53 protein-coding genes (2 of these 53 cut by a window edge) are annotated in these 56,119 nt (G+C 68.3%); 23 read left to right on the top strand and 30 right to left on the bottom strand.

The features are described 5' to 3' along the window. The 4 genes from BKK79_RS14225 to BKK79_RS14210 form a co-directional block, all read right to left on the bottom strand. Positions 1-1,742 carry the 5' portion of a chorismate-binding protein gene (locus BKK79_RS14225; protein WP_232346320.1) on the bottom strand. 4 nt of this gene lie to the left of the window's left edge, so the window shows 1,742 of its 1,746 coding nt (coding positions 1-1,742); the start codon lies at positions 1,740-1,742; the stop codon falls past the left edge of the window. Positions 1,743-2,326: 584 nt separating this feature from the next. After that, on the bottom strand, positions 2,327-3,466 hold the full coding sequence (gene dnaJ / locus BKK79_RS14220) for a molecular chaperone DnaJ (RefSeq protein WP_071037912.1): 1,140 nt from the start codon (positions 3,464-3,466) through the stop codon (positions 2,327-2,329). Between the two features lie 171 nt (positions 3,467-3,637). Beyond that, positions 3,638-5,575, bottom strand: a complete 1,938-nt coding sequence (gene dnaK / locus BKK79_RS14215; RefSeq protein ID WP_071015289.1) for a molecular chaperone DnaK — start codon at positions 5,573-5,575, stop codon at positions 3,638-3,640. 197 nt (positions 5,576-5,772) lie between these two features. Then, on the bottom strand, positions 5,773-6,324 hold the full coding sequence (locus BKK79_RS14210; protein ID WP_071015291.1) for a cob(I)yrinic acid a,c-diamide adenosyltransferase: 552 nt from the start codon (positions 6,322-6,324) through the stop codon (positions 5,773-5,775). Positions 6,325-6,551: 227 nt separating this feature from the next. On the opposite strand from BKK79_RS14210, the gene BKK79_RS14205 reads away from it, so the two are divergent. The 10 genes from BKK79_RS14205 (at position 6,552) to BKK79_RS14160 (ending at position 16,443) form a co-directional block, all read left to right on the top strand. Continuing rightward, positions 6,552-7,970, top strand: a complete 1,419-nt coding sequence (locus BKK79_RS14205) for an FAD-binding oxidoreductase (RefSeq protein WP_071037911.1) — start codon at positions 6,552-6,554, stop codon at positions 7,968-7,970. A gap of 16 nt (positions 7,971-7,986) precedes the next feature. Beyond that, positions 7,987-8,877, top strand: a complete 891-nt coding sequence (locus BKK79_RS14200) for a LysR substrate-binding domain-containing protein (RefSeq protein ID WP_071015297.1) — start codon at positions 7,987-7,989, stop codon at positions 8,875-8,877. 189 nt (positions 8,878-9,066) lie between these two features. Further along, on the top strand, positions 9,067-10,557 hold the full coding sequence (locus BKK79_RS14195; RefSeq protein WP_071015299.1) for an FAD-linked oxidase C-terminal domain-containing protein: 1,491 nt from the start codon (positions 9,067-9,069) through the stop codon (positions 10,555-10,557). Between the two features lie 7 nt (positions 10,558-10,564). Further along, a complete protein-coding gene (locus BKK79_RS14190) occupies positions 10,565-11,482 on the top strand; it encodes an ion transporter (RefSeq protein ID WP_071015301.1) in 918 nt (305 codons plus the stop codon). A 58-nt stretch (positions 11,483-11,540) separates the two neighbouring features. Further along, positions 11,541-12,635, top strand: a complete 1,095-nt coding sequence (gene glcE, locus BKK79_RS14185) for a glycolate oxidase subunit GlcE (protein ID WP_071015304.1) — start codon at positions 11,541-11,543, stop codon at positions 12,633-12,635. A 51-nt stretch (positions 12,636-12,686) separates the two neighbouring features. Continuing rightward, complete coding sequence (gene glcF, locus BKK79_RS14180) at positions 12,687-13,931, top strand: glycolate oxidase subunit GlcF (RefSeq protein WP_071015306.1); 1,245 nt, start codon at positions 12,687-12,689, stop codon at positions 13,929-13,931. Between the two features lie 254 nt (positions 13,932-14,185). Beyond that, the gene (locus BKK79_RS14175; RefSeq protein WP_071015309.1) at positions 14,186-14,551 is read left to right on the top strand and encodes a CidA/LrgA family protein; all 366 of its coding nucleotides are present in this window, start codon (positions 14,186-14,188) and stop codon (positions 14,549-14,551) included. A 2-nt stretch (positions 14,552-14,553) separates the two neighbouring features. Continuing rightward, complete coding sequence (locus tag BKK79_RS14170; RefSeq protein WP_071015311.1) at positions 14,554-15,276, top strand: LrgB family protein; 723 nt, start codon at positions 14,554-14,556, stop codon at positions 15,274-15,276. Between the two features lie 85 nt (positions 15,277-15,361). Beyond that, positions 15,362-15,742, top strand: coding sequence for a VOC family protein (locus tag BKK79_RS14165; protein ID WP_156811314.1), 381 nt, complete (start codon positions 15,362-15,364; stop codon positions 15,740-15,742). Between the two features lie 11 nt (positions 15,743-15,753). Next, a complete protein-coding gene (locus tag BKK79_RS14160; protein WP_071015316.1) occupies positions 15,754-16,443 on the top strand; it encodes a helix-turn-helix transcriptional regulator in 690 nt (229 codons plus the stop codon). Positions 16,444-16,533: 90 nt separating this feature from the next. Here the strand turns inward: BKK79_RS14160 and BKK79_RS14155 are convergent, their stop codons facing one another. The 3 genes from BKK79_RS14155 to BKK79_RS14145 form a co-directional block, all read right to left on the bottom strand. Continuing rightward, positions 16,534-17,034 (bottom strand): glutathione peroxidase, encoded by a 501-nt coding sequence (locus tag BKK79_RS14155; RefSeq protein WP_071015318.1) that lies wholly within the window; start codon positions 17,032-17,034, stop codon positions 16,534-16,536. 76 nt (positions 17,035-17,110) lie between these two features. After that, positions 17,111-18,250, bottom strand: a complete 1,140-nt coding sequence (locus BKK79_RS14150) for a PilT/PilU family type 4a pilus ATPase (protein ID WP_071037910.1) — start codon at positions 18,248-18,250, stop codon at positions 17,111-17,113. An 81-nt stretch (positions 18,251-18,331) separates the two neighbouring features. Further along, positions 18,332-19,378 carry a type IV pilus twitching motility protein PilT gene (locus tag BKK79_RS14145; protein WP_071015324.1) on the bottom strand — a complete coding sequence of 349 codons (1,047 nt, stop codon included), beginning with the start codon at positions 19,376-19,378 and terminating at the stop codon, positions 18,332-18,334. Positions 19,379-19,544: 166 nt separating this feature from the next. Between BKK79_RS14145 and BKK79_RS14140 the strand changes: the two genes are divergently transcribed. Next, positions 19,545-20,252 carry a YggS family pyridoxal phosphate-dependent enzyme gene (locus BKK79_RS14140; RefSeq protein ID WP_071037909.1) on the top strand — a complete coding sequence of 236 codons (708 nt, stop codon included), beginning with the start codon at positions 19,545-19,547 and terminating at the stop codon, positions 20,250-20,252. 61 nt (positions 20,253-20,313) lie between these two features. Further along, on the top strand, positions 20,314-21,150 hold the full coding sequence (gene proC / locus BKK79_RS14135) for a pyrroline-5-carboxylate reductase (RefSeq protein WP_071015330.1): 837 nt from the start codon (positions 20,314-20,316) through the stop codon (positions 21,148-21,150). 117 nt (positions 21,151-21,267) lie between these two features. On the opposite strand, the gene ubiA is transcribed toward proC, so the two are convergent. The 5 genes from ubiA to recG form a co-directional block, all read right to left on the bottom strand. Continuing rightward, the gene (ubiA, locus tag BKK79_RS14130; protein WP_071015334.1) at positions 21,268-22,125 is read right to left on the bottom strand and encodes a 4-hydroxybenzoate octaprenyltransferase; all 858 of its coding nucleotides are present in this window, start codon (positions 22,123-22,125) and stop codon (positions 21,268-21,270) included. 212 nt (positions 22,126-22,337) lie between these two features. Beyond that, positions 22,338-22,823: a Dps family protein gene (locus BKK79_RS14125; RefSeq protein WP_071015337.1), complete on the bottom strand. Its 486-nt coding sequence runs from the start codon at positions 22,821-22,823 to the stop codon at positions 22,338-22,340. A 114-nt stretch (positions 22,824-22,937) separates the two neighbouring features. Next, a complete protein-coding gene (locus tag BKK79_RS14120) occupies positions 22,938-23,120 on the bottom strand; it encodes a hypothetical protein (RefSeq protein ID WP_071037908.1) in 183 nt (60 codons plus the stop codon). A gap of 428 nt (positions 23,121-23,548) precedes the next feature. After that, on the bottom strand, positions 23,549-24,499 hold the full coding sequence (locus BKK79_RS14115; protein ID WP_071037907.1) for a LysR substrate-binding domain-containing protein: 951 nt from the start codon (positions 24,497-24,499) through the stop codon (positions 23,549-23,551). A 134-nt stretch (positions 24,500-24,633) separates the two neighbouring features. Beyond that, positions 24,634-26,790 (bottom strand): ATP-dependent DNA helicase RecG, encoded by a 2,157-nt coding sequence (recG, locus tag BKK79_RS14110; RefSeq protein ID WP_071038543.1) that lies wholly within the window; start codon positions 26,788-26,790, stop codon positions 24,634-24,636. A 222-nt stretch (positions 26,791-27,012) separates the two neighbouring features. On the opposite strand from recG, the gene queA reads away from it, so the two are divergent. From queA to secF, 5 genes are all read left to right on the top strand, one after another. Continuing rightward, positions 27,013-28,101 (top strand): tRNA preQ1(34) S-adenosylmethionine ribosyltransferase-isomerase QueA, encoded by a 1,089-nt coding sequence (queA, locus tag BKK79_RS14105; RefSeq protein ID WP_071037906.1) that lies wholly within the window; start codon positions 27,013-27,015, stop codon positions 28,099-28,101. A gap of 55 nt (positions 28,102-28,156) precedes the next feature. After that, positions 28,157-29,287, top strand: coding sequence for a tRNA guanosine(34) transglycosylase Tgt (tgt, locus tag BKK79_RS14100; RefSeq protein WP_071037905.1), 1,131 nt, complete (start codon positions 28,157-28,159; stop codon positions 29,285-29,287). 209 nt (positions 29,288-29,496) lie between these two features. Then, a complete protein-coding gene (yajC, locus tag BKK79_RS14095) occupies positions 29,497-29,823 on the top strand; it encodes a preprotein translocase subunit YajC (RefSeq protein ID WP_071015346.1) in 327 nt (108 codons plus the stop codon). 223 nt (positions 29,824-30,046) lie between these two features. Further along, on the top strand, positions 30,047-31,918 hold the full coding sequence (gene secD / locus BKK79_RS14090) for a protein translocase subunit SecD (RefSeq protein WP_071015349.1): 1,872 nt from the start codon (positions 30,047-30,049) through the stop codon (positions 31,916-31,918). 65 nt (positions 31,919-31,983) lie between these two features. Further along, a complete protein-coding gene (secF, locus tag BKK79_RS14085) occupies positions 31,984-32,955 on the top strand; it encodes a protein translocase subunit SecF (protein WP_071015351.1) in 972 nt (323 codons plus the stop codon). Between the two features lie 139 nt (positions 32,956-33,094). Here secF and BKK79_RS14080 read toward each other — a convergent pair whose 3' ends face one another. The 8 genes from BKK79_RS14080 to purB all read right to left on the bottom strand — a co-directional run bounded on the left by BKK79_RS14080 (position 33,095) and on the right by purB (position 41,884). Further along, positions 33,095-34,090, bottom strand: coding sequence for a response regulator (locus BKK79_RS14080; RefSeq protein ID WP_071037904.1), 996 nt, complete (start codon positions 34,088-34,090; stop codon positions 33,095-33,097). Next, complete coding sequence (locus BKK79_RS14075) at positions 34,087-35,217, bottom strand: hybrid sensor histidine kinase/response regulator (RefSeq protein WP_071016571.1); 1,131 nt, start codon at positions 35,215-35,217, stop codon at positions 34,087-34,089. The genes BKK79_RS14080 and BKK79_RS14075 overlap by 4 nt, the downstream gene beginning before the upstream one ends. Before the next feature lie 20 nt (positions 35,218-35,237). Beyond that, positions 35,238-36,575 carry a sensor histidine kinase gene (locus BKK79_RS14070; RefSeq protein WP_071015357.1) on the bottom strand — a complete coding sequence of 446 codons (1,338 nt, stop codon included), beginning with the start codon at positions 36,573-36,575 and terminating at the stop codon, positions 35,238-35,240. Between the two features lie 12 nt (positions 36,576-36,587). Further along, entirely contained in the window at positions 36,588-37,988 is a 1,401-nt protein-coding gene (locus BKK79_RS14065) for a class I SAM-dependent methyltransferase (RefSeq protein ID WP_071015358.1), read from the bottom strand. Between the two features lie 387 nt (positions 37,989-38,375). Further along, entirely contained in the window at positions 38,376-38,966 is a 591-nt protein-coding gene (locus tag BKK79_RS14060) for a YceI family protein (RefSeq protein ID WP_071015361.1), read from the bottom strand. Positions 38,967-39,042: 76 nt separating this feature from the next. Then, positions 39,043-39,627 (bottom strand): YceI family protein, encoded by a 585-nt coding sequence (locus tag BKK79_RS14055; protein WP_071037903.1) that lies wholly within the window; start codon positions 39,625-39,627, stop codon positions 39,043-39,045. Positions 39,628-39,709: 82 nt separating this feature from the next. After that, positions 39,710-40,252 (bottom strand): cytochrome b, encoded by a 543-nt coding sequence (locus tag BKK79_RS14050; protein ID WP_071015366.1) that lies wholly within the window; start codon positions 40,250-40,252, stop codon positions 39,710-39,712. 255 nt (positions 40,253-40,507) lie between these two features. Beyond that, entirely contained in the window at positions 40,508-41,884 is a 1,377-nt protein-coding gene (purB, locus tag BKK79_RS14045; protein ID WP_071015369.1) for an adenylosuccinate lyase, read from the bottom strand. Positions 41,885-42,249: 365 nt separating this feature from the next. Between purB and BKK79_RS14040 the strand changes: the two genes are divergently transcribed. Further along, a complete protein-coding gene (locus BKK79_RS14040; protein WP_071037902.1) occupies positions 42,250-42,864 on the top strand; it encodes a glutathione S-transferase C-terminal domain-containing protein in 615 nt (204 codons plus the stop codon). 40 nt (positions 42,865-42,904) lie between these two features. Here BKK79_RS14040 and mnmA read toward each other — a convergent pair whose 3' ends face one another. The 5 genes from mnmA to BKK79_RS14015 form a co-directional block, all read right to left on the bottom strand. Beyond that, a complete protein-coding gene (mnmA, locus tag BKK79_RS14035; RefSeq protein WP_071015375.1) occupies positions 42,905-43,984 on the bottom strand; it encodes a tRNA 2-thiouridine(34) synthase MnmA in 1,080 nt (359 codons plus the stop codon). Next, a complete protein-coding gene (locus tag BKK79_RS14030) occupies positions 43,981-44,472 on the bottom strand; it encodes an NUDIX hydrolase (RefSeq protein ID WP_071016573.1) in 492 nt (163 codons plus the stop codon). The genes mnmA and BKK79_RS14030 overlap by 4 nt, the downstream gene beginning before the upstream one ends. 74 nt (positions 44,473-44,546) lie before the next feature. Then, a complete protein-coding gene (locus tag BKK79_RS14025; RefSeq protein WP_084084715.1) occupies positions 44,547-45,515 on the bottom strand; it encodes a 4-hydroxy-tetrahydrodipicolinate synthase family protein in 969 nt (322 codons plus the stop codon). Beyond that, positions 45,502-45,837: a hypothetical protein gene (locus BKK79_RS14020; protein WP_071015377.1), complete on the bottom strand. Its 336-nt coding sequence runs from the start codon at positions 45,835-45,837 to the stop codon at positions 45,502-45,504. Before BKK79_RS14020 ends, BKK79_RS14025 begins: the two co-directional genes overlap by 14 nt. Positions 45,838-46,013: 176 nt before the next feature. Next, on the bottom strand, positions 46,014-46,817 hold the full coding sequence (locus BKK79_RS14015) for a TorF family putative porin (RefSeq protein ID WP_071038541.1): 804 nt from the start codon (positions 46,815-46,817) through the stop codon (positions 46,014-46,016). A 376-nt stretch (positions 46,818-47,193) separates the two neighbouring features. Here BKK79_RS14015 and BKK79_RS14010 point away from each other — a divergent pair, with 376 nt between their 5' ends. The 5 genes from BKK79_RS14010 to BKK79_RS13990 all read left to right on the top strand — a co-directional run bounded on the left by BKK79_RS14010 (position 47,194) and on the right by BKK79_RS13990 (position 52,016). Then, positions 47,194-48,318 carry a Re/Si-specific NAD(P)(+) transhydrogenase subunit alpha gene (locus tag BKK79_RS14010; protein ID WP_071015380.1) on the top strand — a complete coding sequence of 375 codons (1,125 nt, stop codon included), beginning with the start codon at positions 47,194-47,196 and terminating at the stop codon, positions 48,316-48,318. Positions 48,319-48,416: 98 nt separating this feature from the next. After that, complete coding sequence (panD, locus tag BKK79_RS14005; protein ID WP_071015386.1) at positions 48,417-48,779, top strand: aspartate 1-decarboxylase; 363 nt, start codon at positions 48,417-48,419, stop codon at positions 48,777-48,779. A 197-nt stretch (positions 48,780-48,976) separates the two neighbouring features. Further along, positions 48,977-49,309 (top strand): NAD(P) transhydrogenase subunit alpha, encoded by a 333-nt coding sequence (locus tag BKK79_RS14000; protein WP_071015388.1) that lies wholly within the window; start codon positions 48,977-48,979, stop codon positions 49,307-49,309. Continuing rightward, on the top strand, positions 49,306-50,778 hold the full coding sequence (locus BKK79_RS13995; RefSeq protein ID WP_071015390.1) for an NAD(P)(+) transhydrogenase (Re/Si-specific) subunit beta: 1,473 nt from the start codon (positions 49,306-49,308) through the stop codon (positions 50,776-50,778). The genes BKK79_RS14000 and BKK79_RS13995 overlap by 4 nt, the downstream gene beginning before the upstream one ends. 191 nt (positions 50,779-50,969) lie before the next feature. Then, entirely contained in the window at positions 50,970-52,016 is a 1,047-nt protein-coding gene (locus BKK79_RS13990) for a response regulator (protein WP_071037901.1), read from the top strand. Positions 52,017-52,053: 37 nt separating this feature from the next. Here BKK79_RS13990 and BKK79_RS13985 read toward each other — a convergent pair whose 3' ends face one another. The 5 genes from BKK79_RS13985 to holA all read right to left on the bottom strand — a co-directional run. After that, positions 52,054-53,298, bottom strand: a complete 1,245-nt coding sequence (locus BKK79_RS13985; protein ID WP_071015395.1) for a THUMP domain-containing class I SAM-dependent RNA methyltransferase — start codon at positions 53,296-53,298, stop codon at positions 52,054-52,056. Positions 53,299-53,424: 126 nt separating this feature from the next. Beyond that, the gene (locus BKK79_RS13980; protein WP_071037900.1) at positions 53,425-54,030 is read right to left on the bottom strand and encodes a 2-hydroxychromene-2-carboxylate isomerase; all 606 of its coding nucleotides are present in this window, start codon (positions 54,028-54,030) and stop codon (positions 53,425-53,427) included. A 110-nt stretch (positions 54,031-54,140) separates the two neighbouring features. Continuing rightward, entirely contained in the window at positions 54,141-54,563 is a 423-nt protein-coding gene (locus BKK79_RS13975; RefSeq protein ID WP_071037899.1) for a CopD family protein, read from the bottom strand. A gap of 90 nt (positions 54,564-54,653) precedes the next feature. Then, positions 54,654-55,934 (bottom strand): glutamate-5-semialdehyde dehydrogenase, encoded by a 1,281-nt coding sequence (locus tag BKK79_RS13970; RefSeq protein ID WP_071015403.1) that lies wholly within the window; start codon positions 55,932-55,934, stop codon positions 54,654-54,656. A 100-nt stretch (positions 55,935-56,034) separates the two neighbouring features. Continuing rightward, positions 56,035-56,119, bottom strand: partial view of a DNA polymerase III subunit delta gene (holA, locus tag BKK79_RS13965; protein ID WP_071037898.1) — the end only. 965 nt of this gene lie beyond the right edge of the window; only the last 85 of its 1,050 coding nucleotides appear in the window; the start codon falls outside the window, past its right edge — the gene reads right to left on this strand; it ends in the stop codon at positions 56,035-56,037.

The raw sequence follows: 56,119 nt of genomic DNA, 5'->3' as shown, positions 1-56,119 counted from the left end.
GCCGGTTTCAGGCATGCCGGCAGCACGCCGCGCAGTGAGTTCACCACCACCAGCGCCTGCGCGCGCGCCAGCATCGCGCGCGTGATCACGCCTTCGGCAGCCGGGCCGTCCAGCAGGGCATCGCCCTGCTCCAGCACCACGGCGCGCATGACCCCGGGCAGGATGTCCGCGGCCAGCGGGGGCGTCAGCCAGCGTCCGTCGACCTTGACGAAGACGCTGCTGCGCCCGCCCTCGAGCAGTTCATCGCGCTGGTTGAAGAAGAGGCGATCGAAAGCGCCGGCGCGCTCGGCCGCCTGCCAGCCCGCGTCATAGACCGCGCGTGCACTGGTCTTGTGGCGGCGCAAGGGATCGGCCCCAGCCAGGGGCTCGGGAGCCTGGTCGAGCCAGACCCGGCCTTCCTCCATGGCCAGCGGGGCCAGCGGCCCGCTCGTCACCTGCAGGGAGCCGGCCTTGTCCAGCGCCAGCCGCACACGCCAGTCCCCGGCGCCCAGGCGCACGGCCTCGGCGGTGGCGGCCTGCGCTGCCGCTGCGGCATCGAAGGCGAAGCCGAAGCAGGCGGCCGACGCCGCCAGCCGTTCCAGGTGCCGCGCCAGGCGCAGGCATTGCCCGCCATTCGCGCGCAAGGTCTCGAACAGGGTGAAACCCGGATCGTATGCGGTCAGGAAGCGCGCCTTCCAGCCACACTCGGCATATTCGTCGGCCGCCACGCTGTCGTGCACGATGCCACCGCCCACGCCCATCTCGCCACGGCGCAGGCCGTCGGCGCCGGGTGCGCCCAGCACCAGCGTGCGGATCGCCACGGACAGCGTGAACGGGCCGATCCCGTCGCCGCTGCCCTGCCCCGCCGCTGCGGCGGGCGGGTCGATCCAGCCGACCGAGCCGGTGTAGAGGCCGCGCGGAGCCGGCTCCAGTTCGGCGATGATCTGCATGGTGCGCCGCTTGGGCGCGCCGGTGATCGAGCCGCAGGGAAACAGCGCGCCCAGCAACTGTGCCAGTGAGGTGCCGGCGCGGGCGCGCGCGGTCACGGTGGAGGTCATCTGCAGCACGCGCCCGAAGGGCTGCACGGTGAAGCGGTCCGGTACCGCCACGCTGCCGGGCACGGCGATGCGGCCCAGGTCGTTGCGCAGCAGGTCGACGATCATCACGTTCTCGGCGCGGTTCTTCGCATCGGCGGCCAGCGCCGACGCGGCGGCCGCGTCGCCGGCGGCGTCGCCCGTGCGCGGAGCGGTCCCCTTCATCGGCCGGGCCAGCAGGCTGCCCGCCCCATCGTGGCTGACGAACAGCTCGGGCGACAGCGACAGGACCCAGCCGTCGCCGGGCAGGCATGCCAGCACGCCGTATGGCACCGGCTGCGCCGCGCGCAGCCCGGCGAACAACGCGGCTGGCGCGCCGAAGGCGGAAAAGCGCAGCCGCTGGGTGTAGTTGACCTGGTAGGTGTCGCCGGCTTCGATCCATTGATGGATGCGCGCGATGGCGTCCTCGAAGGCGGTCCGCGAGGTATCGGAGGCGACCTGCATCACGCCTGCGGGCGCGCCGCCGCCAGTTCCTGCACCGGCCAGCCAGGCGTCGACATCGGCCGCCGGCAGGCGCTGCATGGCACGGAACCACAGCAGCCGCAGGGCACCATCGTGGAAGGGCAGGTCCTGGCCCGTATGCACGGGCACGCCGACCAGCGGCCCGCCGAATTCGTAGGGCGCGAACAACGCCGCATGCCAACCCTGCCGCCAGCCTTGCGCGAGCATGGTGTCCAGCGCGCCCAGGCGGTCCAGCGCCTGCGCGACCTCGATGCGGTCCTCGCGCACGAAACCGGTGTACAGGCGCGAGGACCGGCCCGGTGCCGCGCCAGGGGAGGCGGCCGCATCGTCGAGCAGCACGAAGGGTTCGGACGCGGAAAGCAGGGAGGAAAGCGGGGGAACTGCCACGGCGGAAAACGACGGTGAGGGAGACAGGGGAGGCGAAGCGCCATTATCGCGCCAAGCGGCGTCGGCCGGGGAAAAGGCCGGATGCAGTCGAGCCGAAAGAGTGATCCCGGCCGCCGCGACCGACCGACGCCCGCCCTCTCCCCCAGCCCCTCTCCCGCAAGCGGGAGAGGGCGGGGGAGAGGGGTGGTTTAGCAAGGCGCCACGTATAGACGAAGCCAACGATGTGCTCCAGCGCGCGAGCATAGGGACGAAGCCAACGGTGTGGCCCCAGCCGTCACGGCCGGCCGGCGGGAGAGTGGTCACAAGCCGCGCGGCACGACCACCGGCGCCAGCCAATTCCGCCAGGCGAAAAAAAAGCCGCGCTCGCGCGCGGCCTTGTTGCCACGGGACCGGCCCCGCAGCCGTCAGCTGAAGAAGCTCTTCACCTTGTCCAGCCAGGACTGCTCCTGCGGGCTGTGGCGCGAGCCGCCTTCGTGCACCGAGCGGTCGAACTGGCGCAGCATGTCCTTCTGCGCCTCGGTCAGCTTGACCGGCGTCTCCACGGCGACATGCACGTAGAGGTCGCCCGGATAACCGGAGCGCACCCCCTTGATGCCCTTGCCGCGCAGGCGGAAGGTCTTGCCCGCCTGGGTGCCTTCGGGCACCGGGAAGGTCGCCTTGCCGCCCAGCGTGGGCACTTCCAGGTCGCCGCCCAGCGCCGCGGTAGCGAAGGAAATCGGCATCTGGCAATGCAGGTCGTCGCCGTCGCGCTCGAACACCGCATGGGGCTTGATGTGGACTTCCACGTACAGGTCACCCGGCGGCCCGCCGTTGATGCCAGGTTCGCCGTTGCCGGACGAGCGGATGCGCATGCCCTCGTCGATGCCGGCCGGGATCTTGACCTCCAGCGTCTTCTGCGACTTCAGCCTGCCCTGGCCATGGCACTTGGTGCAGGGCTTGGGAATGTGCTTGCCGCTGCCGTGGCACTTCGGGCAGGTCTGCTGCATGCTGAAGAAGCCCTGCGACACGCGCACCTGGCCCACGCCGTTACAGGTCGGGCAGGTCTCGACATTGGTGCCGGGCTCGGCGCCGTTGCCGTGGCAGCGGTCGCACTCGTCCCAGTGCGGCACGCGGATCTGCGCCTCGTGGCCGTGCGCGGCCTGCTCCAGCGTGATCTCCATGCTGTAGCGCAGGTCGGCGCCGCGGTAGACCTGCGGGCCGCCGCCGCCGCGGCGGCCGCCGCCGGCGCCCTGGCCGAAGATGTCGCCGAAAATATCGCCGAAGGCCTCGGCGAAGCCGCCGTAGCCCTGGCCGCCGCCGAAACCGCCCGCCATATTGGGGTCGACGCCGGCGTGGCCGTACTGGTCGTAGGCGGCCTTCTTTTCCGGATCCGAGAGCATCTCGTAGGCCTCCTTGGCCTCCTTGAACTTCTCCTCGGCATCCTTGCTGTCCGGATTGCGGTCCGGGTGGTACTTCATCGCGAGCTTGCGATAGGACTTCTTAATCTCTTCGTCGCTCGCGTTCTTACCCACCCCGAGCACTTCGTAATAGTCACGTTTTGCCATGGTGGCTGCTTACCTGAGTGGCCGGGTGCGCAAGACGCGCGCACCGGGCGAATAGCAAAAAAGCCGAGCGAGGCATCCGACGGCGGTCACCCGCTTGGTCCGATGTCCGTCGCCCGGCGTCGGGACGGGTCACGGCGGGGCGCCCAGCCCGCGCCGCACCCGCGGTCCCGTTTACTTCTTGTCGTTGACTTCCTTGAACTCGGCATCCACGACGTTGTCGTCCTGCGGCTGCGCCTGCTGCTGCGCGCCGGCCGCACCGGCCGCGGCGCCTTCGCCGGCCTTGGCCTGCATGTCGGCGTAGACCTTCTCGCCCAGCTTCTGGCTGGCTTCCGACAGGGCGTTGATCTTGGCCTCGATGTCGGCCTTGTCGCCGCCGCGCACCGCATCTTCCAGTTCCTTGACGGCAGCCTCGATCTTTTCCTTCTCGCCGGCTTCCAGCTTGTCGCCGTACTCGGTGACCGCCTTCCGGGTCGAGTGGATCAGCGCATCGGCCTGGTTGCGGGCATCCGCCAGCTCACGGGCCTTCTTGTCTTCCTCGGCGTTGGCCTCGGCGTCCTTGACCATGCGTTGGATCTCGTCTTCCGACAGGCCCGAGTTCGCCTTGATGGTGATCCGGTTTTCCTTGCCGGTGGCCTTGTCCTTGGCGCCCACGTGCAGGATGCCGTTGGCGTCGATGTCGAAGGACACTTCGATCTGCGGCGTGCCGCGCGGCGACGGCGGGATGCCCTCGAGGTTGAACTCGCCCAGCAGCTTGTTACCGGAGGCCATCTCACGCTCGCCCTGGTAGACCTTGATGGTCACCGCGGGCTGGTTGTCGTCGGCGGTCGAGAATACCTGCGCGTGCTTGGTCGGGATCGTGGTGTTCTTGCCGATCATCTTGGTCATCACGCCGCCCAGCGTCTCGATGCCCAGCGACAGCGGGGTCACGTCCAGCAGCAGCACGTCCTTGCGGTCGCCCGACAGCACCGAGCCCTGGATCGCGGCACCGACGGCCACGGCCTCGTCGGGGTTGACGTCCTTGCGCGCTTCCTTGCCGAAGAACTCCTTGACCTGCTCCTGCACCTTGGGCATGCGGGTCATGCCGCCGACCAGGATCACGTCATCGATGTCGCTGACCTTGATGCCGGCGTCCTTGATCGCGATGCGGCAAGGCTCGATGGTGCGCGTGATCAGTTCCTCGACCAGCGCTTCCAGCTTGGCGCGGGTGATCTTCAGGTTCAAGTGCTTCGGACCCGAGGCATCCGCCGTGATGTACGGCAGGTTGATCTCGGTCTGCTGCGAGCTCGACAGTTCGATCTTGGCCTTTTCGGCAGCTTCCTTCAGGCGCTGCAGTGCGAGCACGTCCTTGGACAGGTCGACGCCCTGCTCCTTCTTGAACTCACCGATGATGTAGTCGATGATGCGCTGGTCGAAGTCCTCGCCGCCAAGGAAGGTGTCGCCGTTGGTCGACAGCACTTCGAACTGCTTCTCGCCATCCACGTCCGCGATCTCGATGATCGAGATGTCGAAGGTGCCGCCGCCGAGGTCATACACGGCGATCTTGCGGTCGCCCTTCTCGTTCTTGTCCAGGCCGAAGGCCAGCGCGGCCGCGGTCGGCTCGTTGATGATGCGCTTGACGTCCAGGCCGGCGATGCGGCCGGCGTCCTTGGTGGCCTGGCGCTGGCTGTCGTTGAAGTAGGCCGGCACGGTGATGACCGCTTCGGTCACCGGCTCGCCGAGGTAGTCCTCGGCGGTCTTCTTCATCTTGCGCAGCACTTCGGCGGAGACCTGCGGCGGCGCCAGCTTCTGCTCGCGCACCGACACCCATGCGTCGCCGTTGTCGGCCTTGACGATGGAGTACGGCATCAGGCCGATGTCCTTCTGGACTTCCTTCTCTTCGAACTTGCGGCCGATCAGGCGCTTCACCGCATACAGGGTGTTGCGCGGATTGGTGACCGCCTGGCGCTTGGCCGGCGCGCCCACCAGGATCTCGCCGTCTTCCATGTAGGCGATGATCGACGGGGTGGTACGGGCGCCTTCCGAATTCTCGATGACCTTGGGAGTGTTGCCTTCCAGGATCGCCACGCAGCTATTGGTGGTACCGAGGTCGATACCGATGATCTTACCCATTTATTCTCTCCTATTGAGCCATCGCTATCCGCGCGGCTGCAATTCAACCTGAGGCCGAAATTGTGGCACCCAGGGGCTTTTCAAGGGTCTACAGCGTTTTTCCGACTAAATTTCTCGACTTTTCGCGGGGATATCGGCAGGAGGCCGCGCGCCGGAACCCGGACGTGAAGTCCCGGCGCAACAAAGTCGACCTTCCGTCACTCATCCCGGGCGCGCTGCCACAGCACGTCGCTGCCGCCGGCGGACCGGTTGAGCACGCGGGCCAGCACGAACAGCAGGTCCGACAGGCGGTTCAGGTAGTGGCGCGGCGCATCGTTGAGCGCCTCGGCGGCACCGAGGGCGACCAGGCTGCGCTCCGCCCGGCGGCAGACGGCACGGCAGACGTGGGCCTGGGCCGCGCCCCGGCTGCCGCCCGGCAGGATGAACTCGGCCAGGCGCGGCAGGTCGGCGTTGTAATGGGCCAGCCACTCGTCGAGCCGGATCACGTGGGCCTCCTTGAGCAGCGGGTAACCCGGGATGGACAGTTCGCCACCGAGATCGAACAGGTCGTGCTGCACCTGCAGCAGGGCCCCGCGCACCGCCTCCGGCAGGTCCTCGGTCAGCAGCAGGCCGAGTTGCGAATTCAGTTCGTCGACATCGCCGATGGCGCCGATGCGCAGGCTGTCCTTTCCGGTTCGGCTGCCGTCGCCGAGGCCGGTGGTGCCGTCGTCGCCGGTGCGGGTCACGATCTTGGTCAGGCGCTTGCCCATGTTCTGCTCTCTCCTGCGGCGCTTGCCGCGCTATAGCTTGTGAACCGGACATTATGGCGCCGTTCGCGTCGCGCGGGCAGTCCGGCGCGGCCACCGCCTCCGGGCCGCCGGCCCCGGGGCGTAAAATAAACAAATTGACACCCAGACGAAACCGGGCCGCGCCCCTGCCGCCCGCCGGTCCGCTGCCGGCGGCGCGGGCGCCGGGAACGGGCCCGCAGGAGACCGGCATGAACCAACCCGCCCCCCAAGCCGCGCTGGCGCGCCGCCCGCTGCCGCCCGCTGTCGTCCAGGCCCTGCAGGCCCGCTTCGGCGAGCGCTTTTCCACCTCGGCGGGCGTGCGCGAGCACCATGGCCGCGACGAATCGCCGTTCCCGCCCGCCCTGCCGGATGCCGTGGTGTTCGCGCACAGCACCGACGAGGTAGCCGCGGTGGCGCGGCTGTGCCATGACCACGACGTGCCGCTGATCCCCTATGGCGTCGGCTCCTCGCTCGAAGGCCACCTGCTGGCGGTGGCCGGCGGCATCAGCCTGGACCTGTCGCAGATGAACCGCGTCGTCGCGCTGCAGGCCGAAGACCTGACCGTGACCGTGCAGCCCGGCGTGACGCGCAAGCAGTTGAACCAGGAAATCAAGGATAGCGGGCTGTTCTTCCCCATCGACCCGGGCGCCGACGCTTCGCTGGGCGGCATGTGCGCCACGCGCGCCTCGGGCACCAATGCCGTGCGCTACGGCACCATGCGCGAGAACGTGCTGGCGCTGACGGTGGTCACCGCCGACGGCCGCGTGATCAAGACCGGCACGCACGCGCGCAAGTCTTCCGCCGGCTACGACCTGACCCGCCTGTTCATCGGCAGCGAAGGCACGCTCGGCATCCTGACCGAGATCACGGTGCGCCTCTACCCGCAGCCCGAGGCCATCTCGGCCGCGGTGTGCGCCTTCCCCAGCATGCGCAGCGCCGTGCAGGCGGTGATCGAGACCATCCAGCTCGGCGTGCCGGTGGCGCGCGTGGAGTTCGTCGACCCGCTCGCCATCCGCGCCATCAACCGGCACGACAAGCTGGCGCTGCCCGAGCTGCCCCACCTGTTCTTCGAGTTCCACGGCAGCGAGGCCGGCGTGCGCGAGCAGGCCGAGACGGTGCAGCAGATCGCCGCCGACCACGGCGGCCAGGGCTTCGAATGGGCAACCCGCCCCGAAGACCGCAGCCGCCTCTGGAATGCACGCCACAATGCCTATTTCGCCATGCTGCAGCTCAAGCCGGGCTGCCGCGCGGTGACCACCGACGTGTGCGTGCCGATCTCCCGCCTGGCCGACTGCGTGGGTGAGACCGAGCGCGACCTGCGCGCCTCTTCGCTGCCCTGCCCCATCGTCGGCCACGTCGGCGACGGCAATTTCCACGTGGTGATCCTGGTCGACCCGGCACTGCCGCGGGAGATGGAAGAGGCCGAGGCACTCAACCGCCGCATCGTCGAGCGCGCGCTGGCCATGGGCGGCACCTGCACCGGCGAGCACGGCGTGGGGCTGCACAAGATGGACTTCCTGGTGCGCGAGCACGGCGAGGACGCGCTCGACCTGATGCGCGCGATCAAGGATGCGCTCGATCCGAAGCACATCCTGAACCCCGGCAAGATCTTCCGCGCCTCGCGCTGAAGGAGCACGCGCATCCATGGCTTCGCTGTTCAACCGCGTCCCGCCGCTGCACCTGCTGATCGCCTTCGAGGCGGCCGCCCGGCTGGGCAGCTTTGCGCGCGCCGCCGAGGAACTGTCCGTCACGCCCAGCGCGGTCTCGCACCGCATCAAGAACCTCGAAGAGCTGTGGGGCGACGACCTGTTCGTGCGCGCCAACGCCGCGCTGCGCCTGACCGCGGCCGGCACGCGCTACCTGCGCAATGTGCAGGATGCGCTCAAGTCGCTCAACGAACTGGCCCGCCCCGAGTACAACAAGCAGCGCGCGCGCCTGCGCGTGGCGATCCCGCCCACCTTCGGACGCCAGCACCTGGTGCCGCGCCTGCCAGAGTTCGGCGCGCTGTACCCGCACATCGACATCGAACTGCACCTGGCCGTCCCCCTGCTCGACGTCAAGGCCCAGGACACGGATGTGGAGATCCGCTACGGCACCGGCCGCTATCCCGACCTGAAGGCCACCAGGCTGCTGGTCGAACCGGTCTTTCCCGCCTGCGGGCGCGAATACTTCGAGCGCATCGACGGCCGCGCCGTGACGCGCCCGGAGCACCTGCACGGCCTGGTGCTGCTGCGCAGCCCGCTGGAACCGTGGAAACCCTGGTTCGAGACCGCCGGCCTGGACTGGCCCGAACCCCAGACCGGGCCCCAGTTCAACGACATCGGGCTGATGCTCGAAGCCATCGCCACCAACCAGGGCGTGGCGCTGGTGCGCCAGCGCATGGCCAAGCAGTGGCTGTCGCTCGGCCAGATGGTGCGCCTGCTGGACATCGAATCGGTATCGCCGCACGGCTACTACATCGTCGAGCGCGAACAGGCGCCGCTCAATCCCGAGGCCCGCTACTTCGTCGACTGGCTGCTGGGCCTCGACTGGTAGAACCCGGCCCTGCCGCCCTATCATGCCTATGCCTGGGGACGGCGGCCGGCATGCCGCCCCGGCATGAACGGAATTGATCGCCCTGCCGCGCCGAATTCACGTCTGCAGCAGGCGTTTCCGGCGCGCGGCTGCGCTATAGTCAGCGCTCCCGGACACGGCGTGCCGCGCCCGGCCACTACAGGAGTTGCCATGAATGCCCCGCACGAAGCCAAGCCCCTGACCGATGCCGCCCGCCAGGCGCTGCTCGACGGCCTGGCCGCGATCCTGCCCGACGCGGCGCTGCTGACCCGTCCGGAAGATACCGTGCCCTACGAGTGCGATGGCCTGGCCGCCTACCGACAATTGCCGCTGGCGGTGGCCCTGCCGGATACCGAGGACCAGGTGGTGGCCATCCTGCGCCTGTGCCACCGGCTCGGCGTGGCGGTGGTGCCGCGCGGCGCCGGCACCAGCCTGTCAGGCGGCGCCATGCCGGTCGCCGACGGCCTGGTGCTGTCGCTGGCCAAGTTCAAGCGCATCGTCTGCGTGGATGCGCGCGCGCGCACCGCCGTGGTCCAGCCCGGCGTGCGCAACCTGGCCATCTCCGAGGCCGCCGCGCCCCACCAGCTCTACTACGCCCCCGACCCCTCCTCGCAGATCGCCTGCACCATCGGCGGCAACGTCAGCGAGAACTCGGGCGGCGTGCACTGCCTGAAGTACGGACTGACCGTGCACAACGTGTTGCGCGTGCGCGCCGTGACCATGGAAGGCGAAGTGGTCGAATTCGGCTCCGAGGCCCCCGACGCGCCCGGCCTCGACCTGCTGGCGGTGCTGATCGGCTCCGAAGGCATGCTGGCGGTGGTGACCGAGGTCACCGTGCGGCTGATCCCCAAGCCCCAGCTCGCCCAGGTCATCATGGCCAGCTTCGACGACGTGGAGAAAGGCGGCAATGCGGTGGCCGACGTGATCGCCGCCGGCATCATCCCGGCCGGCCTGGAAATGATGGACAAGCCGGCCACGGCCGCGGTCGAGGAATTCGTGCACGCCGGCTACGACCTCGATGCCGCCGCCATCCTGCTGTGCGAGTCCGACGGCACGCCCGAGGAAGTTGCCGAGGAGATCGCACGCATGAGCGAGGTGCTGCGCGCCTCCGGCGCGACCCGCATCACCGTGTCGCAGAGCGAGAGCGAGCGCCTGCGCTTCTGGAGCGGACGCAAGAACGCCTTCCCCGCCGCCGGCCGCATCTCGCCCGACTACTACTGCATGGACGGCACCATCCCGCGCAAGCACATCGGCACCCTGCTCAAGCGCATCGAGCAGATGGAGGGCAAGTACGGCCTGCGCTGCATCAATGTGTTCCATGCCGGCGACGGCAATATGCACCCGCTGGTGCTGTTCGACGGCGCGGACCAGGACGAGTGGCACCGCGCCGAGCTGTTCGGCGCCGACATCCTGGAAGCCTGCGTGGAACTGGGCGGCACCGTCACCGGTGAGCACGGCGTCGGCGTGGAGAAGCTCAATTCGATGTGCGTGCAGTTCGCTCCGGCCGAGCGCGAAGCCTTCTTCGCCGTCAAGGCGGCCTTCGACCCGGCGCGCCTGCTCAATCCCGACAAGGCCATCCCGACCCTGGCGCGCTGCGCCGAGTACGGCAAGATGCACGTGCGCCGCGGGCTGCTGCCCCACCCCGACCTGCCGCGCTTCTGACGCCACCATGTCCCGACCGTTGCAACAGGAAATGCTGCGCCAGCGCCTGGGCAGGCCCGAGGCCGGCTGGCGCCAGCGCTGGTACACCATCATCTTCGAGGCCGACACGCGCGCCGGGCGCCTGTTCGACATCGCGCTGCTGGGCGCCATCGTGGCCAGCGTGCTGGTGGTGGTGCTCGACAGCCTGGCGGCCGTGAACCAGCGCCTGGGCACCTTCTTCACCGTGCTGGAATGGATGTTCACGCTGCTGTTCACCATCGAGTACGCCATGCGCGTGCTGGTGGTGCGGCGGCCGCTGCGCTATGTGTTCAGCTTCTTCGGCATCATCGACTTCATCTCCATCCTGCCGACCTGGCTGGCCTTCTTCGTGCCGGAGCTGGCCTTCCTGATCGACGTGCGGCTGCTGCGGCTGCTGCGCGTGTTCCGCATCCTGAAGCTGACCGTCTACTTCGAGGAGGCGCAGGTCCTCTACCTGGCGCTGGCCAACAGCCGCCGCAAGATCGGTGTGTTCCTGTGCACCGTCTGCATCATCACCGTGATCCTCGGCACCGTGATGTACGTAGTGGAGGGCCCGGAGCACGGCTTCACCAGCATCCCGACCAGCATGTACTGGGCAGTGGTCACGCTGACCACCACCGGCTTCGGCGACATGGTGCCCAAGACGCCGCTGGGCCAGCTCATCACCTCGCTCACCATCCTGCTCGGCTACGGCATCATCGCCTTCCCCACCGGCATCGTCGGCGCGGAGCTGGCGGCGACCATCATCCGGCGCCCCCTCACCACGCGCACCTGCACCCATTGCCTGAGCGAGGGACACGATGCCGACGCGCATTTCTGCAAGCACTGCGGCAGCGCGATGGCACCGCACCAGAATGACGCCGGGATACAGGCGCCGCCGGGTGCCGGTGCCGGGCGCAAGCCCTAGCGGCGCGGCGGCGACCACATCATTCAGAACAGAACAGCCAGACCAGAGACAACCCCACATGGATACCTCGCTCGACGCCTTCCGCGATGCCATCCGCCAGGCCGCCGCCCAGCGCACTCCGCTGCGGCTGCGCGGCGGCGGCAGCAAGGACTTCTACGGCCAGGCCCCCGCCGGCACGCTGCTCGACACGCGCGGATGGCGCGGCATCGTCGAATACGATCCGGCCGAGCTGGTGGTCACGGCGCGCTGCGGCACGCCGCTGGCGGAGCTGGAAGCGGCGCTGGCGGAAAAGCGGCAGATGCTGGCCTTCGAGCCGCCGCATCTCGATGCCGGCGCCGGGCTGGCGACCGTGGGCGGCGCCGTGGCCGCCGGCCTGTCGGGGCCGCGCCGGCAATCGGTCGGCGCGCTGCGTGACTTTGTCCTCGGCGCCCAGCTGATGGACGGGCGCGGCGAGGTGCTGAACTTCGGCGGCCAGGTGATGAAGAACGTGGCCGGCTATGACGTCTCGCGCCTGCTGGCCGGCTCGCTCGGCACATTGGGCCTGATCCTGGAAGTCTCGCTGAAGGTGCTGCCGATCCCCTTCGCCGATACCACGCTGCGCTTCGCCTTCGACCAGCAGCAAGCCCTCGATGCACTCAATACCTGGGGCGGCCGCCCGCTGCCGATCGCGGCCTCGGCCTGGCACGACGGTGCGCTGCACGTGCGCCTGTCGGGCGCCGAGGCGGCGCTGCGCGCGGCTTGCGCCCAGCTCGGCGGCGAGACCGTGGCCGAGAGCGAGTCGGCCGCACTGTGGCAGGCGCTGCGCGAACAGAGCCATGCCTTTTTCGCCCCTGTCGCCGCTGGCCGCGCCTTGTGGCGCATCGCCGTGCCGGGCACCGCCGCGCCACTCGCCCTGCCCGGCGCGCAACTGGTGGAATGGGGCGGCGGGCAGCGCTGGTGGCTGGCCGACGATGACAGCGCGGACACGGCAGCCCATGTGCGCGCGGCCGCGCAGGCGGCGCGCGGACACGCCACGCTGTTCCGCAACGGCGACAAGTCGGTCGGCGTGTTCACGCCGCAACCGGCGCCGCTGGCAGCGATCCACGCGCGCCTGAAGGCTGCCTTCGACCCGGCCGGCATCTTCAATCCGCAGCGGCTCTACCCCGGGCTCTGAGGCCCGCGCCGACGGCAAGCGCCCGACCCCGACCCACACGGCACCGAGACCATGCAAATCACCCTGGCCGATTTTCTCCGCGACACACCCGAGGGCACGGAAGCCCAGTCCATCGTCGGCAAGTGTGTGCACTGCGGCTTCTGCACCGCCACCTGCCCCACCTACCAGCTGCTCGGCGACGAACTGGACGGGCCGCGCGGCCGCATCTACCTGATGAAGCAGGTGCTCGAAGGCCAGCCGGTCAGCGAATCGACGCGCCTGCACCTGGACCGCTGCCTGACCTGCCGCAACTGCGAGTCGACCTGTCCGTCGGGGGTGCGCTACGGCCGCCTGGTCGATATCGGGCGCGAGGTGGTCGAACAACGGCTGGCCGCCGCCGGCAAGCTGCGCCCGGCCGGCGAGCGTGCGCTGCGCTGGGTCCTGCGCGAAGGCCTGACGCGTCCCGCGCTGTTCGGCTCCGCGCTGCGGCTGGGGCAGATGGCGCGGCCGCTGCTGCCCGCCGCGCTGCGCGCCAAGGTGCCGCCGCTGCAGGACGCCGGCGTGCGCCCGCGTCGCAGCCACGCACGCAAGATGCTGCTGCTGGAAGGTTGCGTGCAGCCCGCCATGTCGCCCAATATCAATGCCGCCACCGCGCGCGTGTTCGACCGCCTCGGCATCGAACTGGTGACGGCGCGCGAAGCCGGTTGCTGCGGCGCGATCCGCTACCACACGGGCGACCACGCCGGCGGCCTCGACCATATGCGGCGCAATATCGATGCCTGGTGGCCACACATCGAAGCGGGCGCCGAAGCCATCGTGATGACCGCCTCGGGCTGCGGCGCGCTGGTCAAGGAATACGGCCACCTGCTGCGCGACGACGCGCGCTACGCCGAGCGCGCGCGCCGCGTCTCCGCGCTGACGCGCGACCTCAGCGAGGTCCTGCCCGATTTCGCCGACGAACTGCAGGCCCAGGCCGGCACCGTGCCGCGCGCAGGCCGGCGCGTCGCCTACCACCCACCCTGCACGCTGCAGCACGGCCAGCAGATCCGCGGCAAGGTCGAAGCGCTGCTGGGCCGGCTCGGCATCGAGGTCAGGCTATGCGCGGACAGCCACCTGTGCTGCGGCTCGGCGGGCACCTACTCGGTGCTGCAGCCGGAACTGTCCCTGCGCCTGCGCGATGACAAGCTGGCCAAGCTGCAGGCCTGCGAACCGGAAGCCATCGTCTCGGCCAACATCGGCTGCATCACGCACCTGCAAGGTGGGACCGGGACGCCGGTGATGCACTGGATCGAGCTGGTGGACCGGGTGCTGGGGTAGGCGAAAACGGCGGCGCGGCGCGAAGCCCGTTACGCGGGACGAAGCCGTCGAGATACGCCAACACCACGCGCCAAGCACGAGGTCTTGGCTCCCTCTCCCCGTACGAGGAGCGGCTTGGGGAGAGGGGTGGTCCAGCAAGGCGCCACGCATGACGAAGCCAACCGATTGGCACAGGAACGAGGCCCAGCCCTCACCCCCTGGAGTACCATATCCGCCGATCGCGTCCCTCCGGCTTCCGGCCGGCCAGAATTTTCATGCTCCAGACCTTCGCCATCCTGCTGATCTTCCAATCCATCGGCGAGGTGATCAGCTACGCGCTGCACCTGCCCGTGCCCGGCCCGGTGATCGGCATGATCCTGCTGTTCGGCTGGCTGGTCTTCGACGACCGGCTGCTGCCCGTGATCCAACCCACCACCGGCGAACTGCTCAAGCACCTGTCGCTGCTGTTCGTGCCTGCCGGCGTCGGCATCATGGTGCACGCGCGGCGCATCGAGGGCGAGTGGCTGCCGATCGCCGTCGCCCTGGTGCTGTCGACCTGGCTGGCGATCGCCACCGCCGCGCTGGTCACGCGCATGCTGATGCGCCGTGCCGCGCGCGCCGAGGGAGGGAAGCAGCCATGACCATGACGCCGCGCCTGAACGAGATCTGGGTCTATCTGGCCGCCACGCCGCTGCTGGGGCTGACCGCCACGCTGCTGGCCTATGTCTTCGCGCACCGCATCTACGAGCGCGCGCGCTTCTCGCCGCTGGCCAATCCGGTGATGATCGCCGTGGCACTGCTGGTCACCGTGCTGACGGTGACCGGCACGCCCTACCAGACCTATTTCGACGGCGCCCAGTTCGTGCACTTCCTGCTGGGCCCCGTCACGGTGGCGCTGGCGGTACCGCTCTACCTGCAGCTGCCCAAGCTGCGCACCCATGTGCTGCCGCTGCTGGGCGGCCTGTTCGCCGGCTCGTTGATGGCGGTGGTGTCAGCGGTCGGCATCGGCTGGCTGCTCGGCGCCTCGCCGCAGACGCTGCTGTCGCTGGCGCCCAAGTCGGTCACCATCCCCATCGCCATGGGCGTGGCCGAGAAGATCGGCGGCCTGCCTTCGCTGACGGCCGTGCTGGTGATGCTGACCGGCATCATCGGCGCGGTCAGCGCCTCCGGCGTGCTGGACCTGCTGGGCGTGCGTGACGACAGCGTGCGCGGCTTCGCCACCGGGGTGGCGGCGCACGGCATCGGCACCGCGCGCGCTTTCCAGGTGAACCAGGAAACCGGCGCCTTCTCGGCGCTGGGAATGGGACTGAACGGCGTGCTGACGGCCATCCTGGTCCCCATCCTGGCGGCATGGATGCCACGCTGAAGCGGCGCGCACGATACTGACAGCACGCTGTCAGGAGCCGCCGCGCATGATGCGAACTCCACAACCGCCGACCTCAGGAGGCATCATGCAACACGGTCTGATCAACTGGCTGGAGATCCCGGTCAACGACATGGCGCGCGCCGTGCGCTTCTACGAGCAGGTGCTCGACGTCCGCCTCAAGCGCGAGTCGATGAGCGACCTCGACATGGCGATCTTCCCCAATACCGACCCGGGCGGCGCCCTGGTGGCCGGCGAGGGCTTCCGCCCCAGCACCGGCGGTCCCCTGCCCTACCTGCACGCACCCCGCCTCGACGCCTTGCTGGCGCGCGTGCGCGAGGCCGGCGGCGAGGTGGTGTTCGGACCGCTGCTGCTGCCCGACAACATCGGCCGCATCGCCCACTTCGCCGACAGCGAAGGCAACCGCATCGGCGTGCACGAGCCGCCCGCGGGCGCCGCACAAGGCTGAACGGCTGCCGCATGAGCCGACGCGCCGACCGTCTCTTCCAGATCGTCCAGGTGCTGCGCGGGCGCCGCCTGACCACGGCGGCGCTGCTGGCGCAGCGGCTGGGCGTGTCCGAACGCACCGTCTACCGCGATATCCAGGCGCTGTCGTTGTCGGGCGTGCCGGTGGAGGGCGAGGCCGGCATCGGCTACCGGCTGCGCGCCGACTTCGACGTGCCACCGCTGATGTTCAGCGCGCTCGAGGTCGAGGCCATGGTGGCCGGCCTGCGCCTGCTGAAGGCCTGGGGCGGCGGCGCGCTGGCGGCGGCGGCCGACCCGGCGCTGGAGAAGCTGGTGGCGGCACTACCGCCGGCGCGCCGCATCGCGGCGCAGCAGAGCCGCATCTTCGCGCCGGAATTCGTCAACCCGGCGCACGTGCGCGACACCTTCGACGTGGTCCATGCGGCGCTGGGCGAACAGCGCCTGCTGGAGCTCGACTACAGCGACGCCCAGCAACGCATCACCGAGCGCGTGGTGCAGCCGCTCGGCCTCTTCTTCTGGGGCAACGCCTGGCTGCTGGCCGCCTGGTGCACGGCGCGCACGGACTACCGCAGCTTCCGCCTGGACCGCTGCCGCGCCATCCGCATGCTGGAAGCGCGCTTCCACGAAACGCCCGAGCGCTCGCTGAACGGCTTCCTGCGGGCGGTGCAGGCCAGCGGCGGGTAGCAGCGGGGAGCGGCGGGGGCGCCAGCCAGCGCCGGAGGCAGGCCGGCGGTGCCGGCATGCCGAATCCGGGATTTCAGGACCCTCGCTTCGTCAGGCTGCCGGAGCCGGTTCCGCCAGCAGCGCCTCGATGTCGCGCTTCAGTTCCTCCGGCTTGGTGGTCGGCGCATAGCGCTTGAACACGCTGCCGTCGCGGCGCAGCAGGAACTTGGTGAAATTCCACTTGATGGCCTCGGTGCCCAGCACGCCGGGCTTCTCCGACGTCAGCCAGCGGTACAGCGGGTGGGCAGCCGGCCCCTTGACGTCGATCTTGGCGAACATCGGGAAACTGACGCGGAAGCGCGTGTCGCAGAATTGCGCGATCTGTTCTGCGTCGCCCGGCTCCTGTTTGCCGAACTGGTTGCAGGGGAAGCCGAGCACGTCGAAATCCTGCCCGGCATAGGTTTCCTGCAGCGCCTGCAGGCCGGCGTACTGCGGCGTGAAGCCGCATTCGCTGGCGGTATTGACGATCAGCAGCACCTTGCCGCGGAACTGCGACAGCGGCACCGGCCGGCCGGCCAGCGATTCGGCCTCGAACTGGTAGACATGGCTCATGACGGGGACTCGGGAAGTTGTCGGGATAAAGACGGCCACAGCATAGCGCGGCCGCGCCCCGCGTGCGCGCGGCAGCTCAGATCACGTTCAGGTGCTCGGTGCCGGCGGCCAGGTCGCCGTCGCGGTTCCTGGTGCTGTGCAGCTTGATCATCAGCCGCAGGTCGTTGAGCGAGTCGGCATTGCGCAATGCATCCTCGTAGCTGATCTTGTCTTCCTCGTACAGGTCGAACAGCGCCTGGTCGAAAGAGATCATGCCCTGCTCGCGCGATTTCTTGATGACCTCCTTGAGCTCGTGGATCTCGCCCTTGAAGATCAGGTCGGCCACCAGCGGCGTGCCGATCATGATCTCCACCGCCGGCACCCGGCCCTTGCGCCCCTTGCGCGGCAGCAGGCGCTGCGAAATCATCGCCTTGAGGTTCAGCGACAGGTCGATCAGCAACTGCTGGCGCTTCTCCTCGGGGAAGAAGTTCACCACGCGGTCGATGGCCTGGTTCGCATTGTTGGCGTGCAGCGTAGCCAGGCACAGGTGGCCGGTCTCGGCATACTGCATCGCGTACTCCATGGTCTCGCGGTCGCGGATCTCGCCGATCAGGATCACGTCGGGCGCCTGGCGCAGTGTGTTCTTCAGCGCCACGTGCCAGCTTTCGGTATCGATACCCACCTCGCGCTGCGTGACGATGCAGTTCTGGTGGGCGTGCACGTACTCGATCGGGTCTTCGATGGTGATGATGTGACCGTAGGACTGCGCATTGCGGTGATCGAGCATGGCCGCCAGCGTGGTCGACTTGCCGGAGCCGGTGGCGCCGGTGACGATCACCAGGCCGCGCTTGGACATCACGATCTCGTGCAGCGTGGCGGGCAGGTCGAGGTCGGCCACGGTGGGGATGCGCGTATTGATGGTCCGCAGCACCATGCCGGCCTTGCCCTGCTGGATGAAGGCCGAAGCGCGGAAGCGCCCGGCGTTGGGCACCGACAGGGCGAAGTTGCATTCGTGGCTGTCGTCGAACTCGGCGATCTGCCGCTCGTTCATGATGGCCCGCACCAGCCCGAGCGCCTGGGTGGCGTTGAGCGGCTGCTGCGAGACCGGCGTGATCTTGCCGTCCACCTTGATCGCCGGCGGAAAATCGGCGGTGATGAACAGGTCCGAGCCGCGGTTGCCTACCATCAGCACCAGCAGCTCGTGGATGTACTTGGCGGCGGATTCGCGATCGAGCATGGCGCAGTCCTGCGGTTGTGCGTGGTACGTGTTGCGTAAGGCGGGCGGCAGGTGCCTCGGCGGCACGTCCTCCCGCCGGCCTCAGCCGCCGGTGAAGGCGTCGGGATTCTTGGCGATGGCGCGCGCGTCGCCGTAGTGGATCACGCCGCGCTTGATCAGGTCCGTCAGCCCCTGGTCCAGCGTCTGCATGCCCAGCCCGCTGCTGGTCTGCATCATCGAATACATCTGCGCGATCTTGTTCTCGCGGATCAGGTGGCGGATGGCGGGTGTGGCGATCATGATCTCGTGCACCGCGGTGCGGCCATTGCCGTCGCGCGTCTTCAGCAGCGTCTGCGAGATCACCGCCTCCAGCGATTCCGACAGCATGGTGCGCACCATGTCCTTCTCCTCCGGCGGGAACACGTCGACCACGCGGTCGATGGTCTTGGCCGCGGAGCTGGTATGCAGCGTGCCGAAGACCAGGTGGCCGGTCTCGGCGGCGGTCAAGGCCAGCCGGATGGTCTCCAGGTCGCGCAGCTCGCCGACCAGGATCACGTCCGGATCCTCGCGCAGCGCGGAGCGCAGCGCATTGGCGAAGGAATGGGTGTGCGGCCCGAGTTCGCGCTGGTTGATCAGGCTCTTCTTCGAGTGGTGCACGAACTCGATCGGGTCTTCCACCGTCAGGATGTGGCCCATGTCGTGCTCGTTGCGGTGGTCCACCATGGCCGCGAGCGTGGTCGACTTGCCCGAGCCGGTCGGGCCGGTGACCAGCACCAGGCCGCGTGGCTTCATGCACAGGTCGGCGAACACGGCGGGCGCGCGCAGGTCCTCCAGCGTGAGCACCTTGGACGGAATCGTGCGGAACACAGCGGCAGCGCCGCGCTGCGTGTTGTAGGCGTTGACGCGGAAACGCGACAGGCCGGCGATCTCGAAGGAGAAATCGACCTCGAGGCGCTCTTCATAGGCCTTGCGCTGGGTGTCGCTCATGATGTCGTACACCATGGCGTGCACATCCTTGTGCGCCATCGCGGCGACATTGATGCGGCGCATGTCGCCGTGGATCCGCACCATCGGCGGCATGTCGGCCGACAGATGGAGATCGGAGGCCTTGTTCTTGACGGCGAAAGCCAATAGCTGCGCGATGTCCATCTATAATGACCCCACCCGGAAATTTGCGTGCCGGCACGCGCCTGCGGGTCAGCGCCCCGCGCCCGGAACTGCATTCTTTGGTACAGCTTTTTCGTGTTTTTATGCTGACAGGTCCTGCCGACTTGAACTTCCGCCGCCCGCTTCTCCCTGCCATGTCCGCCGGATTATGTCTGTAATCGCCGCCAACTTGCAAGACGTCAACGGACGCATCGCGGCGGCCGCACAACAAGCCGGCCGACCGGCCGGCGCAGTCGCGCTGCTGGCCGTTTCCAAGACCTTCCCCGACGGGGCCGTGCGCGAGGCCTTCGCTGCCGGCCAGCGCGCCTTCGGCGAGAACTACGTGCAGGAAGGCGTGGCCAAGGTGGTCGCACTCGCCGACCTGCGCGAACAGATCGCCTGGCACTTCATCGGTCCCCTGCAAAGCAACAAGACGAGGCTGGTCGCCGAGCACTTCGACTGGGTCCACGCCATCGACCGCCTGCGCGTCGCCGAGCGGCTCTCGGCGCAGCGTCCGGCCGGGATGGCGCCGCTGCAGGTCTGCATCCAGGTCAATATCAGCGACGAGGCCAGCAAGAGCGGCGTGGCGCCGGAACAGGCGCTGGCGCTGGCGCAGGCGGTGGCGGCCCTGCCCGGACTGCGGCTGCGCGGCCTGATGGCCATCCCGGAACCGGTGGCGGATGCGGCGGCCCAGCGCCTGCCCTTCGCCGCCCTGCGCGAGCTGCTGGGCTCGCTGCGCGCGGCCGGACTGGATCTGGACACCTTGTCGATGGGCATGTCGGGCGACATGGAGGCCGCCATTGCCGAAGGTGCCACGCTGGTCCGCATCGGTACGGCCATCTTCGGTTCGCGCCCCGCGCCCGTGTCGCACGGCTGAGGACGGGCGCGCAATTTCGGCGCCCCCTGCGCTTCCCCACTTTTCTTCGCGAGACACAGCAATGCTCGACACCCTTAGCTTCGGATTCCTCGGCGGCGGCAATATGGCCAGCGCGCTGATCGGCGGCCTCGTCGCGCGCGGCGTGCCTGCCGGCGCCATCCGCGTGGCCGACCCCTTCCCGGAGGCGCAGGCGCGCCTGGCGCGCGATTTCGGCGTACACACGGCGGCAGCGCCCGACGCGGCCTTCGCCGCCAGCGACGTGCTGGTGCTGGCGGTCAAGCCGCAGCAGTTCCGCGACGCCACCGCCCCGCTGCATGACCTGCTGCAGGCCGGCGGCAAGGATCCCCTGATCATCAGCGTGGCCGCCGGCATCCGCCTGCAGGACATGCAGCGCTGGCTGGGCGGCCGCACCCGCCTGGTACGCGCGATGCCCAACACGCCCGCGCTGTCGGGCATGGGCATGACCGGCCTGGCCGCCGCGGCCGGCCTGGGCGAGCGGGAACGCGCCATCGCCACCGCGGTGGCCGAGGCCGTCGGGCAATGCCTGTGGGTGGAGGACGATGCCCGGATCGACGCGGTCACCGCCATCTCGGGCAGCGGCCCGGCCTACGTCTTCTACTTCATCGAAGCCATGCAGCGCGCCGCCACCGAACTCGGCCTGTCGGCCGAGCAGGGCCGCCAGCTGGCGGTCGAGACCTTCCGTGGCGCCGCCACGCTGGCGGGACAGTCGCCCGAACCGGTCGGCACGCTGCGCGAGCGGGTCACGTCCAAGGGTGGTACCACCTACGCGGCGCTGACGGCCATGGAAGGCGCCGGCATCGCCGACGCCTTCGTGCGCGCCATGCACGCGGCGGCTGCGCGCGGCGCGGAGATGGGCGCGGAGTTCGGCAAGGATTGAGGACTCGCGCCGCGCTGCTTGTCTCCCCTCCCCCGCTTGCGGAAGAGGGGCCGGGAGAGAGCGCAGGCGCAGGCGCCACGTACTGGCATCGGCACTGCCCCGATGGTGACGATTGCCTCAGCGCAGGCAGTACGACAACGCCACCCCGGCAAACACGCACGCACCCAGCCAGTTGTTGTGGCGAAAGGCGGCGAAGCACGGCATGCGCTCGCGTCCGCGGATCAGCGTGTAGTGGTACACCGTGCAGGCCGCCGCCGCCGCCAGCCCTGCCCAGTAGGGCCAGCCGAGCGCAAGCTGCAGGCCGGCCCAGGCCATCAGGCCGAGGAAGACCGCATAGCAGATCATGATCGCCGCCACATCGAAGCGGCCGAAGGTGATGGCCGAGGTCTTGATGCCGATCAGCAGGTCATCGTCGCGGTCGACCATCGCGTAGGCAGTATCGTAGGCCACTGCCCAGAACACATTGCCCACCAGCATCACCCACGCCAGCACCGGCACCTGGCCCTGCACGGCGGCGAAGGCCATCGGGATGCCGAAGCCGAAGGCGATGCCCAGGTAGGCCTGCGGGATGGCGAAGAAGCGCTTGAAGAAGGGGTAGCTGCCCGCGATGAACAGCGCGACCACGGCCAGCCACTTGGTCAGGCCGTTGAGCGGGATCACCAGCAGGAAGGCCAGCAGCGACAGCACGCCGGCCACCATCAGCGCCTCCCATCCCGCGATGCGGCCCGCGGTCAGCGGCCGCTCCCTGGTGCGCTTGACGTGCTTGTCGAAATCCCGGTCGGCCCAATCGTTGACCGCGCAGCCGGCCGAGCGCATCAGGAAGGTACCGACGGTGAAGATCCAGAACAACTGCCAGCCCGGCCAGCCGTCGGCCGCCATCCACAGGGCCCACAGCGTGGGCCACAGCAGCAGCAGCGTGCCGATCGGCTTGTCGATGCGGACCAGCCGTATATAGAGGGCAAGGCGTTCGAGCATGGGAGGCTGGGAGGGTATGGCGGAAGACATGGGTGGAAACGACAAGGAGTGCCGCAGGGGCGGAAGCAGACCCTAGCAGGGCCGACAGGAAAAGCAGATCGGCGCGCCCGGCCGGTGCCAGCCAGGGCACCGCGCCGCAACGCCGGCACCCCGCGGCCGTAGCGGCAGCGGGGCGGGAGACCGGCGTGCGGGCGCCGGCCGGGACCTGGCCGTCAGGCCAGCATCGAACGCAGCATCCACGCAGTCTTCTCGTGCGTCTGCATGCGCTGGGTCAGCAGATCGGCCGAGGGCTCGTCGGCAGCGGCATCGACCAGCGGGAAGATCGAGCGGGCCGTGCGCACCACCGCTTCCTGGCCTTCCACCAGCTTGCGGATCATGTCGGTCGCGTCGGGCACGCCCTCCTCTTCGGGAATCGAGGACAGGCGGGCGTATTCCTTGTAGGTGCCGGGCGCCGGGTAGCCGAGCGCACGGATCCGCTCGGCGATGGCGTCCACCGCCAGCGCCAGCTCGTTGTACTGCGTCTCGAACATCAGATGCAGCGTGTTGAACATCGGGCCGGTGACGTTCCAGTGGAAATTGTGCGTCTTGAGGTAGAGGGTGTAGGTATCGGCCAGCAGCTTGGACAAGCCTTCAGCGATCTTCTTGCGGTCCTTGTCGGCGATACCGATGTTCACGCTCATCTCTTTCTTCTTTGCCATGGTTTGCTTCGCTCCATCATTCCGGTAAGGTCACGCGGATGCCGCCGGCTGGCGGCGGGCGGCATCGCCCGTGCATTATGGCACTACTCGATGGCAGGCCCGGGGGCGGCGCTGCTAGCTCAGCACACCGTGCAGGGCCCGGGCCGCGTCGTGCAGCACCACCGCCGCACCCAGCATCGAGACGGCCAGGCCGATCTCCTTGCGCCAGAGCTTGCGGCGCAGGCGCGCCGCCTCCGTGGCGCCCGGCATGGCCGCAACGCGCATCCCGCGCCAGGCATCGATGAAAGTGGCAATCATGAGGTTCCTCCAGTTGGCGACCACGATGGTGGTACGCGGCGCGTACGTTCACTTCGCCGCGGCGTAGCTGGCCAGGCAGTCGGCCAGTCCGCGGCCGATGGCGCGCAAGGAAGGCAGGTGCAAGCGGTTCATGTCGGGCTCCTGATGCCGGCTTGCGCTGGCGGTGTCGATGGAGGAAGTCTAAGGAAACCCGATTGATTGGTAAATTTAAATATTTACCTTAAGTCAATAGCAAAAAACTAAGGAGAACCCGACGTGTTCCGACCGGGCTGAGGCCCGGCGCGGTACGAACCCGCGAGAGTCGGAGAAGAAGCGAAGCAGCCGCAAGCAAGTCCGGCGGGTAGCCGACGAAATACCGGAACATGCGCGCGTGCCGGCGGCGCCGGCTGGATGGCGGCGGCAGGATGACGCCGCCGCCGGGACCGGGCTCAGGCGGCCTCGGCCAGTTCCTTGGAGGCCAGCTTGCGCACGCCGGGCAGTTCGCAGGCAGCTACCGCGGCGGACAGTGCCTGCATCGCGGGCAGGCGCGTGAAGCTCTTGCGCCAGGCCAGCACCACGCGGCGGTCGGGGACCGGGTCGGCGAAGGGCACGTAGGCCAGCATGTCGCTCTTGGGCTTCATGTCGGGCACCGAAGTGCGCGGCAGGACGGTGATGCCCACCCCGCTGGCCACCATATGGCGGATGGTCTCGAGCGACGAACCCTCGAAGGTCTTCTGGATGCCGTCGGCCGCCTGCGAGAAGCGCGACAGTTCCGGGCACACACCCAGCACATGGTCGCGGAAGCAGTGGCCGCTGCCCAGCAGCAGCATGGTCTGCTGCTTCAGCTCGTCCGGATCGACCTGGGACACCTGGGCCAGCTGGTGGCCGCGCGGCACCGCCACCACGAAGGGCTCGTCATACAGCGGCTGCACGGTCAGGCCGGAATCGGCGAAAGGCTCGGCCATGATGGCGCAGTCGATCTCGCCCTGCTTGAGCAGTTCGATCAGCTTGACCGTGTAGTTCTCCTGCAGCATCAGCGGCATCTGCGGCACGGTCTCGATCATCTGCTTGACCAGCGCGGGCAGCAGGTAGGGCCCGATGGTGTAGATCACGCCCACGCGCAGCGGGCCGGCCAGCGGATCCTTGCCCTGCTTGGCGATCTCGCGGATGGCCATGGTCTGCTCGAGCACGCGCTGCGCCTGCGCCACGATCTGTTCGCCCACCGGCGTCACCGACACCTCGGACGTGCCGCGCTCGAAGATCTGCACGTTGAGCTCGTCCTCCAGCTTCTTGATGGCCACGGACAAGGTCGGCTGCGACACGAAGCAGGCCTCGGCCGCCCGGCCGAAGTGGCGCTCGCGCGCGACGGCGACGATGTACTTGAGTTCGGTGAGCGTCATGGCAATCAATTAAATCTGGGTATGCGATAGATTTTACCTTCGATTGCCCGCCTTGTCAGATCGGCGGCCGGCGCGCGGCCGAGGCGGCAGGAATGTGGCGATCCAGTCATCCACGCCACCGACGCGCCACCGGCTCAGGCCTTCAGGAACTGCTCGCGCCCGCCCAGCCAGCGCGCCAGATGGGCCTCCACCGCCTCGGGATGGCGCGCCAGCATCAACTCGGCGGCTTCCTGTGCGTACTCGACCATCCAGGCATCGCGTTCGAGATCGGCGAAACGCAGCATCGCCTCACCCGACTGGCGTGCGCCGAGGAATTCGCCCGGACCGCGGATCTCGAGGTCGCGCCGGGCAATCTCGAAACCGTCGGTGGTCTCGCGCATGGTGCCCAGCCGCTCGCGCGCGGTGGGCGACAGCGGCGCCTGGTACATCAGCAGGCAGACCGACTCGGCGCTGCCCCGCCCGACCCGGCCCCGCAACTGGTGCAGCTGAGCCAGGCCGAAGCGTTCGGCATGCTCGATCACCATCAGCGAGGCATTGGGCACGTCCACGCCCACTTCGATCACGGTGGTGGCCACCAGCACCTGCAGCCGGTTGGCGGAAAACGCCGCCATCACCTCGGCCTTCTCGGCCGGCGGCAGGCGCCCGTGCACCAGGCCCACCTTCAGGTCGGGCAAGGCGGCCGCGAGCGTCTCGTAGGTCTCGACCGCGGTCTGCAGCTGCAGTGCCTCGCTTTCCTCGATCAGGGGGCAGACCCAGTAGACCTGCCGGCCCTCGGCGGCCGCGTGGTGCACGCGCGCGATCACCTCGTCGCGGCGGGCATCGTTGACCAGCCGCGTGACCACCGGCGAGCGCCCCGGCGGCAGTTCATCGATGACTGAGACGTCGAGGTCGGCGTAGTAGGTCATGGCCAGGGTACGGGGGATCGGCGTGGCCGACATCATCAGCTGGTGCGGCACGACCGCCGCGGCACCCGCCCCGTCATCGGCGGCGCCATCGGCCTTGCCGCGCAAGGCGAGGCGCTGCGCCACGCCGAAGCGGTGCTGTTCGTCCACCACCGACAGGCCCAGGCGGGCGAAGCGCACCGTGTCCTGGATCAGCGCGTGGGTGCCGATGGCCAGCTGCGCCTCGCCGGCTTCGACGCGCGCCACCGCCTCGCGCTTGGCGCGCGCCTTCAGGCTGCCGGCGAGCCACACCACGGGCACACCCAGCGGCTCCAGCCAGGCCGAGAGCTTGCGGTAGTGCTGCTCGGCCAGGATCTCGGTCGGTGCCATCAGCGCGGCCTGGTAGCCGGCGTCGATCGCCTGGCAGGCCGCCAGCGCAGCCACGATGGTCTTGCCGCTGCCCACGTCGCCCTGCAGCAGGCGGTGCATCGGATGGGGCGCGGCCATGTCGCCGCCGATCTCCTCGACCACGCGCCGCTGGGCACCGGTCAACTGGAACGGCAAGGCGGCCAGGAAGCGCGTCAGCAGGCCGCCCTCGCGGCGCGGCATGGCCGGCGCATTCTTGTCGCGGCGTGCCGCCTGCGCGCGCTTGAGCGACAGTTGCTGGGCCAGCAGTTCGTCGAACTTGACGCGCTGCCAGGCCGGATGGCTGCGCTCGGCGAGCGCGGCTTCATCCACCTGTTGCGGCGGCGCGTGCAGCAGGCGCAGGCACTCGCTCAGCGGCCGCAGGCGCAGGCGTGCCAGCGGGCCCTGCAGCACCGGCTGCGGCAGCGTCTCGGGCAGGGGCGTGCGGCCGAGCGCGCCGCCGATGGCCTTGCGCAGGTAGGCCTGGGAAATGCCGGCGGTGGCCGGATAGACCGGGGTCAGGCGGTCCGGCAGCGCCTCGCCCTCGCCCACCGTGCGCACCGTGGGGTGCACCATCTCGGCGCCGAAGAAGCCGCCGCGCAGTTCGCCGCGCACGCGCAGGCGCGCGCCCTCGGCCATCAGCTTGACCTGGCTGCCGTAGAAATTGAGGAAGCGCAGCACCAGTTCGCCGCTGTCGTCGGCCAGCTTGACCACCAGTTGCCGGCGCGGGCGCACGGTGACCTCGCTGGAGGTGACCACGCCCTCGACCTGCACCGGCAGCCCGAGGCCGGCGCGGGCGATGGCCTCGGACACGGGCAGCAGCGTGGTCTCGTCCTCGTAGCGCAGCGGCAGGTGCAGCACCAGGTCGACGTCGCGCTTGAGGCCCATCTTGGCCAGGCGTGCCATCGCCGAGGATGGTTTGCCGCCGGCGGCGGCCGGCGCCGGCCGGGCTGGCCGGGCAGCGGCGGCGGGTTCGGTGTCAGGGGTCGGAGCGGTGCCTGGCATCGGGCGGCGATCGATCGCGGTCAAGGACGGTGGAAGACGGTCGGCTGGCCATGGACGCTCGTCGGGCGCGCCCCTTCGCCCGGCGCGGGGCCGGGGCAAATGGGCAATATCACGCGCACCGGAACGGCCTTGGCCGTGCAAGCCTTACAATATCGGATTCGCCGATTGTACCCATGCCTGCCGCCGCCACCGTGCGGCGGCTTCCGCATTGCCGCTTCCACCATGCTGACGCTGTCCGATTTCGACTTCCCGCTGCCACCCGAGCTGATCGCGCAGACCGCCCTGCCCGAGCGCAGCGCAAGCCGCCTGCTGGTGGTGGAGCGGGTCGCCGCGGGAGATGGCCCCGAGGCCACCCGCCTGCTGGACCGCGCCTTCGCCGACATCGTCGACTCCCTGCACCCCGGTGACCTGCTGGTCTTCAACGACACCCGCGTGATCAAGGCGCGCTTCTTCGGCCACAAGGCCAGCGGCGGCAAGGTCGAGGCGCTGGTCGAGCGCCTGCTCGACAGCCATACCGCGCTGGCCCAGGTGCGTGCCTCCAAGACGCCGGCCGAGGGCAGCACGCTGCGCCTGGCGGATGCCTTCGAGGTCACGGTCGGCCCGCGTGCCGGGGAGTTCTTCACGCTGCGCTTCCCCGAACCGGCGCTCGACCTGATCGAGCGCTATGGCCGGCTGCCGCTGCCGCCCTATATCACGCACGATCCCGACGCCTACGACGAGACCCGCTACCAGACGGTCTATGCGCGCAACCCCGGCGCGGTGGCGGCGCCCACCGCCGGCCTGCACTTCGACGACGCGCTGTTCGCCCGGCTCGACGCGATGGGCGTGCGGCGCGCCTTCCTGACCCTGCACGTCGGCGCCGGCACCTTCCAGCCGGTGCGCAGCGAGAACCTGGCCGAGCACAAGATGCACTCGGAGTGGTACGCGGTCTCGCCGGAGCTGGCCGAGGCGGTGCGCGCGACACGTGCCGCCGGCCGCCGCGTGATCGCCGTCGGCACCACCTCGCTGCGCGCGCTGGAATCGGCCGCGCGCGAGGACGGCACGCTGGGTGCCGGCAGCGGCGACACCGACATCTTCATCACGCCGGGCTACCGCTTCCGCCTGGTCGACGCGCTCATCACCAATTTCCACCTGCCGAAATCCACGTTGCTGATGCTGGTCTCGGCCCTGGCCGGCGTGCAGACCATCCGCGCTGCCTACCGCCACGCTATCGCGCAGCACTACCGCTTCTTCAGCTATGGCGACGCCATGCTGCTGACCCGCCAGGACGCGGCCGCCGCACCGGCCGACGCCGCCCGGGACGCTAACTGAGCGGCCGCCCGCGCGCCGCGCCACCTCCCGGAAACCGACCCGCCCCGAACCTGCCATGCTCGAATTCGAACTCCTCACCACCGACGGCAACGCACGCCGCGGCCGCGTCAAACTGAACCACGGTGTGGTCGAGACGCCCATCTTCATGCCGGTGGGCACCTATGGCTCGGTCAAGGCCATGTCGCCGCTCGAACTGAACGAGATCGGCGCGCAGATCATCCTCGGCAACACCTTCCACCTGTGGCTGCGTCCGGGCCTGGACGTGATCGGCGCGCACGAGGGCCTGCACCGCTTCGTCGGCTGGGACAAGCCCATCCTGACCGACTCGGGCGGCTTCCAGGTGTTCTCGCTGGGAGAGTTGCGCAAGATCACCGAGGAAGGCGTGACCTTCGCCTCACCGGTCAACGGCGACAAGCTGTTCCTGTCGCCCGAGATCTCGATGCAGATCCAGCGCGCGCTGAACTCGGACATCGTGATGCAGTTCGACGAGTGCACGCCCTACGAGATCGAAGGCCGCCCCGCCACCCACGCCGAAGCCGCCGCCTCGATGCGCATGAGCCTGCGCTGGGCCAAGCGCTCGCGCGACGAGTTCGAGCGCCTGGCCAACCCCAATGCCCTGTTCGGCATCGTCCAGGGCGGCATGTTCGAAGACCTGCGCGACGAGTCGCTGGCAGGCCTGTCGGAGCTGGACTTCCACGGCTTCGCCATCGGCGGCCTGTCGGTGGGCGAGCCCAAGGAAGACATGATGCGGGTGCTGCAGCACGTGGCCCCGCGCCTGCCGGCCGACAAGCCGCACTACCTGATGGGCGTGGGCACGCCCGAGGACCTGGTGGCCGGCGTCGCCGCCGGCGTCGACATGTTCGACTGCGTGATGCCGACCCGCAATGCGCGCAACGGCTGGTTGTTCACCCGCTTCGGCGACGTCAAGATCAAGAATGCGGCCCACCGCAACGATCCGCGGCCGCTGGACGAAAGTTGCGAATGCTACACCTGCAGGAATTTCTCGCGCGCCTACCTGCACCACCTGCACCGGGTCGGCGAGATCCTCGGCGCACGCCTGAACACCATCCATAATCTCTACTACTACCTGCAGCTGATGCGCGAGATGCGCGAGGCGATCGAGCAGCACCGCTTCGACGCCTTCCGCCTCCAGTTCGCGGCGGACCGCGCGCGCGGCGCGCGCTGAGCACGGGCGGCGCAGCGCCGCTGCCCGGTACGGGCCGGGCGAACTTTCCGCGCCGGGCTGGTCGAATGCCTGGGTCCCGCCGCGTCCGAGACGCGCTCCGGCGGGCACCCCGCACAAACCCCTAGGGCGCCGCAGGCGGCGCCGGAACGGTCATAGTCGGGTGGTAGAATGCCCGATTCATCAAATCTATTTTGTGACGGAGAAGCAACGTGTTCATTTCCAACGCATTTGCCCAGACCGCAGGTGCCGGTGGCGCGGCAGGCGGCCTGATGAGTTTCCTGCCCATCATCCTGATGTTCGCGGTGCTGTGGTTCATCATGATCCGCCCGCAGATGAAGCGCCAGAAGGAAACCAAGGCCATGCTCGAAGCGTTGGCCAAGAACGACGAGGTGGTGACCGCCGGCGGGATCCTCGGCAAGGTGACCAAGGTAGGCGAGCAGTACGTGAGCGTCGAAGTGGCGGAAGGCACCGAGATCACGGTGCAGAAGAATGCCGTCACCACGGTCCTGCCGAAGGGCACGCTGAAGGCGCTCTGATTCCCCTGGCGACGGCGCCCCGGCGCCGTGCCGCTGCACGCCACTTCTCGCCACTTCCGGCAGGTCCGGGCCACACGGCCCGGACGCATGCCCAAGCAGCCGCCTGATCCAGCCCGGGACGTCCCGTGGAGGCCAGGCGGCTGTTTGCCAACCGGATCGGCCCACGCCGCAGCGCCCCTGAACCCGGCGCCGGCCCCGCCGACCGCAGAATGACTGGCCAAAGATGAATCGTTATCCGCTTTGGAAATACCTCGTGATCCTGGTGGCGCTGGCCACCGGCATCATCTACACGCTGCCGAATTTCTTCGGCGAGGCGCCCGCCGTGCAGGTTTCGTCGGGCAAGGCCACCGTCAAGGTCGACCTCGCCATGCAGAAGCAGGTCGAGCAGGTCCTGGCGCAGAACAACCTGCAGCCCGACGGCGTCTTCTTCGACGTCTCGGGTCAGTCTGGCTCCGTCAAGGCGCGCTTCCGCACCCCCGACGACCAGCTCAAGGCCAAGGACGTGCTGAACCGCTCGCTCAACCCTGACCCGAGCGATCCCACCTACATCGTCGCGCTGAACCTGCTGTCGGGCTCGCCGCACTGGTTGACCGCGCTGCACGCGCTGCCGATGTACCTGGGCCTGGACCTGCGCGGCGGCGTGCACTTCCTGCTGCAGGTCGACATGAAGGGCGCCGTCGACAAGAAGCTCGACAGCCTGGCCACCGATGCGCGCACCCTGATGCGCGACAAGAATATCCGCCATGGCGGCGTCGACCGCGACGGCGAGAAGCTGACCATCCACTTCAGCAACGCCGACGATGCCGGCAAGGCCCGCGGCATGCTGTCGGACAACCTGCGCGAGCTGGCCTTCAACGTGGATGGCAACGACGTGGTCGGCCTGTTCACCGATGCGGCGCGCAAAGCCGTGCAGGACGCCGCCGTCAAGCAGAACATCACCACGCTGCACAACCGCGTCAACGAACTGGGCGTGGCCGAACCGGTGATCCAGCAGCAAGGCGCCGACCGCATCGTGGTGCAGCTGCCCGGCGTGCAGGACACCGCCAAGGCCAAGGACATCATCGGCCGCACGGCCACGCTGGAAGCGCGCCTGGTCGACCCCAACGCGCCCCGCCTGCCGCGTCCGGGCGATCCGGTGCCCTATGGCAGCGAACTGTTCACCCAGGGCAATGGCGCCCCCGTGATCCTGAAGAAGCAGGTGATCTTCACCGGCGACCGCATCGAAAGCGCCTCGGCCGGCTTCGACCAGAACCAGCGCCCCTCGGTCAACATCAAGCTCGATGCGCAGGGCGGCCGCGTGCTGCGCGACATCTCGCGCGAGAACATCGGCAAGCCGATGGCCATCGTGCTGTTCGAGAAGGGCAAGGGCGAAGTGCTGACGGTGGCCACCATCCAGTCCGAACTGGGTTCGAGCTTCCAGATCACCGGCTCCTACTCGACCGAGGCCGCCAGCGACCTGGCGCTGCTGCTGCGCGCCGGTTCGCTGGCCGCGCCGATGGACATCATCGAGGAACGCACCATCGGCCCGTCGCTGGGCGCCGACAACATCAAGAAGGGCTTTGACTCGGTGGCCTACGGCTTCGCCGGCATCGCCGTCTTCATGATGCTGTACTACATGCTGTTCGGCGTGTTCTCGGTGGCGGCCCTGGCGATCAACCTGCTGCTGCTGGTGGCCGTGCTGTCGATGCTGCAGGCCACGCTGACGCTGCCGGGCATCGCCGCCATCGCCCTGGTGCTGGGCATGGCGATCGACGCCAACGTGCTGATCAACGAGCGCATCCGCGAGGAACTGCGCGCCGGCGCCGCGCCGCAGACCGCGATCGCCACCGGCTTCTCGCGTGCCTGGGCCACCATCCTGGACTCCAACGTGACCACGCTGATCGCCGGCCTGGCACTGCTGGCCTTCGGTTCCGGCCCGGTGCGCGGCTTCGCCGTGGTGCACTGCCTTGGCATCCTGACCTCGATGTTCTCGGCGGTGTTCTTCAACCGCGGCCTGGTCAACCTCTGGTACGGCCGCAAGAAGCGCCTGCAGGGCCTGGCCATCGGCCAGATCTGGAAGCCGGACACCGACCAGGGCGGCAGCACGGCCAAGTAATCGGCAGGTCCCGCGCGGCGCGCGGGACCGCCAGCAGATAAAAGCAGGACACAACAGGATCCGATATGGAATTCTTCCGCATCCGGCGCGACATTCCGTTCATGAAGCACGCGTTGGTCTTCAACGTCGTCTCCTTCCTGACGTTTGCCGCAGCCGTGTTCTTCCTCTGGCACAAGGGCCTGCACCTGTCGATCGAATTCACGGGCGGCACGGTGATGGAAGTCAATTACCAGCAAGCCGCCGATCTGGAGAAGATCCGCGGCCAGGTGGGCAAGCTGGGCTACGCCGACGTCCAGGTGCAGAACTTCGGCACCTCGCGCGACGTGATGATCCGCCTGCCGCTGCAGAAGGGCCCGGACGGCAAGCAGGTCACCTCCGCCCAGCAGAGCGAGCAGGTCATGGGCGCGCTGAGCGCGGCCTCGCCCGACGTCAAGCTGCAGCGCGTCGAGTTCGTCGGCCCGCAGGTGGGCAAGGAGCTGGCCACCGACGGCCTGCTGGCGCTGCTGTGCGTGGTGATCGGCATCGTCATCTACCTGTCCTTCCGCTTCGAATGGAAGTTCGCGGTGGCCGGCATCATCGCCAACCTGCACGACGTGGTGATCATCCTCGGCTTCTTCGCCTTCTTCCAGTGGGAGTTCTCGCTGTCGGTGCTGGCGGCCATCCTCGCGGTGCTGGGCTACTCGGTCAACGAATCGGTGGTGATCTTCGACCGGATCCGCGAGAACTTCCGCAAGTACCGCAAGATGACCACCCACGAGATCATCGACAACGCGATCACCAGCACCATGTCGCGGACCATCATCACCCACGGCTCGACCGAAATGATGGTGCTGTCGATGTTCTTCTTCGGCGGCCCGACGCTGCACTACTTCGCCCTCGCGCTGACGGTGGGCATCCTGTTCGGCATCTACTCCTCGGTGTTCGTCGCCGCGGCGCTGGCCATGTGGCTGGGCGTCAAGCGCGAAGACCTGGTCAAGAGCGAGAAGAAGACCGACGGCACGGATCGCGGCGATCCGAATTTCGGTGCGCAGGCGTGACCGGCTGAGCCCCGGGCCCGGCGTCGGGCTTCGGGAATGAAAAAGGCGCCCACGGGCGCCTTTTTCATTTGCCGACTGGCGCCGGAAAGCGAGAGGGGCGCCCGCGGGCGCCCCTCTCGCTTTCCGGCCGAGGCCTGGCTCAGAACTGCTCGATCCAGACTGCCAGCCGGTCCGCCGCGAAGCTGTCGGCACGCGCGCCGACACGGCACAGCACCGCATGGCCTTCGCGCACGAACTGCAGCGCCCCGCCCGTCTCTTCCAGCCACAGCAGGCTGGCCAGCCAGGTCACGTGCTGCGCCGACACTGCCTCTCCCACCGGCAGGCTGAGGAACTCGGCGAGAAACTGCGGGCTGGTCCAGACCAGGGCCTCGCCCTCGCGGCGCACGGCGGCATCGCCCAGCACCTCGGCCAGCACCGCGATGGCATCGGCGCCGCCACGGCCCGCCAGCTGCGTGCGCAGCGCACCGAGCCGGGCCGTCAGCGCATGGCCGAAGTCGCCGCAGCGGCGGCTTTCGGCGCTGATCAGGTCGGCGTAATCCATCAGCAGCCAGTCCGGCTCGATATTGCTCGCGCCGCCCAGCACCGCACCGGCCAGGTAGGTCTCCACCGGCTGGAAACGGCCGGGACCGAGCAGGCTGGCGCACAGGGCATGGACCATGCCCACGCGCGAAGCGGTGGTCTGCTTCTGCAGCACGACCAGCTTCTCGCGCACCAGCTGGTCGCGCTCCTTGCGCAGGCCGGCCAGTTCGAGCGCCTGCTTGAGCTCCATGCGCAGCGCGGTGATATCCCAGGGCTTGCGGATGTAGCGGTGGATCTGACCCTGGTTCACGGCCTCGACGGTCTGTTCCAGCTCCGAGTACGCGGTGGTCAGGATCCGCACGATATGCGGATAGCGCTCGCGCGCATAGCGCAGCAGTTCGTTGCCGAACTCGCCCGGCATGCGCTGATCCGAGATCAGCACGGCCAGGCTGTCGGCATGCGCATCGAGCAACGCCTTGCCTTCTTCCACCGATGCGCCGGTCACCACCGGCGCCAGTTGCCCGATGGCGCGCTGGAAGTACTTGACCGCCGTCGCCTCGTCATCGACGAACAGAATCGCCGGTGGAGGGGCCTGCGTGGCAATCGGATCGCTCATCGATCACTCCTATGCATTCGACTTTTGGTATTGGGAAATTCAAGCGTCACGATCGTGCCGGCGCCCGACTGCGAGTCGATCTGGATCCCGCCGCCGAAAGATTGCATGACGCGATTACAGAAAATCATGCCCAGGCCGCTGCCGCCCGCTTCCGCGTATGTCGTCACGGGATCGACCAGCAGCCGCTCCATGACCTCGGGCGGAATGCCCGGGCCGTTGTCGCAGATACGGATCCTTGGGCGCGGAACCGCTTCCACCACGAAGCGCAGCGACGGTGCCGGAACGTCGGCGAGCGCGCGCAGCGCATTGCTCATGACCGAGGACAGCACCAGGGCCACGCAGTTCGGCAGCGTGTAGACGGGAAAGTCTCCAGGCGTCTCGACCTGCACCCAGGCTCGCTGCCCCTCGGCAAAGGGATAGGTATCGAGCAGCGCCATGATCAGGGCGCCGGCGTTGATGTCCGGCGCCGTCTTGGCCGGCGCGCCGCCCGCGGTGTTGCGCACCGACTGCAGGAAGGACGAGATCACGGCGAGGCAGTACTGGGCATTGCTGTACATCGCCGCGGCCGCCTGGCCGATCTCGCCCTGGCGCTGCACGCTGTAGTCGGCCTCGCTGCGATTCTGTACGCCCTGCGCGAAGTTGGCGATGGCCGCCAGCGGTGTGTTCAACTCATGTGCCAGGAACGCCAGGGTCTCGTCGATCGCGGTCAGCCGCTGGTGGCGCACCTCGCGCTCGCGATGGCGTTCGACCGCCGCGCGCAGCACGTCACGCACCTGTGCCAGGCCGAGCGGTTTCTCGAGGATGCGGAAGACCTCGCCGGAATTGACCGTATCCAGCAGCATGTCCTTGTCGGCATAGGCCGTCACCAGGATGCGCACCACCGTGGGAAACTCGCGCGCCACCTGCCGCAGCAGGTCGCCGCCATTGCGCCCCGGCATGCGGAAGTCGGTGACGAGGATGGCGATGCGCGCGCCCTGCCCCCACAGCAGCTCCATCGCCTCCTCGGCGCCGGAGGCCAGCAGGATCTCGTACTCGCCGCCGACGGCGCGAGCGAAGTACTTGCGAGCCATGTCCTCGTCATCGACGTAGAGGATCGTGGCCTTCGCCTGGCCGGAGTCGCTGCTCATGGCATCCTCACTCGGCATCCTCACTCGGCTCGCGGCAGATCGAAGGTGAATGCCGTCCATTGGCCCAGTTCGCTCTCGGCGTAGAGCGTGCCACGGTGGCGCTCGATCACAGCATAGCTGATGGACAGGCCCAGCCCCAGGCCCTGGCCGACCTCCCGGGTGGTGAAGAACGGCTCGAACACGCGGGCGAGGTTCTCCGGCGCGATGCCCGGGCCGTTGTCGCGCACGCTGACGTGCAGGCGGCCATCCTCCCAGTACGCCGAGGTATGGATGGCCGGCTTGGTCGTCTGCGCCTTGCGCATGGCGAGCGCGGCATTGGAGAACAGGTTGATCAGCACGCCGATGATCGCCGCCTCGTCACCCAGCACCAGCGTATCGGCGGGCAGTTCGCGCGTCAGCGCGACGCCGCGCAGTTCGTGCGCCGTCAGCCGGCATGAGGAATCCAGTGCCTTCTCGAACAGGAAGGGCACCCCCTCGGCTTCGGCGCCCGGCTTGCGGTAGGCGAAGGTCTTCAGGTCGGAAACGATATGCTGGATGCGCTGCATGCCCTGCTTCGCATCCACCAGGCACTCTTCCAGCGAAGCATTGGCCTTGGCGACCGGTTCCTCCATGGCCACCTCGATGGCCATCAGGCAGAAGTTGACCGGATTGTTGACCTCGTGCAGCAGCCCGGCCGCCAGCGTGCCGATGGCCGCCATCTTCTCCTGCTGCAGCATCTGGCCCTTGATCTCGGCCAGGTTCCGGTTGATTTCCGCCAGTTCCAGGTTCTTCTCCGCCAGTTGCTCCTTCAGGCGGAAGAGGTGGAAATGGCCACGCTCGTTCATGAAGGTATAGACGGCGCTGGCGGTGATCGAAAAGGCGATGAAGATCGAGTTGACGATGAAGTGGCCGCGATCCGCCAGCCCCAGCGGATGGGCCAGGCAGGCGATCACATAGAACAGATAGGTGACCGCGCCGAAGCCGATGGTCTGCCACAGCCCCATCGGCAAGGCGATGCCCACGGCGAAGATGACCAGGTTGAGCCCGGCATAGTAGATCGACGAAGCCCCTTCGGTCACGCCGATCATCCAGGCGATCATCATCTGCGGCAGGATCAGCCAGGCCAGCGTCAAGGGCTGGACATGGCGCCGGCCGAAGGGCGTGGGCAGCAGCGCGTAGATCCCGCCGATCAGCAGCGCGATGAACGAGCGCGCCAGGAAGAAGCGCAGTTGCTCCTGCGGATAGATGCCGTAGTCCAGCAGCACCCCCGCCATCACCAGCACGACGGCGGTCAATGCGCCAGCCTTGCTGCTTGCCAGCCGGAACTCGCGCAGTTCGGCTTCGTAGTTGGTGTACCGGTGTACGACCCGTCTGAGCATGATGGCCCCGGCTCAGGCGGAAGGGTGGTGCACGGTCGCCTGCACGAACACATTGACGCCTGTGCTGTCGCAGTAGACCTTGGGGTCCTGGCAGTTCGGCGGCAGCAACGACAGCATATTGGCCTCGTCGCGGTAGATCAGGTACCACTCGAGCATGTGTTCCATGCTGAATTTCTCGGGGTTGCTCGCATGCACGTTGGTGGCGAGGACCGAGCCGCCTTCATAGGTACGCGAGGCAAAGTAGCTGATCAGGCGCGAGCACACCTTGTCGGACAGGTAGTCGAACAGGCCCGCGCAGTAGACGGCGTCGAACTCCTGCAGGTTGGGGTCCGGCGCGATGCGCCGCTTCAGCAGATCGTGCACCGACTGGTGCACGTACTCGACCTGCACGCGCGCGCCGGCACGGGCGGCGGCGCCTTCGATGCGCTCGCGCGTATAGGCCAGCGTCTCCTCGCTGAAATCCACCAGCTGGAACGACAGCAGTTCCGGATTCGGGTAGGTCTCGATGAAGCGCTGGATCTCGACCGCCGGTCCGCAGCCCACATTGAGCAGGCGGAACGGCCGCCCGGCGGCGCGCGCCTTCTCTGCCATGCCGTTCAGGTATTCGATCAGCAGCTCGATGCGGTTGCGGTGCGCGGCCGCCACCGCCGACTGCAGGAAGGTGGCATTGACGATCTGGAAATAGGTGCTCGGCCCCTGGCGCGGATCGGACAGCAGCTGGTTGACCATCTCGTAGTCCCCCGCGTAACCGAGCGGCTTGGTGTAGGTGCGGAAGACGAAAGGGGCGCGCAGCAGCAAGGGATGCAGCGCAGACTGCGTGAAGGTGCGGTGCATCGGTGCGAGTTCGGGCTCCACCTGCAGTGCCTCGCCCTCCAGCATCGCGGAATAGTGGCGGATCCTGTCGCCGATCGGCTGGGCCAGTTCCAGGAACACGTCCATGCGCAGCGTCTCGCCTTCCTTCGGCAGCACGGTGGTCATGTCGACCTGTTCGACCCAGCGCGAGACGTCGGAGAGAAAGGCCCGCATCTCGTTGACCACGATCTGGTAGTCGCGGCGGATGCGGAAGCGCTCGGTCCATTCCTGCACGAAGGAACGGGATTCCTGGCCCACCGAGGCGGGCTCGCCCGTCATCTCGGACAGCTCGCGCCACTCCTCGATCAGGGTCACCGACACGACCGCCGTCAGTCCGGTATTGACCAGGCTGATCACCACGGCCTTGCCGAAATAAGCGTTCTTGGTCCCCATCTTGACCGACAGGTCGGACAGCACCTCACTGACCTGGACGATCGAATAGGGATTGTAGATTTCCATCACCAGAGACTTTCTCTGGAGATTGATGATCGTGCCTCGCACCTGCTCGCCCTGCGAGTTGCGGAAGCTGACCACCGGATCGATTTGCGTTTGGGAGTACACGGTATTGCGCCAGGGAAATCCGAGAAACGCTGTGGGCCGGCCGCTTCAGGTCGGGCCGACCCGGCACAGCACATGGGCGAGACGGACGCGCGGCTTGCGCGCCGCTGTCCGACGCTACGTCAGGAACGCATAGGGATAGCCTTCGGCTTTGCCGGGTGCAGCCGCGCGGCGAATGTCCGCTAGCCTGCCGCAGGCCTGCAGCCCGGAGGGAAATTGCAGCGGACCATTGTACTGTGGCGACGGGTGGCGTACAACCGACCTGGCGAGGGGTGCCGAGGCCACCTCGTAGCGTGCTCGCGGCGTGCCTGCCCGCCGTGTTCCGACCAGGACCGCCAACGAAAAACGGGCCGGCAAAGCCGGCCCGTTTCTGGCGCAATGGATCCGGACTCAGTCCGCGCGCACGCCCTCGACCTGGATGGCCAGCTTCACTTCCGGCTTGAAGCCCATCTTCAGCGCGTAGTCGACACCGAAGTCGGCGCGGCTGAAGGTGCCCACGGCGTCGGCGCCGCAGACTTCACGCTTGAGCATCGGGTGCTGGATGCACTTGAAATCGCTGATATTGAGCTGCACCGGCTTGGACACGCCATGCAGCGTCAGCACGCCATCGATCGCGGTCGGCACGTCACCGTTGAACTTGATGAACTTGCCCTTGTAGCTGGCCTCCGGGAAGGCCTGCACGTTGAGCATGTCGGGGCTCTTCACGTGTTCGTTCAGCTTGCTGTTGCCGAAATCGATCGAGGCCGGGTCGATCTTGACGTCGACCGAGCCGGTCTTGGCCTCGCGGTCCAGGGTGACCACGCCGCTCGACTTGGTGAACTTGCCGCGCCACGTCGATACGCCGCCCATGTGGTCGGCCGCGAAGCTCGGGTAGGTATGCGTCGGGTCGAGGTTGTAGGTCACGCTGGCGGCGGAGGCCACGCCGACGGCGGCGGTGGCGGACAGGGCCGCGACGGCGGCGAGGATGGTGCGCAGTTTCATGGGTTCTCCCTGCAGGACGGATAAGACGGGTTGGACGGGTTGGACGGGTTGGAATGGGGAACAGGCCGCGGGTGGATCAGCCCTGCTTCCTGGCCGGGGTGACGATGTGGAACTTGACCTGGACTTCGTCGGCGACCACCGAAGTGTCCTTCCACTCGCCGTCGCCGATATTGAAGGCGTTACGCTTGATCGGCAGCACGCCGTCGAAGACCTGGACGCCGCCCTCCTGGCGATAGCTTGCCGGCACCACGATGTCGACGGTCTTGCCCTTGATGGTCAGCTTGCCGGCCACGTCGTACTTGCCGGCGGCACCGCCCTTGATGCTGGTGGACTGGAAGACGGCCTTCGGATACTTGGCGGCGTCGAACCAGTCGCGCCCCTTCAGTTCCTTGGTGGTCTCGGCATCGCCGATCTCGAAGCTGGCGACGTCGATCTCCATCTTGGCCGACGAGCTGGCCAGCTTGGCGGGATCGAAAGCGACCGTCGCATCGAATTTCTTGAACTTGCCCTCCATGGGTACGCCGATCTGGCGGGCGACCGCCGTGACCGAGCTCTTGGCCGCATCGACCTGGGCCCAGGCGGAAGGAATCGCGGCGCCGGCGGCGGCCAGGACTGCCGCGCCTGCCAGGGCCAGCGCACGGGGACGGAAATTGCGGTTCATCGAATGACTCCTGTCAAAATCGTGGCGCTACGCGCCATTCTGCGTTGGCAATGCGAGGACGTGACCGGGAAACGGCCGACGCCTACTTGAGAAACGGCAGCATGCGGGCCAGCGTGCCGTCCCGGTTGACGAACTGGTGCTTGACGGCGGCGGCGGCATGGACGACGACGATCGCGGCCATCAGGTAGTTCAGCCATTCGTGGGCCGGCTTGAGCGCGGCCTTCAGCGCGTCATTGGGCTCGATCAGCGCGGGCATGTGCCACAGGCCGAGAAAGACCACCGGTACGCCCGCCGCCGAACTGTAGAAATAGCCGGTGAGAGGCACCACGAGGATCAGCAGGTAAAGCAGGTGGTGCGCGCCGGCGGCGGCCTTGACCTGCCACGCGGGCGTGCCCGCGGCCGGGGCCGGCGCACCCTTGGCGCCCCGCCAGAGCACACGGACCAGCGCCAGTGCGAAGATGGTCACGCCCATCCACTTGTGCCAGGAAAAAAGCTTGAGCTTGGTCGGGGTCAGCCCGGGAATACCCGTCATGTAGAGACCCAGGGCGAAAGCCGCGAAGATCAGCAAGGCCACGAGCCAGTGCAGGCTGATGGCGATGGGGCCGTAGGCAGCTTTGGAACGCATGGACTCTCCCTGCCCGTGGCGGGCGTTGCACGATCTTTGAGAATTTGAGAAGGGCCGCCGGAAACCGTTCCTGGCAGCGCCTTGGATTCTCGCATTATTGAGCGCCCGGGGGGATCATGAGCAGGCCGAACTTAATTCAGTTATTCAATATTTTTGAATTGAGCGCGCCGGCGACTCGGCGCACGGCAACATATCGGCCGCCATGAAAAAAGCCACCCTCGCGGGTGGCTTCTCGACGCAGCGGGGCGCAGCCGCTCAGATCCGCTCGGCCAGCGCCACGGCCTTGCCGATGTAGCTGGCGGGCGTCATCGCCAGCAGCAGTTGCTTGGCGTCGTCGGGAATCGCCAGGCCGGTGATGAAGGTCTGCAGCGCCTCGCGCGAAATACCCTTGCCGCGCGTCAGCTCCTTCAACTGCTCGTACGGATTGGGCACGCCGAAACGGCGCATCACGGTCTGCACCGGCTCGGCCAGCACTTCCCAGCAGTTATCGAGGTCTTCGTTCAGGCGCTCGGGATTGGTTTCCAGCTTGCCCAGGCCGCGCAGGCAGGCCTCGTAGGCCAGCAGGCTGTAGCCGAAGGCCACGCCGATATTGCGCAGGACCGTGGAGTCGGTCAGGTCGCGCTGCCAGCGCGAGACGGGCAGCTTCTCCGACAGGTGGCGCAGGACGGCATTGGCCAGGCCGAGGTTGCCTTCCGAGTTCTCGAAGTCGATCGGGTTGACCTTGTGCGGCATGGTCGACGAGCCGATCTCGCCGGCCTTGGTGCGCTGCTTGAAGTAGCCCAGCGAGATGTAGCCCCAGACGTCGCGGTCCAGGTCCAGCAGGATGGTGTTGGCGCGCGCGATGGCATCGAACAGCTCGGCCATGTAGTCGTGCGGCTCGATCTGGATGGTGTAGGGATTGAAGGTCAGGCCCAGGCGGGTCTCGATGACCTGGCTGGAGAAGGCTTCCCAGTCGAAGGCAGGATACGCCGACAGGTGCGCGTTGTAGTTGCCCACCGCACCGTTCATCTTGCCCAGCAGTTCGACGCGCTCGATGCGCTCGATGGCGCGCGCCAGGCGCGCCGCCACGTTGGCCATCTCCTTGCCCAGCGTGGTCGGGCTGGCCGGCTGGCCATGGGTGCGCGACAGCATCGGCTGTGCCGCGTTGGCGCGGGCCAGCTCGACCAGGCGCGCATGCACGCGCTTGAGCGCTGGCACCACCACCTCGTCGCGCGCGCCCTTCAGCATCATGCCGTGCGAGGTGTTGTTGATGTCTTCCGAGGTACAGGCGAAGTGGATGAATTCGCTGGCCGCCTCGAGCTCCGCATTGCCCTTGACCTGCTCCTTGAGCCAGTACTCGACGGCCTTGACGTCATGGTTGGTGACCGCCTCGATTTCCTTGATGCGCGCGGCGTCGGCTTCGGAGAACTTGTCGACCAGGGCCAGCAGCGCCGCCTCGGAGGCCGGCGAGAATTTCGGCATGTCGGGCAGGCCGGTGCGCGCCAGCGCGATCAGCCAGTGCACCTCGACCTTGACGCGGTTGCGCATGAAGGCCGCCTCGGAAAGCCACTCGCGCAGCGCGTCGGCCTTGGCGGCATAGCGGCCATCGATGGGAGACAGGGCGGTGAGTGGCGAAAGGGAGGTGGTGGACATGCTGGAAACCGCAAAGGGGGAGTTGGGAGGGGAGCGCCGTTCCGGCTCCACGGCGCAGGCCGCATGAGACGGATCCGGCACGGATCGGGCACGCGCCGGACCGCAGCGGCCGGACGCAACGCGCGATTTTACCATCGGCCCCGCCCCGCTGTGCAGCAGCCGCGGAGACACCGGACGCGCCCCTGTGCCCGCCCCGCAACGCAAAGTGCGCGGCCGCACGCTCGGCCGCGGCGCGCGGGCTGCGCGGGTATACTCGCGCTCGCCGATCCATTAGCCTGTTACGAAGTGCATCGGGCACGGACGCCAACGCCGGCCGGCCGTGCCACGAGCGCCGATGCACTTCATAACAAGCTCAAGGGGAGCATATGAAGCTGATTGCATCGCAGACGAGCCCTTACGCGCGCAAGGTGCGCGTGGTAATGGCGGAGAAGAAGATCGACTACCAGCTCGTCGAAGAGAACGTCTGGTCGCCCGACACCACCATCGGCCAGTTCAATCCGCTCGGCAAGGTGCCCTGCCTGATGATGGAAGACGGCGGCGCGATCTTCGACTCCCGTGTCATCGTCGAGTATGTGGACACGCTGACACCGGTCAGCCGCCTGATCCCGCAGGGCGGACGCGAACGGCTGGAAGTACGCTGCTGGGAGGCGCTGGCCGACGGCGTGCTCGACGCCGCGCAGCTGGTGCGCCTGGAAGGCACCCAGCGCGAGCCCGGAGAACGCAGCGAGCGCTGGGTCCAACGCCAGCTCGGCAAGATCGACGCGGCGCTGGTCGCCATGGCCAACGGCCTGGCGGATCGCCCCTGGTGCTCGGGCAACCACTATTCGCTGGCCGATATCGCGGTGGGCTGCGCGCTGGGCTACCTGGACTTCCGCTTCCCCGAGATCCCCTGGCGCCAGCGGCATCCGAACCTGGCGGCCTACCAGGACAAGCTGGCCAAGCGCCAGTCCTTCCTCGATACCGGGCCGCCGCGCGGCTGACACCCGGAGCGGGCTGTGCTCTTGCGCACAGCCCTGCGCCCTACTGGATGATGCCGCCGCCCAGGCACACGTCGCCGTCGTACAGCACGGCCGATTGACCCGGCGTCACCGCCCACTGCGGCTCGTCGAAGGCGAGCTCCAGCGTGTCCTCCCCCGCCTGCGCCACCATGCAGGGTGCATCGCTCTGCCGGTAGCGCGTCTTGGCCGACAACCGCCGGCCCGCCGCGGGCGGCTCGCCGGCCACCCACGACAGGTCGGCTGCGGCCAGCTCCGTCGTCTGCAGCCAGGGATGGTCATGCCCCTGCACGACATAGAGCGTATTGGCAGCCATGTCCTTGCGTGCCGCATACCAGGCATCGCCGTTGCCATCGCGGCTGCCGCCCAGGCCGATGCCCTTGCGCTGGCCCAGCGTATAGAAGGCGAGGCCGATGTGCTCGCCCACCACCTTGCCGTCCGCGGTCTTCATCGGGCCCGGCCGGGTCGGCAGGTAGCGGTTGAGGAAGTCTCGGAACGGACGCTCGCCGATGAAGCAGATACCGGTCGAGTCTTTCTTCTTCGCGTTGGGCAGGCCGATCTCGGCCGCGATCTCGCGCACGCGCGTCTTTGGCATCTCGCCCAGCGGGAACAGGGTACGCGACAATTGCGCCTGGTTCAGGCGATGCAGGAAATAGCTCTGGTCCTTGGTGTGATCGAAGGCCTTGAGCAGTTCGAAGCGCCCGCCCGCCGCCTCGCGCACACGCGCATAGTGGCCGGTGGCGATGGTCTGCGCGCCCAGCGACATGGCGTGGTCGAGGAAGGCCTTGAACTTGATCTCGGCGTTGCACAGCACGTCCGGGTTGGGCGTGCGGCCGGCCGAGTACTCGCGCAGGAATTCGGCGAACACGCGGTCCTTGTACTCGGCGGCGAAGTTCACCGCTTCCACATCGACACCGATCAGGTCGGCCACCGACACCACATCGAGCCAGTCCTGGCGCGTCGAGCAATACTCGCCGTCGTCGTCATCCTCCCAGTTCTTCATGAACAGGCCGATGACTTCATAGCCCTGCTGCTTGAGCAGCCAGGCCGTGACCGAGGAATCGACGCCACCGGACATGCCGACCACCACGCGCTTGCCGCTCATGGCTGCCCTGCCTTGCCCAGCGCCGAGCTGTGCGTGAACAGCGCGTCGAGCGCGAAGCGCTTGCCGGCCAGGTAGTCGTCGACACAGGCCTGCACCAGCGGCGTGCGATGACGTTCGGGACAGGCGCGCACCTCGTCCGCGCTCATCCACACCGTGCGCACGATGCCGGTGTCCAGCTTGCGGCCGCTCTCGAGGGCACCCAGCTCGCCGGTAAAGGCGAAGCGCACATAGGTGACGTCCTTGCCGGTGCGCGAAGACCTGGCGCGACCCATGTAGCAGCCGAGCAAGGCGCGCGGCTCGAAGGCGTGCGCGGTTTCCTCCAGCGTTTCGCGGATGACGGCGTGGATCAGGCTCTCACCCTCTTCGAGATGGCCGGCGGGCTGGTTCAGGCGCAGGCCCTCCGGCGTCTCTTCTTCCACCAGCAGGAAGCGGCCGCCGCGCTCGATGACGGCGGCAACGGTGACGCTGGCCTTCCAATCGTTTGACATGATGCTCAATATTTAGGCAATCCGGCATTTTACCGGTTGCCGGGGCATCATGCAGGAAGGCAGCGGCGACCGCTTCAAGCCGGCAGGCCTGCCAGGGCCTGCTCGAGCGCCTTGACCAGGCCCGCGCTGGCAGGCTGCAGCGGGCGCCGCACTTCCGCGCGCACCAGCCCGCACAGCGCCAGCGCGGCCTTCACCGGGACCGGATTGGGCTCGGAGAACAGCAGGCCGACCAGCGGCTGCAGTTGCGCGAACAAGGCGCGGGCCGCTTCGTGGTGTCCGCTGCGCACCAGCCGCGCAAGCCGCACGAACAGGTCGGGACGCACGTGGGCCGAAGCCGGCACGGCGCCGGCGCCGCCGGCCAGCAGGTGCACCAGCATGGCGGCATCCTCGCCGCAGAAGACGTCGAGCGGTGCAGTGCCGGCGCCGCCGAGCGCCGGCGCTTCGCACTGCTTGATGGCAACGATGCGGGGGTGCACGGCGAGCCGGGCGATAAGCGGCGCCGACAGGCTGCAGCCGGTGCGCCCGGGTACGTTATAGAGCATCAGCGGGCGCCAGGTGGCAGCGGCCACCTGCTCGAAATGCCAGGCCATGCCGGCATCGCCGACACGCAGGTAGTAGGGCGGCGGCACCAGGTAGCCGGCCACGTCGCAGCGGTCCAGCTGGCGCACCTGCTCGCACACGGCGGCGGTATCCACGCCGCCCACGCCGGCCATCACGGGCACGGCGCCGTCGAGTGCCTGCGTGACGGCCGCCACCAGCGCGAGGCGCTCCCATGGGCGCAGCAGGCCGCCCTCCCCGGTCGTGCCGAGCAGGATCAGTCCGTCGACGCCCGCCTCCGCGTAATGCAAGGCCAGGCGCTGCGCGCACGCCAGGTCGAGCTCACCGGCGTGCAGCGGCGTCACCATCGGCAGCCACAGGCCGTGCGCCAGCGCCCGGCTGCGCGCGGCCGCCGGCGCTTCGCGCCCGGCGGCCGGGCCGTCGTCGCCAGCGCCGCTGACATGGCACGCAGGGGCCGATCCGGTCTCCGCCTCAGTGCGCCACATGGTCGGGCTCCAGCGCCGTCGTCACACCGAACTCGGCCTCGGGCAGCGCCGCCATGATGGCGTGCATGGCCGCGTCGCGCCCGCCGCGCGCCACCTCCACATGCAGCGTGGCCAGGCCGTGGCGATGATCGACCTCGACCACGTAGACGCGCGCCAGCCCGCCGATCGCACGGTGCAGGGACTGGCGCAAGGCATGCACCTGCGCCGAGGCCAGCGCCAGCCGCAAGCGGATCCAGCTGCCGGGCTGCTTGTCCGTCTCGGCCGCGAGGCGGGGCGCAGGAGCAAGCGCAGGCGCTGCAGCCTGGCTGGCGGCATGGCGCATGGAACGGCGTCGGGGCACGGCGGCAAAGGCCGCGGCTAGGCTTGGCTGTCGCATGGATGGCTGGCCCGCGCTGGGCGGGTCGTCTGTTGGAGTGATTCCATGCTAAGGACGGCGGCCTCAAATTGATGCAGGTTTGGCGTGCTCGCGCGTCAACATGCCGTAAAGATCAGAAATAGTCAGAAGCTCTTGGTGAGCGAGGCCCAGGCGGTGGCGCGGCCCACGTAGCGCCCGCTGGTATTGGTGTACACCGAGCGGTTCGCGTTGGTGTCGATGTACGCCACCGCCAGCGAGAAGCCCTTGCCCAGGTCCTTGGTCAGCCCCACCTTCCAGTCCGTATACGACGCGTCCGTCACGTGCTGCACCTTCTGGTAGCCCACGTGCGCGTTGAACGTCAGGTCCCAGAAATTCAGCGGCACGTTCGCCGACAGGTCGATGTAGAAACTGTTCTTGCTGTCGTTGAAACCGAACAGGTTGGTCAGCGCGTGCGAGTACTTCAGGAACACCGGGCCGCTGCCGATCCCGCCGTACAGCTCCGTCGTGTGCGGCCGCGTGAAGCCCGTCGGGTAGTCGCCCGGGTAGTAGTACTGCAGCACCCCCACGTCATAGTTCCAGTCCAGCCCCGCCAGCGCGAAGGTGTTCTTGAAGCCGCCGTAGAAGTCCATCTCGATCGGCGCCGACACCTGCGAGCTGCTGTCCGAGAGCCAGCTGATGTTCGAGTTCCAGTTGCCCACGTAGAAACCGCTCTCGTGCGCGTAGTCGAAGCCCCCCTGGATCGCCGGATGGCGGTTGGTCTGCATCAGCCCGCGGTAGCGGTACTCGGTGGCCAGCGTCACATTGGCCGTGAACGTGTGCGGCGACGCCGGCGCCGCGTCCGCTGCCGGCGCGGCCGCCGCCGGTGCGGGCGTGGCTGCCGCGTCGCCGCTGCTCTGCGCAAAAGCGCCCGTGGCACCCAGGCAACCGGCCGCCAGCAGGCCGGCCATGGCGGCGCGCCGCGCCGAAGAAAGGAAGAAAGACGTCATCTGCAAGCTCCGAGAAATCCCGGCACATGCCTTGTGGTTGCGCCGGAAGCGCCACTGCCGCGCGCGTGATGCCGCGTCCAAGTGGCGCAGGCGCAACGATACGGAGCAGCGCCTCAAATCGGCGTCAAGATTGGGTGGCGCGGCGAAGTCTTTCGATAAAGGCTGAATGTGCGCTCATTACTACGTCTGCAATCCCCGACCGATGCGTCACCATTGAGCGTCAGATTCCTGTAAGCTGCGGCAAAATTGTGCGCTGCGGCCGGTCGCCGGCAGAGCGCAACGGGCCAGGCAATCCGCCCGCCAACAGAATGGAAGCCAGCCAAAGGAGAAATTGACGATGCACATCGGCATCCCGCAGGAGACGCGGGCAGGTGAGACGCGCGTCGCCGCTACGCCGGAGACGGTCAAGAAGTACCTGGCGCAGGGCCACCAGGTCACGGTCCAGGCGGAGGCTGGTGTGCGCGCCAGCCAGCCGGACGCAGCCTACGAGGCGCTCGGCGCCCGCATCGGCACTGCCGCCGAGGCGCTCGGCGCCGAGCTGGTGCTCAAGGTGCGCGCACCGGACGACGCCGAGCGCGCGCAGATGAAGCCCGGCGCGATACTGGTGGGCATGCTCAATCCCTTCGACGCAGACAACAACGCGCGCATGGCTACGGCGGGCCTGACCGCCTTCGCGCTGGAAGCCGCGCCGCGCACCACGCGCGCCCAGAGCATGGACGTGCTGTCCTCGCAGGCCAATATCGCCGGCTACAAGGCCGTGCTGGAAGCGGCCCACCACTACCAGCGCTTCATGCCGATGCTGATGACCGCGGCCGGCACCGTGAAGGCAGCGCGCGTGCTGATCCTCGGCGCCGGCGTGGCCGGGCTGCAGGCCATCGCGACGGCCAAGCGGCTGGGCGCGGTGATCGAGGCCTCCGACGTGCGGCCCGCGGTCAAGGAGCAGATCGAATCGCTGGGCGCCAAGTTCCTCGACGTGCCCTTCCTCACCGACGAAGAGCGCGAGATCGCCCAAGGCGTGGGCGGCTATGCGCGCCCGATGCCGGCCGACTGGATGCGCCGCCAGGCCGAACTGGTGCACGAACGCGCCCGGCAGGCCGACATCGTCATCACCACCGCGCTGATCCCCGGGCGCGCGGCGCCGGTGCTGCTCAAGGAAGACACCGTGCAGCAGATGAAGCCCGGCTCCGTGGTGGTGGACCTGGCGGCGGCGCAGGGCGGCAACTGCCCGCTGACGGTGCCCGACCAGGTGGTGCAGCGCCACGGCGTCACGCTGGTGGGCCACACCAACCTGGCCAGCATGGTGGCGGCCGACGCGTCCGCCCTGTACGCGCGCAACGTGCTTGACTTCCTCAAGCTGATCGTCGACAAGGAAGGCAAGCCGGTGATCGACCTGTCTGACGACATCGTCGCCGCCTGCCTGATGTGCAAGGGCGGCGAGGTCGTGCGCCAGTCGGCATCCTGAGCTTTTCCACGGCCCTGCGGGGCCCTCTCCCGGTCCCGGCGCCGCGCGCTGCGCGCAGGCGCGCCGGACCTGCATCAACCAAGAAGGACGTATCACCCATGCAACGCATCATGCTCCGCGCCAAGCTGCACCGTGTCACCGTGACGCAGGCGGACCTGAACTACGAAGGCTCGTGCGGCATCGACCAGGACCTGCTCGACGCGGCCGACATGAAGGAATTCGAGAAGATCGAGCTGTACAACGTCAACAACGGCGAGCGCTTCTCGACCTACATCATCAAGGGCGAGCGCGGCAGCGGCGAAATCTCGCTGAACGGCGCCGCCGCGCGCCGCGCGCACCTGGGCGACCAGCTCATCATCTGCACCTATGCGCCGATGAGCGACGAAGAGATCGCCAGCTACAAGCCCAAGGTCATCCTGGTCAACGAGAAGAACGCGATCAAGGAAATCAAGAAGATCTGAGGCCGCCGGCCCATGCCCAGCCTCGCCCCGCATCCCGCCCACGCCAGCCGCACGGCATGGCGCGGGCGACCCGCGGGCCGGGGCGGCGCGCCGCCCTGGCGCGCTGCGCCGCACCGGCCGCGCCGGTATTCGTGACGAGCCACAGCCCCACAACAATGAAGCGGTAGCACGGATTCAAGCAAACGGAGGAGAAGTCGATGGAGATGGTGAACCACACGGTGATCAACCTGATCATCTTCGTGCTGGCGATCTACGTGGGCTACCACGTGGTCTGGACGGTCACGCCGGCCCTGCACACGCCCCTGATGGCGGTGACCAATGCGATCTCGGCCATCATCATCGTCGGCGCCATGCTCGCCGCGGGCCTGACCGAAGGCATGGTCGGACGCACCATGGGCACGCTCGCCGTGGCCCTGGCCGCGGTCAACGTGTTCGGCGGCTTCCTGGTGACCCAGCGCATGCTGGAGATGTTCAAGAAGAAGGAGCCCAAGGCCAAGGCCGACACCAAGGGCAAGGAGGGCGCGCAATGAGCGGCCTCGTCAGCATGAACCTCGTCACCCTGCTCTACCTGCTCGCCTCGGTCTGCTTCATCCAGGCGCTCAAGGGGCTGTCCCACCCTGCCACGGCACGCCGCGGCAATGCCTTCGGCATGGCCGGCATGGCCATCGCCGCACTCACCACGGTGGCGCTGATCGCCAAGCTCAAGGCGGAGTTCCTCGCCGCCGGCGCGGCCCAGTCCTCGATCGCCACCGGCCTGGGCCTGATCCTGCTGTCCCTGGTGGTCGGCGGCGGCATCGGCGCCTATGTGGCGCGCAAGGTCGAGATGACCAAGATGCCCGAACTGGTGGCGGCGATGCACTCGCTGATCGGCCTGGCCGCGGTCTTCATCGCGGTGGCGGCGGTGGCCGAGCCGGCCGCCTTCGGCATCACGCCGCCGGAGTCGCACGAGATCCCGATGGGCAACCGCGTCGAGCTGTTCATCGGCTGCTTCGTCGGTGCCATCACCTTCTCCGGCTCGGTGATCGCCTTCGGCAAGCTGGCCGGACGCTACAAGTTCCGCCTGTTCCAGGGCGCGCCGGTGGTCTTCCCCGGCCAGCACTGGCTGAACCTGCTGCTGGCGCTGGCCATGGTCGGCTTCGGCGTCGGCTTCTTCCTGACGCAGGCCTGGCTGCCCTTCCTGGTGATGCTGGCGCTCGCCTTCGTGCTCGGCGTGATGATCATCATCCCGATCGGCGGTGCCGACATGCCGGTGGTGGTGTCGATGCTGAACTCGTACTCGGGCTGGGCCGCGGCCGGCATCGGCTTCTCGCTGAACAACCCGATGCTGATCATCGCGGGCTCGCTGGTGGGCTCCTCCGGCGCCATCCTCTCGTACATCATGTGCCGGGCGATGAACCGCTCGTTCTTCAACGTGATCCTGGGCGGCTTCGGCGGCGACGCCTCGGCCGTCTCGGCCGGCGGCGCCCAGGCGCAGCGCAACGTCAAGTCCGGCTCGGCCGACGACGCGGCCTTCCTGATGGGCAACGCCGAGACCGTGATCATCGTGCCCGGCTACGGCCTGGCGGTGGCGCGCGCCCAGCACGCGCTGAAGGAGTTGACCGAGATGCTTTCGGAGAAGGGGGTCACGGTCAAGTACGCGATCCACCCGGTAGCCGGGCGCATGCCGGGTCACATGAACGTGCTGCTGGCCGAGGCGGAAGTGCCCTACGACCAGGTCTTTGAGATGGAAGACATCAACAGCGAGTTCGGCCAGGCCGACGTGGTGCTGGTGCTCGGGGCCAACGACGTGGTCAACCCGGCGGCCAAGACCGACCCGAACTCGCCGATCGCCGGCATGCCGATCCTGGAGGCATACAAGGCCAAGACCATCATCGTCAACAAGCGCTCGATGGCGGCCGGCTACGCCGGCCTGGACAACGAGCTGTTCTACATGGACAAGACCATGATGGTGTTCGGCGACGCCAAGAAGGTGGTCGAGGACATGGTCAAGGCGGTCTGAGCGGCGCCGGCGGCGCGTGCGGCCGCCGAGGCCGCCGGCATGCCCGTGCACGGGTCGTGCCGGCGGCACACGTTTGCGCGGGTTCGCGGGCGCGCTATACTGCCTTGCCATCGAGGCTCGCGCGCGCCCGGCTGTGCCTCGGAAGCCGAACCCCTTGCCTGCCGTGCGGCCCGCACGGCCGCCGAACCGCCATGACATTCAGCCAGCACGACCGGAGCCTGTCGGTCTTCCACCACCCGATCCTGACGGTCCTGGTGGACGACAGCAAGTCGTTCATCGACAGCTTGGCCTTCCAGATGGATGCCTCGCGCGCCGTGGTGTCCTTCACCGATCCGCGCGAGGCGCTGCAGTGGATCCGTGATGCCTACACGAGCCGCTTCCCGGGCTTCCTGCCGGTGCGCGTGACGCACGACGACCTGACCTTCCTCAGCGAGCGGCGCACCGTGCAGCTCGATGTCGACCGCATCTACCGCCAGATCCACGACATCCACCGCTTCCTGCAGCCGGGGGTGGTGGTGGTCGACTACTCGATGCCGCAGATGGACGGGCTGAGCTTCTGCCAGGCCTTGCAGGACCTGCCGTGCAAGACCATCCTGCTGACCGGGACGGCCGACGAAAGCATCGCGGTCGAGGGCTTCAACCACGGCCTGATCGACCGCTACGTCAAGAAGCACGAAAGCAATATGGTGGGACGCCTGTGCAAGGAGATCGATGCACTGCAGCAACAGTACTTCACCGTGCTGTCGCGCACGCTGCGCGACCTGCTGACGCGCCACTCGTACTCCTTCCTGTCGGACCCTGCGGTGGCCGACAGGGTGCGGCAGATTGCCGCACGCTACAACTTTGTCGAGTATTACCTCTACCCCAACCCGGTCGGCATCCTGATGCTGACGGCGCAGGGCCAGGCCACGCTGATGGTCATCGAGACCCAGGCCGGCCTGATGAGCCAGGTCGAGTCGGCCGAGGCCTACGATGCGCCGGCGCCGCTGGTCGAGGGCCTGCGCGAGGGCCGCATCGTCCCGTTCTTCTGGCCCGGCAATGGCATGTTCACCCCGGCCTGCATCGACTGGGAGCAGTACTGCCTGCCTGCCGAGCGCTGCGAAGGCCGCGAGACCTATTACTACGCCCTGTTCGACCTGCCACGCCACCTGCTGCAGGAACCGGTGGTCAGCTACCAGTCATTCCTGGCCGATTTCGCGCGCGACCCGGACGCACTGACCGGCCGCAAGCGCGACTGAGCCTGCCGCCCGGGCGCGCTTTCCCTGGCGCAATGGACTAGGCGCTGCGGTTGCCGCCGCGCACCATGTCGAAACGGAACAACCGGCACTCGATATTGCCGTTGTACAGCGGGGTGCGGCGCGATTCCTTCAGTCGCAGCCGCCGCGGCAGGCTCAGGTCGCCGGTGAAGATCCAGGCCTGCCAGCCGGCGAACTGCTGCTTGAGCGTGGCGGCGAAGGCGGCCGCGAACTGGTCGGCCGCCGCTTCCTCCGCCTCGTCGCGCGGCAAGACCTCTTCCGGCTGGCGCCGCGCGCCGCGCACGGCGATACGCTCGCCATAGGGCGGATTCATCAGCAGCAGGCCCGGCTCGGCGAACGGCGGCTGGGTATGGCGGGCATCGACCTGCTTCAGGCGTGCCTCGCCGGGCAGGCCGGCGCGCTGCCAGTTCGCCTGTGCCATCGCCAGCATGTCCGTGGAAATATCGCTGCCGGCGATCTGCAGCCCGTCGCCGCCGGCCAGCATGCGCGCGCGCTGCGCATCGGCCTTCAGCGCCTGCCAGGCCTTGCCGTCCAGGCCCTTGAGCCATTCGAAGGCGAAGCTGCGGCTGGCGCCCGGCGCCAGGCCCAGTGCAACCTGCGCCGCCTCGACCATGAAGGTGCCGCTGCCGCACATCGGGTCGTAGAAGGGCCGCGCGGTGTGGCCGGGCACCCAGCCAGCCAGGCGCAGGATGCCGGCCGCGAGGTTCTCCTTCAGCGGTGCCTCGCCCTTTTCCATGCGCCAGCCGCGCTTGAACAGCGGCTCGCCGGAGGTGTCGAGGTAGAGCGTGCAGTCGCGCTCGGTCAGGTGGGCGTAGATGCGTACGTCCGGACTGGCGGTGTCGACACTGGGCCGCCCCCCCAGGCGTTCCCGCATCGCGTCGCAGATGCCGTCCTTGACCCGCAGCGCAGCGAAGTTCAGGCTGCGCAGCGGTGACTTGTTGGAGGTCACGTCCACGCGCAGGGTCTCGTCCGGCGAGAACCACTGCTCCCAGCGCTGGGCCCGCGCCAGTGCATAGACGTCATCCTCGTGCCGGTAGCCGCGCGCGGCCACGCGCATCAGCACGCGGCTGGCGATGCGCGAATGCAGGTTGACGGCATAGGCGGCCGCCGGCACGCCGGAGAACTCGACCCCGCCCGCCACCTCGCGGTGCACCTGGAACGGCGCGACCGAGGCAATGCCTGGGCGCGCCGCGATCTCGCGCAACTCGTCGGCGAGGGCGGTCTCGAGGCCACGCGGGCAAGGGGCGAAGAAGGCTTGGGTCATGAGGTTCCTGCAAAGAAGAAGAGCGCCGCCGGCGGACAGCGCCGGCGCAAATGAAAACGTCCGCCAGGGCGGACGGTAGCACACCCGCGCCGCCTGTGCGCCGCCGGTGGACATGGGACGGAGCGATCAGCCGGCCGCCAGCGCGCGGTCGAGGAAATCGAGCCGGTCCTGGCCCCAGAACGATTCGCCCTCGTAGACATACCAGGGGGCACCGAACACGCCGGCCGAGATCGCGTCCTGGGTATGCTGGGCATAGGCTGCCTGCACGGCCTGGGCCTCGCTGGCCTTGAGCAGGGCCGCGCCGTCGAGCCCGGCCTCGCCGGCGATCTGCGCCAGCGCGGCACCATCGGCGATATTGCGCTGCTCGGCCCACACCGCACGGCCGATGGCGCCGGTCAGGTCCATCGCGCGCGCGGTACCGTGCGCGAGCTGGGTGGCGATGATCAGCCTGGCTGCGGCGTCGCCCGACACCGGAAAGAAGGTCGGCTGCAGGTTCAGCGGCATGCCCAGATAACGGCTCCAGCGTTCCAGCTCGACCAGGCGATAGGCCTGGCGCTGCGGCGGGCGCTGGGCAAGCGGCAGGCCGCCGGAGACGGCGAAGACCTTGCCCAGGTCACAGGGCTTGAGGTTGACCTGGACGCCGTGCCGCGCCGCGATGGCGGCGAAGCGCTCGTGGCCGAGGTAGACGAAAGGCGAAGGGGCGGTGAAGTAGTAGTCGACCTGCTTGCTCATCGGGTTGGTCTCGCTAAGTCATGCACCGGGCCCGTGGGCACCGGCGGGTTCGTACAGCTGGCTGCAAGGGTATCAGGGCGGGATGACAGGCGACCGCGCGGCTGCCGCTCTCAGAAGGGCTTCACCACCACCAGGATCACCACCGCCAGCAGCACCAGCACCGGCAGTTCGTTGAACCAGCGGTAGAAGGTGTGCGAGCGGGTATTGCGACCCGCCTCGAACTTGCGCAGCAGCACACCGCAGCCGTGGTGGTAGCCGATCAGGACCAGCACCAGTGCGAGCTTGGTGTGCATCCAGCCCTGGCCGGGCCCGCGCCCGATGCCGTAGCCGAGATAGAGCCACAGGCCGAACGCCAGCGCCGGCACCGCCAGGATGGTCATGAAGCGGTACAGCTTGCGTGCCATCAGCAGCAGCCGCTGCAGGGCGGCCGCGTCGGTTTCCATCGCCAGGTTGACGAAGATGCGCGGCAGGTAGAACAGGCCGGCGAACCAGGAGACGACGAAGACGATATGCAGCGCTTTGACCCAGAGCATCGGCAGGCGTGAGTTATCGGTTGGAGATGAAGAAGTCCGCGGCGGCGGGGCAGCGGACCGGTGGGCCGGCGCGGCGCCGGCCGCCCTGCCTCAGGTGCGGATCTCGCCGTGGCCGAACACCACGTACTTGAGCGAAGTCAGGCCTTCCAGTCCAACCGGGCCGCGCGCATGCAGCTTGTCGTTGGAGATGCCGATCTCCGCGCCCAGGCCGTACTCGAAGCCGTCGGCGAAACGGGTCGAGGCATTGATCATCACGCTGGCCGAATCCACCTCGCGCAGGAAGCGCAGACCGGTGGAGTAATTCTCGGTGATGATGGAATCGGTGTGCGCCGAACCGTAGGTATTGATGTGCTCGATGGCGGCATCTACGTCGTCGACGGTGCGGATCGCCAGCACCGGCGCCAGGTACTCGAGCCGCCAGTCTTCGTCGGTGGCATTGACCAGGCCGGAGAAGCCGGCGGCCTCCAGCGTCGCGCGCGTGTCGGCGCACACGCGCAGCTCCACACCCTTGTCCTGATAGATGCGGCACAGCGGCGGCAGCACGGTGGCGGCGATATCGCGCGCCACCAGCAGCGTTTCCATCGTGTTGCACGGCGCATAGCGCTGCGTCTTGGCGTTGTCGCAGACGCGCACCGCCTTCTCGACATCGGCATCGACGTCGATGAAGACGTGGCAGATGCCGTCCAGGTGCTTGATCATCGGCACGCGCGCTTCCTGCATCAGGCGCGCGATCAGGCTCTTGCCGCCGCGCGGCACGATCACGTCGACGTATTCCGTCATGGTGATCATCCGGCCGACCGCTGCGCGGTCGGTGGTCTCGATCACCTGCACGGCCTCGGCCGGGAGGCCGGCCGCGGCCAGCCCCTCTGCCACCAGCCGGGCCAGCGCGGTATTGGATTCGATCGCCTCCGAACCGCCGCGCAGGATGGTGGCATTGCCGGATTTCAGGCACAGCGCCGCCGCATCGATGGTGACGTTGGGACGCGACTCGTAGATGATGCCGATCACGCCCAGCGGCACGCGCATCTGGCCGACCTGGATGCCGGTCGGGCGGAACTTCATATTGCTGATCTCGCCGATCGGGTCCGGCAGCGCGGCGATCTGCTCGAGGCCGGCGGCCATGGTGGCGATGGCCTTGTCCGACAGCGTCAGGCGGTCGACGAAGGCGGCGTCCTGGCCATTGGCGCGCGCACGCTCGACGTCGCGCGCGTTGACGGCCTTGAGCTGCTCGGCGTCGCGGCGGATGGCCGCGGCGATGGTCAGCAGCGCGCGGTTCTTGTCGGCGGTACTGGCGCGCGCCATCGCGCGCGAAGCGGCGCGGGCCTGGCGGCCGACGCGGTCCATGTAGAGGTTGAGATCGAGCTCGTTCATATGTCTGGCCGGGGCGTCCCCTGCCCTCAATGCTTGTCTTCTAATACCTGGAGTCGGCGCGCCGGCGCGTCGCCCGCGCCAGCCGGGCATGGCGCCGCGGCTAGCGCGCGATCATCAGCGCGAGCTGCTGCAGGCCATCCCAGGGTTCGGCCGGCAGCGGCTCGCCCGGACCGGGCGGCAGGCCC

The organism is Cupriavidus sp. USMAA2-4 (assembly GCF_001854305.1).
GTDB classification, from domain to species: domain Bacteria; phylum Pseudomonadota; class Gammaproteobacteria; order Burkholderiales; family Burkholderiaceae; genus Cupriavidus; species Cupriavidus malaysiensis.
This window is presented reverse-complemented; position numbering and strand designations above follow the sequence as displayed.

Excerpts from the sequence above, each read along its gene's own strand:
- dnaJ (WP_071037912.1), bottom strand. The coding sequence starts at position 3,466 with ATGGCAAAACGTGACTATTACGAAGTGCTCGGGGTGGGTAAGAACGCG.
- dnaK (WP_071015289.1), bottom strand. The coding sequence starts at position 5,575 with ATGGGTAAGATCATCGGTATCGACCTCGGTACCACCAATAGCTGCGTG.
- BKK79_RS14210 (WP_071015291.1), bottom strand. The coding sequence starts at position 6,324 with ATGGGCAAGCGCCTGACCAAGATCGTGACCCGCACCGGCGACGACGGC.
- BKK79_RS14205 (WP_071037911.1), top strand. The coding sequence starts at position 6,552 with ATGAACCAACCCGCCCCCCAAGCCGCGCTGGCGCGCCGCCCGCTGCCG.
- BKK79_RS14200 (WP_071015297.1), top strand. The coding sequence starts at position 7,987 with ATGGCTTCGCTGTTCAACCGCGTCCCGCCGCTGCACCTGCTGATCGCC.
- BKK79_RS14195 (WP_071015299.1), top strand. The coding sequence starts at position 9,067 with ATGAATGCCCCGCACGAAGCCAAGCCCCTGACCGATGCCGCCCGCCAG.
- BKK79_RS14190 (WP_071015301.1), top strand. The coding sequence starts at position 10,565 with ATGTCCCGACCGTTGCAACAGGAAATGCTGCGCCAGCGCCTGGGCAGG.
- glcE (WP_071015304.1), top strand. The coding sequence starts at position 11,541 with ATGGATACCTCGCTCGACGCCTTCCGCGATGCCATCCGCCAGGCCGCC.
- glcF (WP_071015306.1), top strand. The coding sequence starts at position 12,687 with ATGCAAATCACCCTGGCCGATTTTCTCCGCGACACACCCGAGGGCACG.
- BKK79_RS14175 (WP_071015309.1), top strand. The coding sequence starts at position 14,186 with ATGCTCCAGACCTTCGCCATCCTGCTGATCTTCCAATCCATCGGCGAG.
- BKK79_RS14170 (WP_071015311.1), top strand. The coding sequence starts at position 14,554 with ATGACGCCGCGCCTGAACGAGATCTGGGTCTATCTGGCCGCCACGCCG.
- BKK79_RS14165 (WP_156811314.1), top strand. The coding sequence starts at position 15,362 with ATGCAACACGGTCTGATCAACTGGCTGGAGATCCCGGTCAACGACATG.
- BKK79_RS14160 (WP_071015316.1), top strand. The coding sequence starts at position 15,754 with ATGAGCCGACGCGCCGACCGTCTCTTCCAGATCGTCCAGGTGCTGCGC.
- BKK79_RS14155 (WP_071015318.1), bottom strand. The coding sequence starts at position 17,034 with ATGAGCCATGTCTACCAGTTCGAGGCCGAATCGCTGGCCGGCCGGCCG.
- BKK79_RS14150 (WP_071037910.1), bottom strand. The coding sequence starts at position 18,250 with ATGCTCGATCGCGAATCCGCCGCCAAGTACATCCACGAGCTGCTGGTG.
- BKK79_RS14145 (WP_071015324.1), bottom strand. The coding sequence starts at position 19,378 with ATGGACATCGCGCAGCTATTGGCTTTCGCCGTCAAGAACAAGGCCTCC.
- BKK79_RS14140 (WP_071037909.1), top strand. The coding sequence starts at position 19,545 with ATGTCTGTAATCGCCGCCAACTTGCAAGACGTCAACGGACGCATCGCG.
- proC (WP_071015330.1), top strand. The coding sequence starts at position 20,314 with ATGCTCGACACCCTTAGCTTCGGATTCCTCGGCGGCGGCAATATGGCC.
- ubiA (WP_071015334.1), bottom strand. The coding sequence starts at position 22,125 with ATGCTCGAACGCCTTGCCCTCTATATACGGCTGGTCCGCATCGACAAG.
- BKK79_RS14125 (WP_071015337.1), bottom strand. The coding sequence starts at position 22,823 with ATGGCAAAGAAGAAAGAGATGAGCGTGAACATCGGTATCGCCGACAAG.
- BKK79_RS14120 (WP_071037908.1), bottom strand. The coding sequence starts at position 23,120 with ATGATTGCCACTTTCATCGATGCCTGGCGCGGGATGCGCGTTGCGGCC.
- BKK79_RS14115 (WP_071037907.1), bottom strand. The coding sequence starts at position 24,499 with ATGACGCTCACCGAACTCAAGTACATCGTCGCCGTCGCGCGCGAGCGC.
- recG (WP_071038543.1), bottom strand. The coding sequence starts at position 26,790 with ATGCCAGGCACCGCTCCGACCCCTGACACCGAACCCGCCGCCGCTGCC.
- queA (WP_071037906.1), top strand. The coding sequence starts at position 27,013 with ATGCTGACGCTGTCCGATTTCGACTTCCCGCTGCCACCCGAGCTGATC.
- tgt (WP_071037905.1), top strand. The coding sequence starts at position 28,157 with ATGCTCGAATTCGAACTCCTCACCACCGACGGCAACGCACGCCGCGGC.
- secD (WP_071015349.1), top strand. The coding sequence starts at position 30,047 with ATGAATCGTTATCCGCTTTGGAAATACCTCGTGATCCTGGTGGCGCTG.
- secF (WP_071015351.1), top strand. The coding sequence starts at position 31,984 with ATGGAATTCTTCCGCATCCGGCGCGACATTCCGTTCATGAAGCACGCG.
- BKK79_RS14080 (WP_071037904.1), bottom strand. The coding sequence starts at position 34,090 with ATGAGCGATCCGATTGCCACGCAGGCCCCTCCACCGGCGATTCTGTTC.
- BKK79_RS14075 (WP_071016571.1), bottom strand. The coding sequence starts at position 35,217 with ATGAGCAGCGACTCCGGCCAGGCGAAGGCCACGATCCTCTACGTCGAT.
- BKK79_RS14070 (WP_071015357.1), bottom strand. The coding sequence starts at position 36,575 with ATGCTCAGACGGGTCGTACACCGGTACACCAACTACGAAGCCGAACTG.
- BKK79_RS14060 (WP_071015361.1), bottom strand. The coding sequence starts at position 38,966 with ATGAAACTGCGCACCATCCTCGCCGCCGTCGCGGCCCTGTCCGCCACC.
- BKK79_RS14055 (WP_071037903.1), bottom strand. The coding sequence starts at position 39,627 with ATGAACCGCAATTTCCGTCCCCGTGCGCTGGCCCTGGCAGGCGCGGCA.
- BKK79_RS14050 (WP_071015366.1), bottom strand. The coding sequence starts at position 40,252 with ATGCGTTCCAAAGCTGCCTACGGCCCCATCGCCATCAGCCTGCACTGG.
- purB (WP_071015369.1), bottom strand. The coding sequence starts at position 41,884 with ATGTCCACCACCTCCCTTTCGCCACTCACCGCCCTGTCTCCCATCGAT.
- BKK79_RS14040 (WP_071037902.1), top strand. The coding sequence starts at position 42,250 with ATGAAGCTGATTGCATCGCAGACGAGCCCTTACGCGCGCAAGGTGCGC.
- mnmA (WP_071015375.1), bottom strand. The coding sequence starts at position 43,984 with ATGAGCGGCAAGCGCGTGGTGGTCGGCATGTCCGGTGGCGTCGATTCC.
- BKK79_RS14030 (WP_071016573.1), bottom strand. The coding sequence starts at position 44,472 with ATGTCAAACGATTGGAAGGCCAGCGTCACCGTTGCCGCCGTCATCGAG.
- BKK79_RS14025 (WP_084084715.1), bottom strand. The coding sequence starts at position 45,515 with ATGTGGCGCACTGAGGCGGAGACCGGATCGGCCCCTGCGTGCCATGTC.
- BKK79_RS14020 (WP_071015377.1), bottom strand. The coding sequence starts at position 45,837 with ATGCGCCATGCCGCCAGCCAGGCTGCAGCGCCTGCGCTTGCTCCTGCG.
- BKK79_RS14015 (WP_071038541.1), bottom strand. The coding sequence starts at position 46,817 with ATGGCCGGCCTGCTGGCGGCCGGTTGCCTGGGTGCCACGGGCGCTTTT.
- BKK79_RS14010 (WP_071015380.1), top strand. The coding sequence starts at position 47,194 with ATGCACATCGGCATCCCGCAGGAGACGCGGGCAGGTGAGACGCGCGTC.
- panD (WP_071015386.1), top strand. The coding sequence starts at position 48,417 with ATGCAACGCATCATGCTCCGCGCCAAGCTGCACCGTGTCACCGTGACG.
- BKK79_RS14000 (WP_071015388.1), top strand. The coding sequence starts at position 48,977 with ATGGAGATGGTGAACCACACGGTGATCAACCTGATCATCTTCGTGCTG.
- BKK79_RS13995 (WP_071015390.1), top strand. The coding sequence starts at position 49,306 with ATGAGCGGCCTCGTCAGCATGAACCTCGTCACCCTGCTCTACCTGCTC.
- BKK79_RS13990 (WP_071037901.1), top strand. The coding sequence starts at position 50,970 with ATGACATTCAGCCAGCACGACCGGAGCCTGTCGGTCTTCCACCACCCG.
- BKK79_RS13985 (WP_071015395.1), bottom strand. The coding sequence starts at position 53,298 with ATGACCCAAGCCTTCTTCGCCCCTTGCCCGCGTGGCCTCGAGACCGCC.
- BKK79_RS13980 (WP_071037900.1), bottom strand. The coding sequence starts at position 54,030 with ATGAGCAAGCAGGTCGACTACTACTTCACCGCCCCTTCGCCTTTCGTC.
- BKK79_RS13975 (WP_071037899.1), bottom strand. The coding sequence starts at position 54,563 with ATGCTCTGGGTCAAAGCGCTGCATATCGTCTTCGTCGTCTCCTGGTTC.
- BKK79_RS13970 (WP_071015403.1), bottom strand. The coding sequence starts at position 55,934 with ATGAACGAGCTCGATCTCAACCTCTACATGGACCGCGTCGGCCGCCAG.